The following is a 48,977-nucleotide window of genomic DNA, read 5'->3' on the forward strand; positions in this document are numbered from 1 at the left end:
TTGTTGCCACGCACGGCGTACCAGGCGCCTGCCCCCGCCAAGGCAACCACCAGGACGGCGAGGCCGATGCTGCGATGGAGTGTCGGATTCCCGGGAGGCTGTGGTGCGGGTGTGGATGCCCGTCTTGCAGGAGATGGCGGGCTCGACACAGGCGCGCTCGCCTCGGGCGCGGCGGTCCGTCTGGCCGGCGCAGCCGGCGTCAGGCCGACCCCGCCGCGCTTGAACTCCGCAGTGCCTTCCCGCTCTCGCTCCGATGCCGATGCCGATGCCGATGCCGATGCCGATGCCGATGCCGATGCCGATGCCGATGCCGATGCCGGACGGGGCGGCGGCGCAGGCGCAGGAACGCTGGGATCGAACACGCCCACCGCCAATTCCGGCGCGCGGGCCAATGGCGCGGGCGCAGTCGCCGGCCAAGCGGCATCGTCCGCGGCCTCGGGGGCGACCGAAACCGCGCGCGCCGGCGCGGCCGCCGACGACAGCTTGGTCCCGCAGTTCTTGCAGAACCTGGCGGCATCGCGGTTTGTTGCGGCGCATGCCGCGCATACCACAGACATGACAGCGCCTTTCATTCAGCTTGTAACCGTGACCAGCGACTGGCGAGGTCGCGCCAGCATCAGGTAACCGCCACGCGCTTGGGCTTGTTGACCATGCGCCGGGCAATCACGGAACCGAGCGCCAGTGTCAGTTCGAGGGCCACGACAGGCTGGCGATTGGCCAGTTCGGCAAAGCGAATCGGGCTCAGGCGCCAGACGCGCGCGGAGCCCGTGGCGACCACATTGGCCGAGCGCGGCAGCCGCGAGAAGAATGCCCCTTCGCCGACGACCGAGCCCGGATTGAGGATCGCGAGCTGCATTTGCCCCTCTTCGCCCACCACATGCACGCTCAGCGCGCCGCTTTCAATGAAAAACAGCGTGCGGTCCTGCGTGCCCTGGTTGATGAGCGCTTGCCCGGCGGGCATGTCGATCTGTTGCAGGTAGGCGCCCAGGATGTCCCACTGCGCCTGCGTGAAGGCGGGAGCGAAGGCGTCATAGCTCGTGTTCTGCGCAATGGCGCGGCAAAGTTCCTGGATGGCGGAAGACATGGATTCAACCCTCGGTGGCCGGATGGAGTATGCGGGAATCGACATACTCGCGGGAACAATTGTCACAAATTTAAACCGTTCGTGTTACTTGCCGATGCAAAAACGAGAAAATATCACGCCCAATAGCTCATCGGCACCGAAGGCGCCAGTGATCTCGTTGAGCGCGTTCTGTGCCAGGCGGAGCTCTTCGGCGAGCAAGTCCAATGCCGGTTGGCGTGCGGCCAGCCGGTCCGCAGCCAGGGACAGATGCTCCGAGACCCGCGCCAGCGCATGCACATGGCGGGCCCGGGCCAGATACACGCCGTCGGGGACGGCCTGCCAACCCGCGATCTCGAGCAAGCGCGTGCGAAGGGCCTCGATGCCGAAGCCGGTCTTTGCCGACAGGCTCAATCCCTCATGCTGCGGCGACAAGTTGGTGACCGCGTCATGCTTGTTCCAGACGTCCAGCACCGGCACGCCGGCCGGCAGCTTTTGCCGGAGTGAATCCAGGATGTCGGCATCGCCCGCGGCATAGTCCGGCCGGTCCGCACGCGTGAGGTCGTGCAGGAACAGCACCGCGTCGGCCGATTCGATCTGGCTCCACGCGCGCGCGATGCCGATCTGCTCGACCTCGTCGCTGCTTTGCCGCAGGCCGGCTGTGTCCGCCACATGCACCGGCACGCCATGGATCTGGATGGTCTTGGCCACCACGTCGCGCGTGGTGCCTGGAATGGCGCTGACGATCGCCAGCTCAGCGCCGGCCAGCGCGTTCAGCAACGAACTCTTGCCCGCGTTCGGCTGGCCCGCGATGACCACCTTGATGCCTTCGCGCAACAGGGCGCCCTGGCGCGCGCGCAGTTGAACCGTGGCCAGCTGCGCCTGGAGCGCGGCGAGCTGGCCGGTTGCATCGGCTTTCTGGAGGAAATCGATGTCTTCTTCCGGAAAGTCGAGCGTCGCTTCGACCAGCATGCGCAGGTGGATCAGCGCATCGCGCAGCACATGGATCTCGCGCGAGAAAGCGCCAGACAAGGAGCGGCCGGCGCTGCGCGCGGCGGCTTCGGTGCTGGCGTCGATCAGGTCGGCGATTGCCTCGGCCTGCGCCAGGTCGACCTTGCCATTCAGGAACGCGCGCTGGCTGAACTCACCCGGTTGCGCCACGCGCAGGCCAGGCAGCCGTGCGCGACCGCTGGCGGCATCGACTTCACTCGCCGCCTCCAGGCAACGGGCCAGCAGCAACTGCAGCACCACCATGCCGCCGTGCGCCTGCAACTCCAGCACGTCCTCGCCGGTGAAGGAGTGCGGCGCCGGAAAGTGGATGGCCAGCCCATGGTCGACCGGCTCGCCGGCGGCATCGCGAAAGGGCAGGTAGGTCGCTTCACGTGGCTTCAGCGGCTTGGCACAAAGCGCTTCGATCAAGGGCGCGAGGCGCGCGCCCGAGACGCGCACGATGCCGACAGCACCGCGTCCGGGTGCGGTGGCAATGGCAACGATCGGGTCCGCGGCGTGGGCAAGCATGGGGGACATTCTTCCAGACACAAAACTAAAGGGCCGCATGGAGCGGCCCTTCGGGGATTGGCGGTCATCCGGCTTTGCCGGATCAGGCATCACTTCTTGCCGAGCACGCCCAGTCGCTTGTTGATGAACCACTGCTGCAGGATCGACAGCGAGTTGTTGGTGATCCAGTACAGCACCAGGCCGGCCGGGAAGAAGATGAACATCACGCTGAACGCGAGCGGCATGATCCACATCAGCTTGGCCTGCATCGGGTCCGGCGGGGTCGGGTTGAGCCAGGTCTGGAACAGCGAGGTCGCCGTCATGACGACCGGCAGGATGAACCATGGATCGGGTGCCGAGAGGTCATGGATCCACAGGACCCATGGGGCATGCCGCATTTCCACCGACGACAGCAGCACCCAGTACAACGCAATGAACACCGGGATCTGGATCACGATGGGGAAGCAGCCGCCCATCGGGTTGACCTTTTCCTCGCGGTAGATCCGCATCATCTCGGCCTGCATTTCCTGCGGCTTGTCCTTCATGCGCTCGCGCATCTCGGTGATCTTCGGGTTGATGGCCTTCATCTTGGCCATGCTCGCGTAGGCCTTGGCGTTCAGCCAGTAGAAGGCCGCCTTCAGCAGCACCACCAGCGCGACGATCGACCAGCCCCAGTTGCCCAGCAGGCTGTGCAACTGGTTCAGCAGCCAGTAGAGCGGCTTGGAGATGATCGCGAAGATGCCGTAGTCCTTGACCAGTTCAAGGCCGGGGGCGAGCGCCTCGAGCTTCTTTTCTTCTTCAGGCCCGGCGAACAGGTCGGTGTCGATGGTCTGGCTGGCGCCCGGAGCCAGCTTGTTGAGCGGCAGCACCATGGCCACCGAGAACTGGTTGTTGCCGAGGTCGGCCACGCGGAACTCGCGCTTCAGTTCCTTGCTGTCCGGCGCATTCAGCAGCCAGGCCGAGACAAAGTAATGCTGCACCATCGCGATCCAGCCGTTGTTGGCGGCCGGAGGGACTTCGACCTTCTTCTTCTCGATGTCCTTGAAGTCGACCTTGTGGAATTTCTTCTCGTCGGTGTAGATCGCCGGGCCGGTGAAGGTGTTGGTGCCGAACATCGTGCTGGAGGCCACGGTGCCATGGCGCACGAACTGCAGGTAGAGCTGCGCGTCACGCGGCTGGTCGGTGGTGTTCACGACCTGGTGCTTCACGCGGATGGAGTAGTCGCCGCGCGTGAACAGGTAGGTCTTGACATACTTGAGGCCGCCCACGGGTTGCGACTCGAACACCACTTCCAGCGTGTTCTGGCCGTCGGCCATTTCGCGCGGGCCGGGCTTGGCGGTCATCTGGCCCAGGTGGTTGGGAAAGCGTTCTCCCGTGTCGACCGGGTTCAGCAGGCCGGTCTGCGCGACGTAGCGCGTGGCCGGCGAGCCGTCTTCCATCAAGGTCACGTCCTTGATCTCGTTCGGCGCCACCGGCTGGCCGATCATCTTCTTGAAGGTCTCGATCAGGCCGCCGTTGTTGGTCTGGTCGACGTACTTGCGCAGTTCGAGTTGCGACAGCGTGCCGCCCTGGGCATCGATCGTTGCCTTGAACACGTCCGTCGACACGGTCAGCTTTTCACCCACCGGCGCAGTCGCTTGTGCCGGCACGGCGGTTGCGTTGCCAGGGGCGCCAGCAGCGGCCGGCACGGCGCCTTGCGTGGCTGCGCCGGGAGCGGCCGGCTGGGTGGCCGCAGGATGGGGCGCACTGAGGAAAGTCGGCTTGTTGCCGTTGTAGACCTGCCACTGGTCCCACAGGAGCACCAGTGAGAAACCAAAGATCACCCACAGGATGGTTCGGCGGATATCGTTCATGAAGAAGACTTCTTGTCGGAGATGAGAGATGTGAACAGCGCGCCTGAATCAGTCTTCGCAGACCCCCCTGCAGGCGGCACTGGATCATGCCCGCCTTTGCACCAGGGCTGGCAGCGGGTCAATCGTTTGAGCGTGAGATAGCTGCCGCGCGCGGCGCCATGCGCCTGCAGCGCCTCGATGGCGTAGACCGAGCAGGTCGGCTCGAAGCGGCAGGATGCGCCGAGCCATGGGCTCAGCAATAGCCGGTAGGCCTTGACCAAGCCGACCAGCAGCCGCTGCATCACGGCCTCGCCTTCCTGCTGGCGGTTGCGGCGCCCGCGGACGTGGCAGTGGCGCGCGCCAGCAGTTGCTGAAGCTCGGCGCGTACGGCCGCCTTCAGCTTCTCGGAGCTGGCGCTGATGAATTCCTTGCGATCGAAGGCGGCGCGCAGGCGCACCACATGCGCCGCGCGCGGCAAGGCGGCGCCCGACTGGGCGCTCACGTTGTAGACCTGACGCTTGATCGCATTGCGCGTCACCGCCCGCTTGGCCCAGCGCTTGGGCACCATGGCGCCGATCCACACGTCGTCGACGGTGAACAGCGGCGCAGCGGCAGTGGGGGGTTCAGCGGAAAGCGATGGGCCATCGAGCGCACAACGGTGCAGGGCGAAGTGAGCAGTGCGCGCCACGGTGGAACCCGCGAGGACGGCCTGGAATTGCGCGCGGGTCTTGAGCCGTTGCATGGAAGCCGATGCGCCTGCAGAAGTTGCGGGCGATGGCTCCGATGGACTGGTTGCCGGCAACGGCGCCCGCGAGGCTGCCGTCAGACGGCCAGGCGCTTGCGGCCCTTGGCGCGACGTGCGTTGATGACAGCGCGGCCGCCGCGGGTCTTCATGCGGACAAGGAAACCGTGGGTACGGGCGCGGCGGACTTTGGAGGCTTGGTAGGTGCGTTTCATGATGGTTCTTCCTGATTAGTCTGGCTCATCGATCGATGTCGGATGACTGTCGACGCGCCGGACGCCCCCGAAACACACACACTAAGAGGCATTCAGGGAAACCCGCGATTATCGCAGACATTTTGTGTGGCAACAATGTCGGCAGGTTTACTCGGGCTTTCCCGGCACGTCGCGGACGTGTGGATAAGTTTTTGACAAGTTAGAATGCCCGGCGCTTCGCACAGCAAATATCCACAACACAAACAAGAGATGACAGAGGGTTTCACCATTCGTCCGCAGCCCCATGTCGACTGACAGCATCGGCGACAGCCTGTGGCAGGCTTGCGTCGACCAGCTCGCGCAGGAGCTGTCCGAACAGCAGTTCAACACCTGGATCAAACCGCTCACCGCGCAGGTCGCCGACGACCTGTCGCGCATGACCGTGTTCGTGGCCAACCGCTTCAAGCTGGACTGGATCCGCGCCCAGTACGCTGGCCGCATCGCCGCCATGGCAGAGAAGCTTTATGGCCAGCCAGTGGCAGTTGAGTTAGCGCTTGCTCCGCGCGAAATGCCCGTGCGGTCTTCACCCATGGTGGCGCTTGCGGAGACGGACGTGCCCCGCGACGTGGCCGGACCCGGCGAGGACCCGGTCGCCACGGGTTTCAAGAACCGCCTCAATTCCGGTCTCACTTTCGAGACCCTGGTGGAGGGCACGGCCAACCGCATGGCGCGCGCCGCGGCCATGCACGTGGCCGGCATGCCGGGGCACCTCTACAACCCGCTTTTTATCTACGGTGGCGTTGGTTTGGGCAAGACCCACTTGATGCACGCTGTGGGTAACCGCTTGCTCCAGGACCGGCCCGAATCGAAAGTTCTCTACATCCATGCCGAGCAGTTCGTGTCGGATGTGGTCAAGGCCTATCAGCGCAAGACTTTCGATGAATTCAAGGAGCGCTACCACTCGCTCGATCTGCTGCTGATCGACGACGTCCAGTTCTTCGCCAACAAGGACCGCACGCAGGAAGAGTTCTTCAACGCCTTCGAAGCCTTGCTCGCCAAGAAGTCGCACATCGTGATGACCAGCGACACCTATCCCAAGGGTCTGGCCGACATCCACGAGCGGCTGGTGTCGCGCTTCGATTCGGGGCTCACGGTGGCCATCGAGCCACCTGAGCTCGAGATGCGCGTGGCCATCCTGATCAACAAGGCGCGCGCCGAGTCGGCGGAGATGCCGGAGGAAGTCGCCTTCTTCGTGGCGAAGAACGTGCGCTCCAACGTGCGCGAACTCGAGGGCGCGCTGCGCAAGATCCTCGCGTACTCGCGCTTCAACCAGAAAGAGATCTCGATCGCGCTCGCGCGCGAGGCGCTGCGCGACCTGCTGTCGATCCAGAACCGCCAGATCTCGGTGGAGAACATCCAGAAGACGGTGGCCGACTACTACAAGATCAAGGTCGCCGACATGTACAGCAAGAAGCGCCCGGCCAGCATCGCGCGGCCGCGCCAGATCGCGATGTACCTGGCCAAGGAACTCACGCAGAAGAGCCTGCCGGAGATCGGCGAACTGTTCGGCGGACGCGACCACACGACCGTGCTGCACGCGGTGCGCAAGATCTCCGGCGAGCGGCAGCAACTCACCGAACTGAATCAGCAACTGCACGTCCTCGAGCAAACGCTCAAGGGCTGATGATCCTCAAAGTGTTGGAACGCAATTCAAAGAAAGACTGGAAGAGCCAAGCATGATCGTCCTGAAGGCCACACAAGACAAAGTCCTCGCCGCACTGCAATCGGTGTCCGGCATCGTGGAGCGCCGCCACACATTGCCCATCCTGGCCAACGTATTGATCCGCAAGACTGGCGGGCAACTGCAACTGACGACAAGCGATCTCGAAATCCAGATCCGCACCACCGCCGAACTCGGCGGCGACGAGGGCAACTTCACGACGACCGTCGGAGCGCGCAAGCTCATCGACATCCTGCGCACCATGCCGGCCGACCAGACGGTGAGCCTGGAATCGAGCGCCAGCAAGCTGGTGTTGAAGGGCGGCAAGAGCCGCTTCACCTTGCAATCGCTTCCGGCCGAGGACTTTCCGCTGGTCCAGGAAGCCGCGAGCTTCGGCCCGGTGTTCAGCGTGCCGCAGAAGACGCTCAAGGACTTGCTGAGCCAGGTCTCCTTCTCGATGGCGGTGCATGACATCCGCTACTACCTGAACGGCATCCTGTTCGTCGCCGAAGGCAAGCAGCTGAGCCTGGTCGCGACCGACGGCCACCGGCTGGCCTTTGCGTCGGCCACGCTCGACGTCGAGGTGCCGCGCCAGGAAGTGATCCTGCCGCGCAAGACGGTGCTGGAAATGCAGCGCCTGCTCAGCGATGCCGGTGGCGAAGACCAGCCCGTCATCGAGATGCAGTTCGCGAGCAACCAGGCGAAGTTCAGCTTCGGCGGCATGGAGTTCGTCACCAAGCTGGTCGAGGGCAAGTTCCCCGACTACAACCGCGTGATTCCCAAGAATCACAAGAACACCGTGACGCTGGGCCGCGCGCCGCTGCTGGCCAGCCTGCAGCGCACCGCCATCCTGACGAGCGAGAAATTCAAGGGCGTGCGCCTCAACATCGAGCCCGGCACGCTGCGCATCGCGTCGAACAACGCCGAGCAGGAGGAAGCGCAGGACGAGCTCGACATCGACTATGGCGGCGACGCGATCGAGATCGGCTTCAACGTCACGTACCTGATCGAGGCGCTGGCCAACATGAGCCAGGACATGGTCAAGCTGGAGTTGGCCGATTCGAACAGCTCCGCGCTGCTGACCATTCCGGAAAACGCTTCGTTCAAATACGTCGTGATGCCGATGCGGATATAGCAATACGGTCGTTTGGCCTCACTTGATGTGAGCAGCCTGCCCCCTTGCAGGGGGCGATGCCGCAGCCTTGGCAACGCCAGTTCCGCGGTATCCCTGGAACAGAGAGAACGGTGACTCGCACCGAGTCGCCCGAGGAAGGAAAGTGATGAGCGAAGAGAACAAGCCCGAAGTACCGCACACCGAACCGGTCTACACCCCGGAAATCGACAGTGCGATTCCGATTGAAATCACCCCGCCCGACACCTCGTACGGCGAAGGCTCCATCACGATCCTCGAAGGCCTGGAAGCGGTGCGCAAGCGCCCCGGCATGTACATCGGCGATACGTCCGACGGCACCGGTTTGCATCACCTCGTGTTCGAAGTGGTGGACAACTCCATCGACGAGGCGTTGGCCGGCCACTGCGACGACATCGTCGTCACCATCCACACCGACAACTCCATCTCCGTCACCGACAACGGCCGCGGCATCCCGACCGGCGTGAAGATGGACGACAAGCACGAGCCCAGGCGCTCGGCAGCGGAGATCGCGCTGACCGAACTGCATGCCGGTGGCAAGTTCAACCAGAACAGCTACAAGGTCTCCGGCGGCCTCCACGGCGTGGGCGTGAGTTGCGTGAACGCACTCAGCGTCATGCTGCGCCTGGTGGTGCGCCGTGAAGGCAAGATCCATGAGCTCGAATTCAGCCGTGGGTTCGTGCAGAACCGGCTGATCGACACGGTGGACGGTGTCGAAGTCTCGCCCATGAAGGTCATCGGCGACACCGACAAGCGCGGCACCGAGGTGCACTTCCTGCCCGACGTCCAGATCTTCAAGGAGAACTCGGACTTCCACTACGAGATCCTCAGCAAGCGCCTGCGCGAACTGAGCTTCCTGAACAACGGCGTTCGCATTCGCCTGAAGGACGAGCGCACCGGCAAGGAAGACGACTTCTCGGGCGCCGGCGGCGTGCGCGGCTTCGTGGAGTTCATCAACAAGGGCAAGACTGTCCTGCACCCGAACTCGTTCTATGCGGAGGGCGAGCGCCCGGCCGACACCTACGGCGGCATCCCCGGCACGCACATCGGCGTCGAGGTCGCGATGCAGTGGAACAGCGGCTACAACGAGCAGGTCCTCTGCTTCACCAACAACATCCCGCAGCGTGATGGCGGCACCCACCTCACCGGCCTTCGCGCCGCGATGACCCGCGTCATCAACAAGTACATCGAAGAAAACGAGTTCGCCAAGAAGGCGAAGGTCGAGGTCACCGGCGACGACATGCGCGAAGGCCTGTGCTGCGTGCTGAGCGTGAAAGTGCCCGAGCCCAAGTTCTCCAGCCAGACCAAGGACAAGCTGGTGTCCAGCGAAGTGCGCGCGCCGGTGGAAGACATCGTCGGCAAGCTGCTGAACGACTACCTGCAGGAACGCCCGAACGACGCCAAGATCATCTGCGGCAAGATCGTCGAGGCGGCCCGCGCGCGCGAAGCCGCCCGCAAGGCACGCGAGATGACGCGCCGCAAGGGCGTGCTCGACGGCATGGGCCTGCCCGGCAAGCTGGCCGATTGCCAGGAAAAGGACCCGGCGCTGTGCGAGGTCTACCTGGTGGAGGGCGACTCCGCCGGCGGTTCCGCCAAGCAGGGCCGCGACCGGAAGTTCCAGGCCATCCTGCCGCTGCGCGGCAAGATCCTGAACGTCGAGAAGGCGCGCTACGAGAAGCTGCTGACCAGCAACGAAATCCTGACCATGATCACCGCGCTCGGCACCGGCATCGGCCGCGCCGGGGCGACCACGGCGGGCGGCGGCGCGGACGACTTCAACGTCGCCAAGCTGCGCTACCACCGCATCATCATCATGACCGACGCCGACGTGGACGGCGCGCACATCCGCACGCTGCTGCTAACCTTTTTCTACCGGCAGATGCCGGAGTTGGTGGAGCGCGGCCACATCTACATCGCGCAGCCTCCGCTCTACAAGGTGAAGGTCGGCAAGGAAGAGCAGTACCTGAAGGACGGGCCTGCGCTGGATGCCTTCCTGCTGAAGGTGGCGTTGAAGGACGCGAGCATCGAGACGGGCGGCGAGAAGTCAGCCACCCTCAGCGGCGACACGCTGGCCGAACTGGCGCGCAAGCACCAGTTGGCCGAGGCTGTGATCGCGCGGTTGCGCAACTTCATGGACGCCGAAGCGTTGCGCGCGATCGCCGACGGCGTGCGGCTGGACCTCGACACGACCGCCAGCGCCGAAGCGTCGGCCGTGGCCCTGCAAACGAAGCTGCGCGAACTCAACACCACCGGCGTGCCGGCCGAAGTGGCCAGCGAGTTCGACGTGCGCACCGACAAGCCGCTGCTGCGCATCAGTCGGCGCCATCACGGCAACATCAAGAGCAGCGTCATCACGCAGGACTTCGTCCACGGCGCTGATTACGCCGCGCTGGCCGAGGCAGCCAACACCTTTCGCGGCCTGCTGTCGGACCAGGCCGTGGTGAAGCGCGGCGAAGGCGAGCGTGCCAAGGAAGAACGCGTGGGCGACTTCCGCATCGCGATGAAATGGCTGATCAGCGAAGCCGAGCGCACCACCTCGCGCCAGCGCTACAAGGGGCTGGGCGAGATGAACCCCGAGCAGTTGTGGGAAACGACGATGGACCCGAACGTGCGACGCCTGCTGCGCGTGCAGATCGACGATGCGATCGAAGCGGACCGCGTGTTCACGATGCTGATGGGGGATGAGGTGGAGCCGCGGCGGGAGTTCATTGAGCAGAATGCGCTGCGGGCGGCGAATATCGACGTGTAGGCTGCTGTGGACGCGCGCAAAGTTTTGCCGAACTCGCGGCAAAGTTCTGCCTCTCCGCCGTGCATCGACGACCTTTTTGCTTTGATAGTGTTGGGCTCCCCTTGTGTAAGGCGATCGATTACTTGAAGTAGAGCCCAAGAAGCCAGGAGCTATGGGGCTCGCGCTCTTGATTGGATTAAGCGACAGTCACGGCAGCTGTTGAAAAATAATTTGAAATAAATTTCTGTAGCGTGCTACAATTCATTCCATCGACATGGAGGTGAACACCGTGGGCTACAGCAACCAAGACTATCAAGCAAACAGCCGCCGTCCGGCGCGACTGTCACGCCACGCTGACAAGCGCGCACAGCAGCGCTGCATCAACCGGGTATCTCTGCCACTGGTGTTGGCGTATGGCCAGCGCGAGTTCGATGGCAAGGGCGGCATTCGTTATCTGATGACGTCCGAGTCTGTCGCGTCACTGCAGCGCGCTTTGGGGCGCACCCAGCAAGTCGAAGCGCTCGCCGGCGTTTACGCGGTAGTGAGCACTGAGGACAACACGGTCATCACTGTTGGCCATCGCTTCGACTGAGGGACGCTGAACATGATGCGATTCGAATCCCCAGCCGCCCGCGCCTTCTCCCAACTGGTTGAGCTTGCCCGCAAGGACGGTTACGGCGAAGCCTGGCTCTTTGCGTTGGCCTGGCTGGCCGCCGGCCGCATGGTCACAGTCGGCAACTCCAATGTCGCTGCAACCATTCACCAGCTGGCTGAACTAGATGCATGGAAGGCGCTGGTCGAAGCGGGCTATCCAGCGGAAGGCATGGACCATGCTGTTGCTCAGCGCACGTCCAAGTCAATTCAAGACCTGGGGCGTCGTGCGGCAGCGACCAGCATCCTGGTCGAACTCCATCGCGAGCTTGGCGATTTACCTTGGGATGTTCTCCCCTGCTTCATTGATGGCGGAGCTCGGCGAGGCGAGGCCGAAGGCACCGTTGTCCCCGAGTTGGCTGCGCTGCTGTTCGACTTGCTTGGCGCGCCGGATGCCTGTGAACTCTGGATTCCCTTTGACCTTCGGGGACAGCTGACGATTGAAGCATTGCGACGTGGGTGGCGCGTGCTGGCTGCTTCCCCGCTTCTGGCTTGGACGCTTCCCGCACAACTGCTTCTGACCATCGAAGCCGGCCAGCCGGACCATCCAAATGTTCGCCGCGAAGTCGACCGAGACAGCGCAGGCCGCCCAATCAGCCGCGCCGACTACTCACTGGTCATGCCGCCGTTCGGCTTGCAGGTGAAAGACAGTCGCTTGGCCATGTGGGACGCAAGCGGCGGCAAGGGCCTCGAGCATTTCGCCCGCAGTGAGTCCTGGGCGATCCACGAGTTTGTGAATCGCGCCAACAAGCGAGCAGTCTTCGTCGCAACTCAGGGTGTGCTGTTTGCTAAGGGCCAGGAGCAGCGTCTCCGCGAATACCTACTGCAGCGCGGTGGTGAGTGCAACGAGGTCGAGGCCGTCATCTCATTGCCTCCGGGCGTGTTTGGTGCAACAGGCATCGCAGGCGCACTGCTGGTCATTAACCCGGGTGGTGGCACCGACGACGTATACATGGCCGACCTCGGCAGCGGCCGGAGGTCGCTGCAAGAAGCGGGCGCCATCGTCGCGGCCGGGCGCGACATCGCGCTGGGTAAGGCGACGACTCAAAAGGCTCGATACGTCAGCCGCGACGAAATCGCAGCGAACGAGCACAGCCTGGCACCCTCGCGCTACCTTCGCCGCGTCGCCGACCTCGGTGCGAGCGCCGTTCCCCTGGGCGACATCTGCATGGCGTTGCGCCCTCCGACAACGTCCAAGGACCCAAGCCCATTCGAAGTGGCGGAAGTCGGTCAGCAGGACCTGAACCACTGGAAGAGCATTAGCCATGAACTCGAGAAAACGACCTACCTAAAAACCTCCCCAAAGACCGCCGCGCTAGTACAGCCCGGCGACATCGTGTTCTCCATCAAAGGGACAGTAGGCAAAGCGGCCTTGATGGGCGACGCTGTGCAAGATCGACCGACTGTGGTCTCGCAGAGCTGCCTGGCACTGCGGCCATCAAGCGACCGCGTCCTTCCGCAATACCTGCTCATGTACTTGAGGTCACCTCACGGACAAGCCCAACTCGAAGGGCTTCAAGTGGGCGCTGGTGTGCAGCACATCAGCCCAAGCACCTTGCTCAACATGCAGGTACCAGTGCCTCCGTTGGAGGTCCAAAGGGAGGCCTGCGCGGACTACGACCGGCTGTGTGAACTCGAAGCACAGGTGGTGGAGCTGCAGGACGAAATTGGCGACTTGACCAAGCAGCGTTGGCCTGCTGAGGTGCAGTAAGCCACGCGCACCTATCTACAAACAACGACAGACAGCAAGACAGACATGGCCCAACAACTCAATCTCGAAACCCTCGAATCCTGGCTCTGGGAATCCGCCAACATCCTGCGCGGCTCCATTGACTCGTCCGACTTCAAGAACTACATCTTCGGTCTGCTGTTCCTAAAACGCTTCAATGACGTGTTCGAGGATCGCGTCCAGCAACTGCAGGACGTAGACGGCCTCAGCAAGCGAGATGCCCTGGCTGAGGTCCAAGACAAGTGGGGTGTCTTCCCGCTCGACGCCCGCTGGCCCAGCCTGATTGCCCGCACCGAGAACATCGGCGAGGCGTTGGACAAGGCCTTCGCTGACATCGAGGCCAACAACACCGAGCTGCAGCATGTGCTGACCGCCACGCAGTACGGCGACAAGCGCGTGCTCTCGGACGCGACGCTGCAGCGTCTGCTGCGCCACTTCAACCAATACCGCCTAGGCAATGCTGACCTCTACAAGGCCGACATGCTGGGCGACGCCTACGAGTACCTCATCAAGCAGTTCGCCGACGATGCCGGCAAGAAGGGCGGTGAGTTCTACACGCCGAAGGCCGTGGTGCAACTGGTGGTGGAGTTGATCGACCCGCGGCCTGGCCACAGCGTGTACGACCCCACCTGCGGCAGCGGTGGCATGCTGGTGGAGAGCGCGCACCACGTCGCCAAGCTGCCAGGCGGCACGCTGATCGGCGACCGGCCCAACGCCCTGCTTTACGGTCAGGAGAAGAACTTGGGCACTTGGGCTATTGCCAAGCTCAACCTTTACCTGCACAACATGCGAGCCGCGATTGAGCGCGGTGATACCTTGGCGGAGCCTAAGCACTTGGACGGCGGCTATCTCAAGACCTTTGACCGCGTCATCGCCAACCCACCCTTCTCTGCTAACGCCTGGTGGATGCCACTGGAACTGGAAAGCGAGGCCGCCAAGGACAGTGAAGCGAGCAACGGCAAAAAGCCCAAGACCCCCAGCTACAAAGAGGTGAGCGATCCATTTGGCCGCTTCGCTTATGGCGTGCCGCCGCGTAGCTACGCTGACCTCGCATTTGCGCAGCACATGCTTGCCAGCCTGAAGGCCGACGGGCGCATGGGCGTCATCCTGCCGCACGGCGTGCTGTTCCGCGGGGGCGAAGAAGGCAAGATTCGCAATGGGCTTCTTTTCGGCACCGCCGCCGCCAGCGGTGGGCAGTCGGGAGACCTTATCGAGGCCATCGTCGGTCTACCTTCAGCGCTGTTCTACAACACCGCTATTCCAGCCTGCGTGCTGGTACTGAACAAGCGCAAGCCAAGCGGCCTCCAGGGCAAGGTCATCATCATCGACGCAAGCCGGGATTACGAAGAGGGCAAAGCACAAAGCAGTCTGCGACCGGTAGACATCACGCGAATTGCTAGCGCCCACAAGGCGGCCTTCGAACGCCAAACTGAAGTGGAGAACTACTGCCGAGTGGTGACGCTTGACGAGATTCGGGGGAACGACGGCAACCTGAATATTGCGCGCTACATCGACAACGGCCTGACCGAAGAGACGGTAGATGTGGTGGAAACGTTGGCGCGGTTGGCATCATTGGAGAAAGAAGAAGCGCAGATTGACGCTAAGCTAAACGGTTATCTGAAGATGCTAGGCCTCCTTGGAGTGGAGGCGTGAGTAAGTCCGCTCACCTCCTGCCCGCTGGATGGACGTCGTCAACACTTGGGTCCGTCGCAGCGGTGAATCCCAGCAGGAAAACTCCCGAGTCCGAGAGTGAAATGGTTTCGTTTCTTGCCATGGGGGACATTTCAGAGGACGGCCATGTTCAGACAAAACAAGTGCGGACCTACGAAGAGGTAGCGACCGGCTTTACGTCCTTCACTGACGGAGACGTTTTGGTGGCCAAGATCACGCCATGCTTCGAGAATGGTAAGGGAGCACTGGTCGCAGGGCTCCTCGGAGGACTCGGCTACGGAAGCACTGAGTTCCATGTGCTCAGGGCGAACTCTGCCGTTGTAACTCCAGCGTTTATTTATTGGGTCACGCGGACAGACGCCTTCAGGCTAGAAGGTGAGCGGAACATGCTCGGCTCTGCGGGGCAGAAGCGCGTGCCGACGGACTTTCTCCGCAGGTATCCAATTAAGGTACCGACCATTCGCGAACAGCATGAGATAGCGGCCCTCCTCAAGGCCGTGGATAACAAGCTGGTCCTGATTGCTCGACAGATTGAAGCCACCCAAACACTCAGGCAGGGCCTGACACAGAGCCTATTCGAACGGGGCGTTGGCACCCAAGATGCCGCGGGCGGCTGGACGCCGCACGCGCAGTTCTCGAAGCGCGGTTCCGGCGCACGCCCGAGCACATGGCAGTTCCTCCGAATGGGCGACATCGCGCCAGTAATTCGGCGAGAGGTCGATGTTCAAACCAGTGAAAGCTACCCTGAGCTGGGTCTCCGCTCGTTTGGCAAAGGTACGTTTCACAAGCCTGCGCTGAATGGAAAGGAGGTCGGTAGCAAGCGGCTCTTCGTCATCAAGGCCGGCGACTTGTTGCTATCGAACGTTTTCGCATGGGAAGGTGCGATTGCTGTTGCAGGTCCTGTCGACCATGGTCGGTATGGTTCGCATAGGTACATCACCTGCAACGTCGACCCCGGAATGGCCAACGTTCACTTCATCGCCAGATACCTGGTCACACCGGCGGGTTTAACCTCGGTTGGCCTTGCGTCCCCTGGCGGTGCCGGCAGAAACAAGACCCTGGGACTCTCAGCACTTGCTGACATCCGGGTACCTGTTCCTCCGCTGGCCGAGCAAAACGCTATCAACGAGGTACTGACCTGTGTAGAAACCAAGATCGCGGCGCTACAGACGAAGCATCGGCATTACAAAGCCGTCAAGCGCGGATTGATGCAGAAACTGCTGACCGGCGAATGGCGCGTTATGTTCGACGCCGAGATTGCGGCCTGACCCGGCATGGACGCGGAAGCCACTTCTGACCCGGGCCGCACGCGCCTCCCACAGCTGCAGCGCGCAGTGCAGCACAAGCTGGGTGGCTGCCTGCTGCGCCTGCAGCAGTACGAACTGCTACTGAAGGCCATGGTCGCCAGCACGGAAATGGCCGGTGAGCCAGCGAAGTTGCAAGCCTTGCGAGACGAGCAAATTGCCGGAGTCCAAAAGGCGACCTTGGGAGGATTGGTGAGTCTGCTCACGGGCAACTACTTGAGCCCAGAGGACGGTTCGGCATCGGAAGAGCCCGATTCCGCCGAGCCCACCGACAACACCCTCTGGTTCAGTTTCCGGCAACGCATGGTGATGAGCGCCGATCACTATGAGGCGATCAAGGCCAAGCTGAAGGAGCTTGTGGACGTGCGCAACGACTTGGTGCACCACTTGCTTGAGCGCTTCGACCTCGGCTTGCTCGACCGCTGTGAGGCTGCTGTGGACTACCTCGACCAGAGACGCGTGACTATCGACACGCACTACCAGACCTTGCGAACCTGGGCCGAGCAGATGGACCAGGTCCGAGCGCTCGCTGCATCCTTCATGGACAGCCCAGCCTTCAAGGACTTTCTCATCGACGGTATCGCGCCGGACGGCCAGGTGCATTGGCCCATCAGCGGCATCGTGAGCAGCCTACGTGGGGCCGAGCAGGGGGTTGCCCCTTCCCGCGGTGCTGGGTCCTGGGTTGAGCTGAACGCCGCCATTGCTTGGATTGGCAAGCACCACCCGACACAGACGCCCAAGCGCTACGGCTGCAACAGTTGGCGTCAGGTGCTGCACGAGTGCCGGCTATTCGAGGTCAAGAAGCAGTCGCCCACGTCGGGTATCGATTTAACAAAAGGCATGGTGGTTTACTACCGTAGCCGCAGGGAAAAATGAGCAACATGCCAAGCGAGCAAGGAAAAAGGCCGTCATGAGCCGATCGCCAGAAAAAACCGGAGTGGAGATCCCTGCTTTGGATTGGCTCGTCAAGCTGGGCTACATCCACCTTCCGGGTAGCGCGGTGACAGTGGAGCACCGCCACCTTGCACCGGTGCTGGAGGACGTTCTTAGCCGACGCCTGCTGAAACTTAACGCTTGGCTGGCTGAGGCGCCTGGTGGGGTGGAGGCGGCGCTGATCGAGTTGCGCAAGCGTGCCAACGATGACCTGCTGCCGGCCAATCAGGCGCTCTGGGAACAGGTGCTACATCGCTCAGACATTCAGGTGAAGGACATTCAGGGCCAGCCGCGCAGCGTGCGCTTTCTGGACGCCACCGACGCCGGTCGCAACGACTTCCATGTAGTTGATCAGTACGTCGGCCGCAATGCCGACGGCGAGCAGTTCCGACCGGACCTTCTGCTCTTCGTCAACGGCCTTCCGCTTGCCATCATCGAGTGCAAGGCAAGCCACCACCGGCTGGACGAGGCGCTGGCGCAGTTGGATGGCTACCAGCGCAGTTTCAGCGCGCAGTTCGTGTTCAACCAGGTCTGCGTGGGCCTCAATCTTCGCCACGGCCTGTACGGGGCCATCCTTACCAAACCCGCCTTCTATGCGCGCTACCGCTTGGAGGCGAACGAGCTGGCAAGGGTGGCAGCCCAGTTGGGCAGCGAGCCAAGCGAGCAGGAACAACTGCTGTGGGCGCTGTTTGAGCCCGGGCGTTTTCTGGAACTCGTGGCGCATTTCGTGTTGTTCGAGACGCGCGACGGCAAGACGGTCAAGAAGCTGCCGCGCTACCAACAGTGGCGGGCGGTGCGCAAGACCGTGGCAAGGCTGACCGGTGCCACGCCTCTCGGTGGCGTCATCTGGCATACGCAGGGCAGCGGCAAGTCGCTAACGATGGCCCTACTGGCCCGCCTGCTGCGCGCCGACAGCACGGGCCTGGCCAACCCAACCGTGCTGGTACTGACCGATCGCCGCGACCTGGACAAGCAAATTTTCGACACCTTCCATGCGGTGGGCATCCGTGCCATCCAGGCGGTGTCGGTCGCCGGGCTGGTCAGGATGCTGGGCAACGACTACGGTAGCGTGTTCACCAGCACCGTGCAGAAGTTCCAAGAAGGGGACGAGCCTGGCGCGGCGGCGGACGACGTCGCGGACAGCGCTTCAGCTGAGTCGGACGAAGTCTTGCAAGCCACGCGGCACCGGCGCGTGCGTGAGGGCAAGGACTTCTTCATGGTGGAGGAGCGCAACGAGCACTTTGGTCAGCATGACGCCGACGGCGTGCTGCTCGACCCCAAGTGGCTGGAACTGAAACGCGAGAAGGTCAACTTCCGCGTGCTGAGCGCAAAGCCCAACTTCTACGTGCTGGTGGACGAGGCCCACCGCAGCCAGTACGATTTTCTGGCCGCCTTCATGCGCGCCAGCCTGCCCAACGCCAAGTTCATTGCCTTCACGGGCACGCCGCTGCTGAACGATGACAAGCACACGCTGGCCGAGTTTGGCGGGCAGACCTACATCGACGAGTACCGCCTGCACGAGGCGGTGGCTGACGGGGCGACGCTGCCGATCAAGTACCAGGATGCCTGGGTCAAGCTGGCGGCCGACGCAAGGCTTGACGCCGCCTTCGACGAGCAGTTCGCCAAGGCGTCCGAGGCCCACCAGCAGGCCCTGCGGGAAGAGCTCCTGGCGCGCTGGCGCAAGGCCGGCGACCGCATGGAGCAGGTGGCTACGCACTTGGTGGAGCAGTTCGTCAGCAACGTCCAGGCCAAGGGCCTGAAGGCCATGCTGGTCTGCAACGGCCGCGACATGGCCGTTCGCTACAAAGACCTGCTGGATGAGTTGATGAAGCAGCGCGCCGCGCAGGGTCTGGCCACCTTCCAGAGCAAGGTGGTCATCTCGCTGGCCGGCGTCACGAGCACGCGGACCGGTGCCACCGTGGAAGAGGAGGCGGCCGAGTACAAGCTGCCGGTCACCAAAGTTCAGAGCGTCGAAGAACGCGTGCGGGAAGAGCTGAAAGCCGGCAAGGAGCCTGTCGCGATGCCCGCCGAGCAGGTTGGCCACTTCGTGGGCAAGCTGTTTCCACTGCCTTATGGTGACGAGAGCAAGGGAAAGGACGGTCAGCCGCACGCAAACAACGTGGGGCTCATCATCGTGTCCGACATGCTGCTGACTGGCTGGGATGCGCCCATTGTCAGCACCATGTACCTGGACAAGCCGCTCAAGGAACACACGCTGCTGCAGGCGATTGCGCGCGTGAACCGAACGCTACCGGGCAAGAACGCCGGGTATATCGTGGACTACCACGGCGTGGTGGACCACCTGGACCAGGCGCTCAAGGTCTATGGCGGCGAGGTGCAGCCGGCTCAGGTGTGGCAAGGAGTGGAGACCGAGCTGCCCAAGCTGCAGAGCACGCTGGAGCGCATCCTCAAGCTGCTGCCCAAGAAGCATGACCCGGTGAGCGAGCGCGACGCCTACAAGGATGACGCGGAGCGCTTCCTGGACCCAGCGAGCCGGCTGGACGCGGTGGAGGACTTCCTGGAGCTGGCCAAGCATTTCAACCGCAGCATCGACATCATCCTGCCCGATGTGCGGGGCGTACCGTTCAAGCCCTACTTCACCTTGTTCGCCGAAATCCGGCTGATGCTGCGCGACAAGCTGCCGGATGCGAACTACCGCGAGCGCATCACCAAGCTCGAATCCGCGCTGCTACAGCGCTTGCTGGACGAGTACATCGCAGCCAGCCCGGCCAAGAGCCTGCTGGGGCGCGAGGTGTCCATCCTAGACGCCAGCGACATGGCGCGGCTGAAGCAGCTGGCCAGCCCGGGTAGCCAGGCACTGGTGATGAAAAACCAGCTCAAGCACACTATCGTCACGGGCCGCGACAAAGACCCAGCCTTCTTCGACAAGTTGGCCAAGGAGCTGGAAAAGCTGCTCGCAGAGGAGAAGGCCGGCCGCATTAGCCAGGCGCAGTTCCTGGAACAGCTGGAACTGTTCGGCCAACGGGTGGCGGACAAGGACAAGACCGGCTTCCAGAAGCCCGCGCACTCGGCGGTGTTCCGCTACCTGGCGGCGCTCCTTGGTGAGGACACGGCTCGCGCGGCGACCTCCAAGCTCTTTGAGGATGAAGCGCTTAGCCATACGCTCGCGGCGGGCAACTGGAAGCAGATGCCCGATCTGCACCCCGAGATTCGGGACCTCCTGCGCAAACTGCTCGTGCCGCTTGCTGGCTGGGAGCGTTCGGTGGCTCGAGAGCATGCCGGCCGCATCCTGGACATCCTGCTGAAGAACTGATCCCATGCCCCGATTGCAGTACGGTCAGACGGCTATCGACTGGCGCTTCAAAGTGGACGCCACGCTCAAGCGTCACTACGTGACCGTGGAGCGAGGCCGCCCCGTGCTATTGCGCGGCCCAGCAGTCGACTTGGTGGAGCAAGAGGCCCTGGTGAGGCAACGCGCGCGCTGGATTCGCGAGAAGCAGGCCTTAATCGAGCTACCAGCGGCGGAGGAGCAAATTGTCACGGGCAGCCGACTGCGCTACTGCGGGCGGACCTACTTCACTGAGGTAAAGCATGCGCCGAAGCTGACGTATCCAACATTGCGCTTCACGGCTTCGCGCTTCGTGATCGAGAGCCCGGCAGGGCGCAGCATCGGTCCCGAAGCTCTGGCGCCACTGCTGACCGCCTTCTACCGCGAGCGTGCGCACGAGAAGCTGCTGGCGCGCGTTCGACACTGGGAGCGCCAGTCAGGTCTCCAGGCTCAGGGTGCCCGTATCAGGCATTTCCAAAGCCGCTGGGCCAGCTGCAATGCGCAGGACGTGCTGGAGTTCAATCCCCGGGTGATGGAGCTGCCGGCCAGCGTCCAGGATTACGTCGTAGTGCACGAGCTTTGCCACACGGTGGAGAAGAGCCACACAAGGGCTTTCTGGGCGCTGGTGGCCAGGCAGATACCAGACTGGCGCCGGCAGCATGACGTGTTGGAGCAGGCTGCCTTCGGGGAGATGATCTGATCTGCCACGTAGGGTTGAAATCTGCCTTTGCGCCATGGCGGTCCTCCTTCAAGGCCTGACATTCAACCTAGATACTGACGTTTTCTCTGTGTTCGTCCACGCTTGAGAATTTTGTAAACCGTTGAGAGCCCAACTCCCAGTTCACTGGCAACGGCGTGTTTGCTGCCCCCTCGTTGCAGAATTCGGTTGACATCGCGCACAGTGGGAAGATTTGCGGCTTTGAATTCGGTCGCAGCTTCTGACCAAGCGCGCTGTTTGATAAGCGTCCTTGGAATCACCGTCCCGGCCAATGCGCCCCCCTTGGCCACCGGGTGATCTCTGTCAAAACCCAGCATGCAAAGGTTGACCTCGGGGGAGTACCGCCCCTGCCCGCACCAGGCTTTGAAAAAGCCTTTGATGGACAATAGTTCCTTCAATGCCAGGCGTTCACGTTCACGAATCCGCGTTTCCCAGTCGCCCACCGGGGCGGGTTGCTCTTCAATCGAAACAGCCACCGCCAAGATCGATCCGAAAAGCTGCGCTGCTGCGATCTGGATGTCCTTGTTCATGACAACCCGCAATTCCCGAAGTTGCCCGGCTAGAACCAAGGCCCTTCGTCGCGCCAAGAAACTCAATCCGGTCAGGCTGGCCGCGACCTCCATGTCGTCTGTCACCTCACCCGTCCAAGAAAGACCTGTACGGAACAGTTTTTTGATCGGGGCAGCACGAGAGTACGCAAGCAATTTTTGTTGGTAGCTCGGCCTGACTTTTTTTCCAAGTCGCGCCACCTTCGTCTCTTGGGTTTTGGTGGCATGAACACTGCAACGTGAAATCGCGCTGGCATGCCGGTAGCAGATCGAACAATGGCGCACCTCGTCGATCACGTCCAATGCAGTCATCCATGCCGAGAGAATTTGGAACCCCACGCCGGCACTTTCATACCGCAGCCGTGCGGCACGAGCGTTCTTTAGATCGCGGCCCGAACCCGCAAAGCGAAGTTCGAATGGAACATTGAGCGTGCGACCAAGCCCGCCAAACGCACCCGCGACGAAGCGAAGGTCATCCTGGGATAACGTCGCCGGTATGGCGATCGGCACAGCATAGGCATGCACGCTGCCGAGTTCGATGCAGCTGTAAAAAACATCCAGGTCTTCTTGGACCGTCAGTGATAGGCGTTGCTTGCCCAAATCGTGAAGCGCCTTAACTGCCTTCTGCTTTCGAAGTGCATCCGTCTCCGCCTCGGGTAATGGCGGACTCGGAAGGCCATCCGTCATTTCAACACCCTCAAGTTCCCATCGGTGGTATGCAAATCGAAGCGCTTCGAACTGCACTCGATCAGGTTGCGCCCGTAGCCTCAACGCTGCGTGCAGCGCCTCTCCATGAAAACGGATGAACGGGAACTGCTCGAAAGCAAAGGCCTCGATGTCAGGTACCTCACCGGTATTGGCGGTGTTGATCAAGAACTGGAGTGGGGATGATGCCAACGCTTCGAATCCATCCTTGGCCTGGTCTATCAACTTGAGGGAGATTGCATTCATCTCAGCCACCAGGGCTTTGCGAATTTCCGCCTTGGCGGCGGCGATTCCTGACTTCTGTTTCTTTTGCGCAGTCTCGACTGCGCTCGTCAAGCATCCGTGCAATCTTTCGCTGACGAAGCGTGCAGCCAGCGCTCGCTCGTCTGTCGGCAGCACATCAATCGCCAGATGAGTTTCCAGCTCTACCGCTGACAGCAATTGGCTTGCTGCTTCAGTCACGGTCTTCTTGGACATAGTCAAAATTTTCTACGTTGCGCAAAAGTATGCGGATACAAATTTTGCCACTTCACCATACTTCGCGACCGGCGCCCAGTGCTTGGTGGAAACGTCCAGCGCGGGCAAATGGCAAGGACCCAACGCAGTAGGAAAGAGTTGCAGGATGCATGGAGATGATGACGACCATCCGAAGCAAGTTTGGAATTCGCAAGACTTCCGAAAAGCCGATCGATCGCACCCCCTCACAGAGTCACAGGGGCAGGGTAGGCCAACTCTGATCATGGTGGACAACGGATCTCCGTTTCACTCCACTGAGCTTCATCAGGGGCTCGCTGATCTGTTTGCTGCAATGCGCATTGACCGGAGCGGTTCCAGCAAATGAGCTCCCGCGCATCGAAGAAGACGGCTCGCCCACTCGGTGTCCGTGGTCACCAAAAGCGAAGCCATCTGGTCGCCAGTTACAAAGCCGGCGGCGAGATGTTCGTCGAGAGCGTTGACGAAAGCACCACCATGCTTGCCATCGACGTCGACCCGCGAGCGGTGAGCATCGTCCCGCAAGCCTTCACCGTGCGGCTGGATCTTGAAAAGATCTTCGCGACAAAAGCCGAAGCTCTGAGGGCGGAACCCCGAGCCCGCCCTGAGCGACTTAATGGCGAGCCACCACTGGAGCGTGTCTATACGCCGGACTTCCTCGTCGAGCGCACTCATCCGGTTCCTTTGGTGGTCGAGGCGAAGTCGGCCATTGAAGTGAAAAGGATCGGAGAAGCACTGGCCCGGCGAGGTCGGGTCCTAAACAACCTCGGCTTTCACTATCTGGTGGTGCCCAGTACCGAGATCGAACATCGCGGCCTGCATGCCAATCTGGTCCACATGCGCGACGCCATGAAGTACCGGCGGGACAACGACATCCAACCGGTTCTGGATGGCCTGATCAAGCAGGTCGCCAACCGGCAAGGTCAATTCTTGCTGGGCGAACTCACAGGTGTTGTCTCCGACACGGCCATCTACCTCGGACTCATCTCAGGGGTCATTGCGTGCGATCTGCGCAGTGGCAACCTTGGTGTGAACACGCTGCTCTGGCCGGCGCACGGCGACCTCAACCACCTTCAACTGCTTCAGTTGGAGGCGTAAATGGCACAAAGGGTTCAGGCCGGACTGCAGATTTGCCGGCATGGGAAGAACGCATACGTCGGCAACATTCGGCAGTTGCACCAGAAACTGGAGATTCACTCTGACGACGGCGACATGGTCGTCCTCACCCCGGACGAATTCCGAAGGGAAGTCGTGGACGGCGACATCCGCCTGTTGGTTCCAGATGGGAAAGGAAAGCTTCGCCCGGTGTCGACCAACTGGCGCGAGAACGAGAGCGGCAGTGCGGCACGCGAACGCAAGAAACGAACGAAGATTTTGAACCATGTCGATCGCGAGCTTGAGCAAGGGTTGAAGATCAAAGACATCGTTCTGAAGCTGCCTGACTTTTGCAGGGAGAACGAATTGGGCATTGCCCCCTGCGAGCGTTCGCTGCGAGACTGGCGAAGGTTAGCGAAAGGACATGAGTCGATGCTATCGCCCGCATGGAATCGGTGTGGTAATCGGTATCAAGGTCCGGATGAAATCCTTCTTGAAGTCATCCAGGAGGTCGTCAATGTCGCCGTGATGGGCAACGACCTTTTCACCATGACTGCGACCTGGGGAATGATCGAAGCCCGATTCGATGAAGAATGGAAGAAGCGCAAGGGAGACGTCGCCCCACCGCGACACGCCATTAAGAAGCTGAAGAACTTCTTGCGAGCCATGCCGTGGGCTGATCTGATGAAGCTTCGCATGGACGGCCGCACGGCCCGCGCAATCACCCGAAGGGCGGTTCGAGCTCACGATACCGGGATTTTCTGGGAATGCGTTGAGATGGACGCCACAGTCCTGGACATCCTGGTCCGGTCCGAAGACGGCAAGGAAATCGGCCGCCCCGTGCTCTACGTGGCCATCGACGTAGCCACGGGCTACATCGTCGGGCTGCATCTCACGATCCAAAAGGCATCCACACTGCCCTTTGTGGAGTGCCTGCGGTTCATGTACTTCCCAAAGCCTGCCGACTTTGATGAAAAGTATGGCATCAAGAACCGCATCGAGGTGTTCGGAAAGCCTGTCACGCTGAGGGTTGACAACGGTTCCGAGTTCATCGGCAAGGCCGCCACGGAGCTGGTTCGGCAGCTCTTTGGGGACAGCGCACGCTGCCGGCCCTATACGCCGCAAGAGAAACCGTTCGTGGAACGGTTCAATGGGATCTTAAAGCTCTACATCTTGACGCTGTCGGGTGCCACCACCTCATCCGTGAACGGCGAGCAACGCGCTCCGAGGCCGGGCGAAACGCTGTTCACCGTGGAGGAACTCCGCGGAAAGATTTATCGATTCGTTTACGACCGCTACTCGTTGCGCGTCAACGAACTTCGGTCCATCAGGGCCCGCAAGGCGGTCGCCGCGTTCGACATCTGGAAAGAGATGGCGGCAACCTTTACCCAACCCGTGCCTGTCAGCCGCGAGGAATTTGAAAAGTCGTTGTGTTTCAAGCGTGAGACCCGCGCCTTGGGTCACGATGGCATCGACTATGACGGCTGGAACTACCACTCTGACGAACTCGCTGCCCTGTATTCGGTGCATGGACCAGGCAAGTATGAGTTCTTGCACACCGATCTGGACGCATTGACCATTTACGTCGTACCGCCAGGTGGCGGGGAACTCGTCGCCGCCCATGAAAAACTTCTCGAGGGCAGCAGTGTTGACCGCGCCTCCGCGAAGGCCGTCAAGAAGCAGATTCTGGACGGAAAGAAGCCCCTGGATCGCAGGACATTTGCCCAAACCCTCGTCGAGTACAGGGAACTCCAAGAAAAGGTGAAGTCAAGCCGCAGTCGCTCAAAGCAGGCTCGCATTGACGACATGCTGATGAAGGCTGCTGAGCACACCAAACTGACCATGCCACGGCCGAAATCTACTGACCAGCCCACGTCCGAAACGCAACTCCCCAAGACTGACGCTGCGAGCAGCGCGCCGCGGGGACGAAAAATGGGAGCCACACGTTGAGCAAGACAATTTTCGAGGGCTGGATCTTCGACCACATCCAGTACCAAAACGCATTCGACACCATGGTCGAGGAAATCGAGCGGGTACTGGATGGTGGCTCACCCATCTTCTTCCCTCTGTTGGGGGATTCGCGCGCGGGCAAGACCGCAATGCTCAAGGATCTCGAGGCGCACTTTGCCGATCGTGTCAGCCCGTCGGGACTTCGGCAAGTCATGCTCGTTTCCATGCCATCCACGGCCTCGAATGAAGCGTTGGCCATTCGGATCATCACCGCGGTTTTTGGGAACATCCCCGTCAAGGGAAAGTCGCATCAAATCATCGATCAGGCCCGACGCACGATGGAGGCTGCTGGCGTGCTGGTTTTGCTGATCGACGAAACCAACCACCTCGTCGAGAAGCGATCCACGGAGCGTGCACAAACCAAGGAAAACCGCCACGCGGCCGACTGGTTCAAAGAGCTGGGTGATCTGGCGGGAATTTCCGTGGTGATGGCCGGACTGTCTCATGTGATCCGCATGTACACCGACAACGATCAGTTGGAGAACCGGGGTCTGGTCGGTGCCCGTATCGAGCCGTACGCATGGAGTGTTGGGAAGGATCGACAGCAGTTCCAGAACATGATGAGCGCCGGCATCACGCATATGAAGGAACATGGCTGGCAAATCGAAGTCGACAACGACTGGCTGACACGCCTTGCCTACTTGGGTGGCGGTGGTTACATCGGCAAAGCGAGGGACTTTCTTGTGCGCATCGAGGAAGTCGGGAACAAGCGCAAGTGCTTGGACCGTGAACTGCTTTCTCGGGCATACAAGGGGAAGTACCGCCTCGATTCCAAGGGCGACCCGCTCGACCAAAAGACGATTGATGATGTGCAGCTCAATGGCGCACATCGTGAAGCATTGGCGCGTGCCCTGCGCAGTGGCCGAGGCCCGCAGAAATGACTAGGCGCAACGCTCTCAAGGCAATCCGGTGGCTTCGACCCCTGACGCCGCACCCCGATGAGTCCCTGGCCGGATTTCTCGGTCGATGGGCGCGGGAAAACGAGTTCGGGTCTCGAACCAACCTTCTCAACACCCTCGGCATTTCTCGCGCCATCCGCTTGCCTGCCGTCGAGTTGCCGAAGCTGGCGTCGTTGCTGGGATTGGACGTAACAGCATTGGAGTCCATGGCTCCGACAACTGACCCGACGCGCACCGTTCTGCGCAAAAGCCACACCCGGCCAGATACGGAAGCGGTCTGCCCTCAATGCCTGTCAGAAGCGTCGTACTCCCGGCAACTCTGGTCCCATTGCCATTCCACGGCCTGCCCCGAGCATGCGACACGCCTGCGGGACCATTGCCAGCAGTGCGGCGACGGCATCCGCCACACCAGGCCATTGCCGCACCTCTGTAACTGCGGTGCGGATTTGCGCGCGCAAACCTCAGAGCCGGCTTCCCAGGCTGAGGTTGATTTTTCGGCGCTCCTCATGGGTGAGCAGCCCAAAGGCACCAGCATTCCGCTGTTTCTGGATGCCGGTGTCCCCGCAGAGATCGACTTGTACATTTGGGGACTTGCGAATCACTTCGCTTGTGCATCCGACGGGAAGCCATTCGCCAAAGCCGGCAAGTTGCCCCTGCCGAAGTCTGTCGCGCAAGCGGTGGATCGGCTCGGCCCGCTGTTCGAGTTGCTTGAGGACTGGCCACATCGCTTTGACGCCCGGCTGAAGCAGATCATGGAGGCAGCGCCGACGGCCGCCGCCACGGGTGTGGCGGCGAAGCATGGACGTTGGTACTTCTTTTTGTTCCGGACGTACCCACAGGATGCGTTTCACCCGGTGCGCGTGGCGGCGGCGAATCGCATCACCGCATCGCACGATGGGCTGCTCAATGCGAGAACCCACAGCATTCAAAACATCGCCACCGTTCAAAAGCGATGGTTCTCCGTGAAGGAGGCATCGGTTGAGTTGCGGGTGAGCACCGAGCGCATCAATGAGGGCATCGACAGGTATGTGATTTCGGCAAGCGTTCACGACGAGGCGATGAGCTACCGCCAGCGATTTCTTTCGCGTGAGGAGATTCAGCGTCTGAAGCAACTCCAGTTTGAGCACGTCAACGACACCGATGCGCGGGCCATCCTCAACGTTCCCAAGTCCGTTTACAACTTGATGTGTGAAGCCGGATGGATCACGCGCTCCGATCCGAACGACACCGCCCCCGTTGTGTCAGGCTACGTCCAGCACGTCCCGCTGCTTCGCTTGATTGAACGGCTGCGCAAGCTCGCGCAGGAAAACAAGGACCGCAAGATCGTCGCATCCATCCCGTTGCGGGAACTGAGCTTTCGACGCACGACGAACATGCCGCGCCTAATTGGACTGTTTCGGGCCATCGCCGCAGGCGAACTCACCCCAGTGGATCACGACGAGCATCTGAGCATCGGTGGACTGATGTTCGCGCAAGACGAAGTGGACCAACGCATCGCCTCATGGTTTGTCGAGCGAGGGCTGACCTTGCAACAGGTCAGTGCCATGATGGGTGCTCACTATGACGCGGTTAAGAGCTGGGTTGACATGGGCTTTCTCCCCGCGAGTCGAGAACCGATGGAGCAAGGCGCACCCTGGGTGGTCGACGTGCGCGACATGGTGACGTTCTTGCAAACTTACTCGCCCTTGGCATGGCAAGCAAAATCCTGTAGTTCATCCACGCGCGGTTTGACGTCGCGGTTAGAAAGCCTGGGCGTCACGCCGATCGCGTCCGAAGACGTCGGTCGGGGACAACTGGTCAAGCTGAGCGATGTGTTCACCGCGCTGAAGGCCGTTCATCAAAGTCGTGGCTCATATTCCGGGCAAGGCGTGACCAACACCCCATAGTTTTGGCATGTGCCCACCGAAGATTTTCCTAAAGTAACCCGATGTCTTCGAGCACAGTGGCCGCGACGTGGAGCGTCGCTTATCTGGCGGAGGAGCTTTCCTTTGCTCGGTAGACGGCGTCGCAGAGACGCCACGCGGCCACTTGATTAAACTTGATTCTTGGCAGATAATCTATTGCCTATGCAAAAAGTTATCCACAGCGACAACCTCAAGCTGGCGTTGCAGGCTCGCGGGTGGACTCAGAAAGATCTCGCTCGCGAGATAGAGGTGACGGCGCAAGCCGTTACCAATTGGATGCAGGGGGCAGACTTCCCGCGTCCCGACAAACTTCTGAAGCTTGCGACGACCCTGAAGTTGAACTTCGCGGACCTCGTTGCCAGCTCAACCAAGGATCAGCCGGTCATCGCCTTTCGCAAGAAGGGCGGCGCCAAGACCACCGACGCTCACATCCTCAAGGCGATTGCCATGGGCTCTTTGCTGAAGCCCTTGGTACCCTATCTCCCTGAGCTGCGTTCGCTGCGCGTGCAAATTCCTTCGCCGACCACGCAATACGACGCGCTGCAAGCCACGGCTGCAGAGGTGAGGGCACGCATTGGGCTGGGCGGCCAAGCCGTCTTGTCGTATGCACACCTGATTGACCAGTTCGGAACCAATGGAGCAGTCGTCGTTCCGGTCTTGTGGGGTGAGAAGCAAAACCACAAGAACGCGCTACACATCCTGCTCCCGCAGGAACAGGTGACGTTCATCTTCTTGAATTTGGATACTCGGCTTGAGGACTTCAAGTTCTGGATGGCCCACGAGTTGGCCCACGTCTACACACCCGGCCTCGCTGGCACAGAAGAGGGAGAAGACTTCGCCGACGCGCTGGCCGGCGCGCTGCTTTTTCCAAAGTCGTTAGCCGAGGTTGCATACCCCCAGGCAGTGAGACACAGCTCCGTCACGGGAGAGATTAGAGAGCTGCAACGCTACGCCGATGAGCACAGCATTTCATTGTTCACCGTGTTCAGCGAGATCAACCGCTATGCCAAGGCGCATGGCCTGCCTGACTTGCGTTGCAAGGACACTGACGTCCATGCTATTCGCAATGTCTCTCGTGGCAAGCTGATCAGCGAGACGTTGTTTGAGCCAACTCCACCCGAGCCGACAGCCTATATCGCAGCTGCGGAAAACGTGTTCCGAAGCACGTTCTTCATCGCACTGAAGAGGATGATCAAGGAGCAGGGAACCGGTGCGGGCTACCTGCAGCAGATCATGGACATTGCCATGCAAGACGCGGTGACCCTGCATGGAGAGCTCAGTCGTTGACGCTGGTTCTGCTGGATACCAATGCCTATCTACGACTGGCAAAGCGCGTCAGACCAGCAGTGGGGGTCGTGTTCGGCCAGAAGGGCTATGTACTCACGATCCACAAGTCCATCGAGGATGAGGTCCATCGCAGTGCACGGCTGAAGTCGCTCTATCCGTGGTTCGACGGACAGGAGTTCGCAAAGGAGCGCATCGCCAAGCAGATCCGCCTATCTGCGGATGAGAAGGCGAGCGTTCAAGCTGCTCAGAGCGTTTTGTATGGGTGGGTTTTGTCTGATCCCAGCAGGTATACCTCCGGTGGTCGCTCTCCGCCCGGCCCCACAGACTGCTGGCTGCTCGCACTGGTCCAAGTGAAGTCGGCCATCGTGGTCACAGACGATCTTGGTATGCACGCGCTAGCCGGCGACTTCAACATTGCCATCTGGCACGGCTATGAACTGCTGGACAAGCTTCGATCGGCCAAGGTTGTTGACGGGCCCCTGATCCGAGAAATCTTCGAAGCTCTAGAAACGAACGGAGATCTGCCCAGGTCTTGGCTTGAGGCGAAGCACTCTATCTTCCTCAAGATCTTCGGCCCCCGGCCGAAGTGAGCACCTCAGCCAAGGCCGACAGGATCCACACGGGCGAAGCACTTGCGATCCCGGGAAGTCGAGTTCATCGAAATCCCCTGGCCACGCGGCAGTAATTGGGACTTCTGCGCGGTGCCTCATTCGCTGCGGCCCGCGACACAGCACGCGCATCAAGGCAGCGAACGAAATCACACTTGCCGACGTGCGTCCACGCCACAGGCGTCCGCAATCAAAGCGACGTAGCATTCTCATGGCACATGGCTGAAGATCTCTCGCGCCAACGCCCTCGCTTCCTGGTGCTCGGCTCGACTGATCTCCGGCAGTTCGAGCCCATCGTCGCCATCAACGTACATCGCACCACCGAAGTCGCTGTCGTAGAACTGTTCGTCTGCGGACCGCCGTCCTTGTACGCCGCCATCGTGGACTTGGTGCAGTCCCCAGATGATTGCGCCCATTTGGCGATCAACTCTCCTGACAAGCATGGACTTGAGGGTTCGGTATGTCGAGGAAGGTCTCACATGACATCGGTCCGCCAAACGCTGAGTGTGGGACGCCGTGGCCGACTTTTCGATGGCGAACCGCGCATCAAATACACGATCCGAAGACTGGAACCAAGGCGAAAGCGCAGCAAGATTTTTTGAAAATCTAACCTTTGTATTTTTACACCCAAACGACCATTGCTGTCATCTCTCTAACACCAGAAGGTTACCGTGTTCGATGCTCGCCTCATGAGCGAACATGCCTGCCAAAAGGACGATGAATGCACTCCAGCGCTGCAAAGAGCGCTGCGGATTGTTGTCAAGGACCGAACGCTGACTCGCGATGCCCGTGCATTCGCACGGGAGCTCTTGTATGCCTTTGCAGCGTGTGGGCCGTCAAGCAAACACGATGCGCCAGCAGGTTCGTCGGGAAGGTTGTTCGCTTGCCAATTCTTACTGCGGACCCTTGTTGCTTGGGGTCAGGGTTCCGAACTTACCCGGCATTCCATAGAGAAGGCCTTGCTTGAACTGAATGATTCGGAGAGCCCCGCCCCATGCGACGGGCTGGAGCTGGAAGACACCGACCTTCATGTCGGTGCGCTACGCGCCGCCCCGTCAGTAGAGGAGCAGCCGATCGTGGAACTTTGTCAGTGGCGCGCGTATGCGCTTGAGGGCAATGTGATTCTCAACGGGTTCTTCCCCGACAGCCCCACCATTCGCACGACCACCGCTGTTGCGACTGTTGTCGACGGATATGTGGTGACGTCGTCGGGACGGCGCTATTTACTCATTGGAGAGCCGTCCCAGGATTTGCTGGTGTTGGCTCTTTTGGAAGAAAAAATGCGGTTGGCAGGACACGCCAACTTTGTCGACGTGTCGGCGGCCTTTCAGATGGCTCGCGTGCTGGGTGGCCTGACGTGGAAGCAGCAGTAGCTATGTTGGGATGGCACGTGTTCGTTCACAGACTAGAGCAGGTGCACCCGGCCAATTGCTCAAGTGTTTTGGCCAGTTGGAAAGCCAGTGTGGGAGGGCTCGATTGGCTCGAGGAACTGGCGAAATCCGGCATTGCACGGCGATTGACACGTGGCGGCTACCCAACCACTTATACGGTCGCGGCAAGGGACCTATTGCCGCTATTGGGAGGTGGCATGCCACCAAAGCACTCCGATTTCCCCGTCATCGGCGACGACTATGTCATGCCCAGCGGTTGGGTCGGCAATATCAAGATGTACTCGACGAGGATGGCTGCGTGCCAACCAGACGAGCTTCTCTCAGTGGCGGCTTGGGATCAGTCATAGCGAAACCACGATCGAATTTCTGACGACACCAATGAGGAGACGATGCCTTTACCGTAGCTGAACTTGCGCTTCCGGCTGGACCCTATGCAGCACTAGATCGACAACTGGGGGCGGCGGCGGAGGACAACAGCCCTGGACCAATCGTTCGAAGCCGAGCGACTCCTGAGGGATCCATTGACCGGCTTGCCACAGCGCCGCCACCTGCGCACCCATTTCCGGGCCCAGCCACTCGGTCGACGCAGCACCATTCCCAAGAGCGCACTCAGGCTTTGATCGTGTCCGCCCGTGCGTCATGAGCCACCGATAGCCCCAAATGCAGGGCTCCAGCTTTGGGCTCGCCGGTAATTTGCTGCGATTGAACTCGATAGGGATCGACACCCCTTTGGGGTCTAGATCACCAAGGTACTCGGCTCCGATACCGCCCACTTCCAGCAGCACCTGCTCCAATGCAGTGCCTGTCCTGCGGAACGCTTCGCCGGACCCGTAAACGACCGCCGCGTACTGGCGCACTGCATGGTTCCACTCGCCGAAACTCCAGTAGCTGTTGTGATTTTCGACCACCAGAACTGGACGACCTGGCGCCTGTGCCTGTCGGTACGGAAGCGGTTGCGCCACCTTGAAGCAGCCGAGTGTGGACAGCGACAAGCGCCCCAAAAACAGAGTATCTGTGCCCGGCGTACACAGCGCATCGAGCCGCTTTTCATCGCCGAAGATCTCCAGCGAGCGCTCCTTGATAGGCACAAGCAGCCGGGCGCCACGCCGGGCTAGCAGGAACGCATTGATTGGCTGCAATGCCTCGAGTTGCAGCGCACTGAGCTCAGTCCAGAACCCAAGCTCCGGCGCCCAAGCCACGTCCGCGAAGTCTTTGCGGGGCACGGGCGGCTGCCCGTCCCTGACCAAGATCCATTTGGGAAGTGGGGGAGACCCCACCGCTTCCCAGCTCTGTCTCCCCGAAGGAAGTGAAATGTGCCCCGCCGCTGCCAATTCGGTCAATTCGGCTAGGAGCCGCTCGCCTCTGGCGGAGCTCCCTTGCAATTCCGGGTATGCCTGATAGAGGTGGGCGCGCAAGGCATCCAACGGTATGCGTTTGCGTGACCTTGCGCGAAGCATTTCCAGGAATGTATTCACTCCACGACATCCTCTTCAGCCGGGGCGTGGTAGTTCGCCGCTTCCATGTGCCAGCGTCCGCTCTTAGCGTTCCTGCCCGGCTTGCGCAACCGCACAAAGCGCTCGAACTCGCCGAGAGCGTTGTAGTCCTCCACGGCCGTGAGGAAGACGAGTTGCACACCCACTGAGCGCGCAACGGCACGCTGCGCCTGCCACATGGCAGCAGACGTCACTTTTGCGAACGGGTTGTCCAGTAGGAGCGGGCCGCCTGCGGACTTCTGAATTCGCGCGTAGTTGTCGGCTCGCAGTTGCGAGACGAGCACATAGAGGAACATGGCCATGACGACACCTTCCCCTCCCGAGTTCGAGATCTTGTCGACAAGGACGTACTGCTCCGATTCATCCCGGGCCATCTTGAGCACCTGCAGCCGAAGGCGTCCACCGCAGATCCGCATCACGGCTTCCGCCACGAGGTCTGTACCGCGCGCTGGGAAGCTCTTGCTGCTGATGAGGCTTTCCAGATACATACGCATGGTCGTGCGCTGCGCCTCGACCGTGACCTTGGAGATCTGCGAGCCAAGTTTCAAGATCTGCCGTCCGCCGACATAAGGCACCCCGAGCGGGACGCAGTTCTCCTCGCTGCTTGCCTTGGCGAGCGTGCGCACCGCGCGCCGCACGACCTCGGTCACCTCCTCCAGAGCGGCGTTGAAGTCCTTCTCCATGCCTTCGAGTGTCGACTGTGTCGTGGCGATGCGATCGTCCAGGTGCTCTAATAGCCGCGTTGCGTCCCGGCAAGTGTCCTCGAACCGGTTTTGCTGCATCTGATCGGACACCGCAGCATCGGCGCGCACGAAGTCCTCTGCGCTGGCGGCGCGCTTTAAGCCGTCGAACTTGTCCCTTGCCATTTCGCGCAGAGTGCCGACTTCCCTGGCCTTACGCGCATGCTCCCTTACCAGCCGCGCAACTTGGGCCGAGGCGTCATATTCGACGACCACCTTGCCCGTCGGGATCTCGAGCGCAATGCCGATTTCCGCGAGCGCCTTGGTGGCGATCAATTCGAGGTCCGGGCGCTCAGGCAAATTCAGCGGCGTCTTGAGTGCGGTCTCTGCCAAACGAATCTTTTCAGCCTTCTCTTTCTTTTCGTCCGCCTGGCACTGCGCTGTGTCGGCTTCTTTTTTGGCCTTGACCTGTTTGTCCGTTTCGTCCGCCAGCAGCGTGTCGAGTGCGCTGCGCGTGGCCTGGAGCTCCTCGATCGAAAGCTTTTTCAGGGCTTCTGACGCGGTGTCCAGGAGCTCGCGTTTGAACTGTAGGAATTTGCGCAACTCGCCTTGTTCCACCTTGAGATCGGCTTCCGCAGAGGTCAGCGCGGTGCGAGCAAGCGTCAACTTGCTCTCCGTTTGGCGGATGGCGGTCTCGTGCTCGATGTTCACGAAAGGCTGCATGTCAGACAGTTTCACTCCGAGGAAGTCGCGCTGAAACTCGTTCTTCTTGTTGGCCTCGGTATCGCGCGCAGCACGGATCGTTTCGCGCAAGGTCCCCAGTCGCTGCTTTTCGTCGGTCTCAAACGTGTCGAGCGCATCCTTGTAGGTCAGGCGCAGCACGTCCAGCGGCCGAGGACTTTCCTGCAGCTGCTTCCGGGCAGGCCACTCCTTGTTGCAGAAGCCGATGGAGCCGCGCTCCTTCGCCAACGCCTTCAGCCGCTCTGTTTCCGCGGCCTTGGTGTGCACGTCCGCCTCATGCTCTTGCTGGATGACCGCAAGCCCCTCGTCCGCGATCGCCTCGGCCTCAATCTGCTCTTCGATGTCGGCCGGCAGTTGCGACAGGCGCTCGAGCCGCATGTCGCGCTCCGCCTCATGTTCTTGGACGAACTCCGCCAGACGCTTTGCTGCTTGCACAAGATCGTTGTAGCGACTCGCCGCTTCGTGTTGCTGCTGCTCCAAGTCCGCGGACTTGAGGTCAAGATCATCGGCTTCCTGATCGAGCGATTCGGCCTGAGTCTTGGCCGCCTCGGTGTTCTGCCGCAAGAGGGCCTCTTCGGACTGAGATTGCGCAAGCTTGCCGTCGCCGAAGGTCTGGAGGAACTGCTTGAGGTCCTGGTCGACACGCAATGTGTCCTGCAGGCGCAAATCGAGTTCGGCACGCCGGCGCTGTTCGGCCTCCAAGCGCACGTCGAGGTCGGCGGCCAGTAACTGCGCCGCCGGAACGTTGAAGGCTGCGTCGTTTTCAGCGGGAACCACCGTGGATTGAGAGGCCTCCGCCGCCGCATCAAGGCTTTGAACCGACACCACGATCGGTCGTTGAGGGCAACGGCCAGTCCAGTCCAAATCGCGCACCTTATGGAATTCACCGCTTGCCACGCTGACGCCCAGAAACCGAGCGGGGTCGCTGTTGACAAGGACCCTGGCTGCGAATGCATCGGGTACGGTCTTGGCGATGTACTCATTGAATGCTGTGGCGGACTTGATGCCCTGCTGCCGCAGGATCTTCACCACATGGGCGACATCCGGGCTGTATCCGGCCACCTGGGTGGATTCGATCGCCTCCCGCGTAAGCTTCAAGTCCGCGACGCGCACGTCCACCTCGGCGATCTGGCGCGAAAGGTCGGCAGCGGCCTCTGTCAGCAGCTGCGCGAGGACGGGCGCGAATGGATCGACCCGCTCTGTCTGAGCGGCGTTGAGCAACTGCGGATGCTGCGACAGTCGCTCCCGCTCTGCCTCGCCCCTCGCGACGATGTTCGCGGTTGCGTCAGCACGGGCCAGAAGCGTGGCGGCCTCGTTTCGCTTTGCAGCGGCCCCTTCACGTTTGCTCCGGGCGTCGGCCAACACTTTCGTCCGATTCGAACGGCTGGTGTCACGCTCCGTCGCAGCTCGCAACATTTCAGAGCTGGTCCGATGGTAGGCCTGCTCGGCAGGTTCATCCTCGCGCGCCAGCACGCCTTCTCGGGTGAGCACGCCGAGGCGCCGCGCGCGCCGGGCCTCGGCGTCCTCCAGTCGGGTTTTCTCCTGCTGCAACTCGCCAGCGCGCTTGCTGGCCGCCTCTGCGGTTGCGCGTTTCTCCTTCTTCTGGCTTTCGCGTTCCTTGTCGCGTTCTTCGATACCGGTCAGAACGTCTTGCGCCTTCTTTTCCTCATCGAGCAACGCTGCACGAAGGAGCGCCCCCTGGATCTCGAGATGATCTCGCACCGGCTGCAACTGCTCCTGCTGCGCTTCCGCCATCCCCTCGAGTTCCTTGAGCCGCACCTGCGCCGCAATGATGTCCTTATGCAGGCGCGCTGCACGTACGAAGAGAACCTTGTTCTCCAGCCCGCTCACCTGCCCGGCTGTCTCGTCGCGGCTGGCGGTGGTTGCGGCCACCTTCGCCTCATGCCAAGCGCGTGTTGTGGTCGCGTGCTCTCGTGCGATCTTGCTGGCCGTCTCCAAGGACAGGGTCAGGATCGCCCGTTGCGTCCCTTCATATTCCCGGTCCTTGCCTTGTTCAACATCGAGCAGGGCTGCATCCTCTGCGAGTTGGACGCTCAATCGCGCCGCTTCGATGACGAGGGACGCCTGGGTAGCACAAGCATCGAGGTACGAGCGCGAAGCCAGCGCGAACACGTTGAGGCTGTCGCGAAACGCTACCAGTTGGTCCTTGCGAGCTTGGTACTCCGGCCGGCGGTGGTGCTTCTCGCAAACCTCTACCACCAGCCGGCGTGCCTCCTCGGCCTTTTCGGTATCGAGGGTCATGGCGAAGAACTTGCGCAGGAAGTCGTTCTCGTCCTTGAAGTTGACGAAAGTGTCGAAACCGCCTTCCTGTGTGCTGAAGTTCACCTGCATCTGCAGCATCTCGAGGTCGATCAGCCGCTCATTGCGCAGGTGCTTTTTCCATTCCTCCTGGTTGCGCGTCGAGAAGAAGTCGTGGGACCTTCCCTGCGCCTCGTGCATCCAACGAGAGAACTCCGCCATCGACAACGCTGGCGTCGCGCCAAGGCTTGGGGCAGGAATGTCTTCAAGCGCGAGCACTCCGGGCTGCTCCCGAAATGCGAAGAACTGGCGCTCCACGTCCACGCTGTCGTTGGACCCGCGCACAGTGATCACTTGACCCGTGATGAGGTGATATGGTCCTTCGGCCAGGTCACGGGACGGCATGAGCCATTCGACCGCGATCACGCCTGGCAGGCCCTGCTGGTCGAAATACTGAGAAAAGCGAGTGGTGTTCTTCTGCAGGTGCTTCAAGAACCGGCTCTGCTCCGTCTCGAAGCAAGACATGATCAGTCCGAGCAGCGTTGTCTTGCCGCCGCCGTTTTCGAGGTGAAGGATGGTGTCGGCGGGCTCGCCGGTGACCGGGTCCGTCATCGGCAGCACCAGACCGTCGAACCAAGCCGTCCGGAAACCGCAGTTCCCGAGGTAAACGCGTCGAAGCTTCTGCATGTAATCCGTTCCTCAGGCTTCCGCTACGGTGCGCTGGGCCATCTCGTACAGGCGCCGAAGCGCGAGCTCGCGCAGCTGCACCCTCAGCCTGTGGGTGGCCGTGTACGCCGTGCTTGTGTCGTCGTCGCCGCTGCGATCGAGGCGGACGAGCCCACTGTCGGCCATTTGGTTCAATGCAATCCTGATCGCGCCGTCGACCGAGGAGGCCGAAGCTCGCTTTGCATCCCGCATCGCCTGCGGCATGGCACAGATCGCCTCCCAGCCTGGCGCCAGCTCCAAAGGGACGTCCGGGGGCAAGTCACTGGCCTCCTTCAAGCGCTTGGCTAGCGAATACAGGGTCTCACGGCACGCCGCGATGCTCGCGGGCGGCGGCGTGTAGCTGTCGTCGTCCAGCACGTCAGTCGTGGGGAAGAACACCGCTGCAATAGCTATGTGTGCCAGGACGAGAGCGCACTTCTGCTTCACGTCCATGCCGCCGCGGATGTCCGACAGCCGCACGGCAAACCGACTCTCCGGTGAGGCGGCGACCGCCACGACTCCGCGCAGCTCGCTAATGTCCAGGATACGCAGCTCCATACCGGTAGCCACCTCCGACACCTGCTGCCGGAACTCAGGAAGGGCGCGCGCCAGCGCAATCAGCTCTCGATAGACGGTGTCGTTGGCCGGGGACGCAGAGGTGTGCAAGGCCTTGTAGACCAGCCGCGCTGCGTTCTGAATGCTCGGTTCGGGTGTGCTCATTGCGATTCCTTCTTGCGTTCAAAAGCCACGTCCTGTCCGCAGGCGACTCCGACGTCGAAATAGTTGCCGGACACGCGCGCCGCGAGACCTGGAAACACCGACTCGCTCTCGGCAAAGGACCGATATAGAACAAAAACCAAGCAGCGGCGCTCACGAAGTGAGAGGCCGTCTTGGCGCGCCGCAATAAGCAGCTCGGAGATGTGCCAGGTGCGGTCCCCATCGCACCGCTCCCGCGCCCAGTTGCTCACGCGGTTCACGAGATCCTTGGTGAACTTATCGGGCACCTCCTCGAAGAAGACTGTTTCGCCGTCCTCGAGCTCGCCTGTTTCGTCTTCCGGCCGCCGCTCCATCAGCACTGAAAAAGCAGTGTTCAGGTCGTACAGCTTGGGCCATGCTGGCGGGTACAACGCGCTGATGTATTGGTCCGCTTCAGCGGCGAGTTCTTGCGCGGGGCGGCTCAGGATCTTGGGGAATACGCTCAATTCGAGATCCGGCAGCCCCGTCGGCCTCCGGGCTCGAAAGACTGCCTTCTGCGCCGCGATGTACTGCTCAGGGGATGCGCTGATGTCCTGAACCAGCTTCAGGCGAATCAGGCTTGCCCCCTTCAAGGTGTCCAGCAGTTGCTTGATGCGCTGCCGGTTCTCCTCCCCGTCGGCTTCCACCATAGCGTCGCCAACGGCCTGCTCCATGCGGAAGTCCTCCGCCTGGCGCTTCGAGACGTGCTCGCGCGCGGCTTCGAGCTTGCTATGCATGTCGCGGCTCCAGTTCACCGAACCGGGCGCGCGATAGGCCTGGAACAGCTTGTCGCGAATCAGCTGCCGGAATTCGAGGGAAAGCTTGCGCGCGCGCTGCGCGATGTCCAGAGCTTGCTCGAAGCGGCCTCGCTTGACGAGCATATCGAGCATCTTCTCCATCAGCTCCTGGGTGTCTTCCGGCTCCATGTCCAACATACCCAGGTAGACCAGATAGCCTTCAGGAGTGGGGCTATAGCGATAGACGTCAGTCGGGTCGGCCAGGAACTGCACGAGCCGAAACCGAAAGGCCTTCATGCTTTGAGACTTGGCATCGAAGTAGTCCGCCGAGAACTCCTTGTGTTTGTTGGCTTTGTTGTCCAAGCCGTCCAGAACCACAGAGGCAATCCGGTGACACTGGACTGCTGTGAGCGAAGGCTTCATCCGAGCCGCAATGTTGGCCAGCTGATCGAGCACCTCCGGAGCGGTGGCGCCCATGGAAATTGTGGTGGCCTCCATCATTTGGTCGAGCGCGCTCAGGACCAGATAGTGCGTGTCGACACCGTCGAATAGCGCACTGTCCGTAGCATCTGAATCGCTCAGCATGGACTTCGATCGCTCCAGCTGAAACACGGGTCGAAACAGAAGAATGTTTCGCTGCTGGCGAGAGAGATCCAGCAAGCCCACGCTGGGAAGCGCGTCAACTGCGCCAGCCGGAAGGTCAACGCGAGAGTTCATTCGACCGGCTGTTGTGACATAGGATCAGAAAGTATAACGATTAGAAACTATACGCGTCTAGTTTTTAGATGCGGCACAATGACGTCACCATGCCAACCGCATCCGCAGTTCCCAAGCCGACTCGCGCCGCAAAAAGATGGGGTCCAGAGCGCCGGCTCGAGTTCATTGACTTTCGCCTTCGTTGGGACGGGAGACTCAATCGCGCCGATCTCGTCGCGTTCTTCGGCGTTTCGATCCCTCAAGCCTCGCTGGACATCGCGAGCTACATGGAAGTCGCGCCGCAGAACCTGCTCTACGACCGCACCGAGCGCGTCTACCTTGCGACATCAAAGTTCCGACCCGTTTATTCCAACACAACGCCGGCGCGATACCTCAGCGAGGTCCTTGCCATCGAAACCGGAGTGATTCAGCCCGAAGCAAGCTTTCTTGGATGGCGGCCGCCGAGTGCCATCGTTCCAGTTCCTGGTCGGCAAATGGACTCGAAGCGGCTACTGATGCTGCTGCGCGCCGTGCACGAGAAGACCGGATTGCGCGTGTTGTACCAATCGTTGTCTCAGCCCGAGCCCAGTTGGCGTGAAATCTCACCACATGCTTTTGCGCACGATGGTTTCCGCTGGCATGTCCGAGCGTTTTGTCACTCGCGACTTGAGTTTCGTGACTTCCTGGTGCCACGCATGCTGAAAGTCGAAGCATTCCATCAGGCAGGCCCTCCCTCAAAAGAGGACTTGGCCTGGGGCCGATATGTCGACATTGTCCTAACCCCCAATGACGACTTGCCTCTCGCCCATCAGCAAGTCATCGCTCTTGACTACGGCATGGTGGACGGAACTACCAAGCTGCGATGCAGGCAAGCGCTGGTCTTTTACGCACTCAAGCATTTGGGCCTTCTTCAGGACTCCAGCCTTGAATCCAGTCAGGTTCGCGTGCAGAACATGCCGGATTTGGAAGAGTTCACGCGGCCTCGGCAATCTTGATTGTCGGAGTGTCGATCCTTCCTCGCGCAACATCCGTCCGCGCCTCGAAGAGACTCACGCGCCCATCAAGAAGCAGAGTCTCGACTCATCATCAATATGTGTTTGCCTTTCTTCTCCGAGGCGGCGAGAGAACATATTTGGTTGCACTGCCGAGCGCGAACATAGATCTGTCAAAAGCGTGAAGACGATCTGACAAACCATCGCCCCTGGCCATTCTCTGTACCCAGGCCACGTACCGCGCGATCTCGTCCCCGGTGGACGTGTCCTTGAGGTGGACTTTGTCGCCTGCGTGGTCGTCGCGGAGCATCCTGTACGCCCGAAGTGTGTGCTGGTCCGCAATAGGTTGTTCGGAAGGCGCGGCGAGGTGCCTACCAAATTGCTTGAACACGGGGCCAGACGATTTTTTGTCCAACGAGGTTGCTCGGCCTAGACCGTATCCAAGCCCCTCGGCGATATGGCGGACTTTTTGGAGGTCTCCGTTCTTCCAGATTGTGGCAATCATGAGGCGCTCGAGCGGCGTCGAAGCTTGAGCAAGCAGTTCGGATGAATTCAGCGATGCATAGGCGGTCAATAATTCCAAGTCAGCTTGGGTGAAGTTCATATAGAGCCGCGGATAGACGTCCGGAGACATTTGGAATTTCACCGGCAACTCACATGTCTCGACGAAGCCGTCAAACTTTCGCTTTCCGTCGACGATGTCGGCTAAGCGCGCGTACAGCGGCAAAAGAGAATCGCGCAGAGTTGCAATGTTTTCGTCGGGACAGGGGTAGGAAGCAAGGGATGCGGGCATGATGTTGAAGGGTCCGGGACACAGCGATTAAAGATGGGTCGAACTTTAAGCAACTCCACCACATCTACGCGCTCTTTTGCACGACCTCTACGTCGATGCACGGCGGGTCGAGGCCTTGGTCGACGCGCGGGCGATCAACCTTGTGCCGCTGCCGGGCGGCCTTGTTCAGCCCATCGAAAGCTGCCGAGCCGGCGATTATTCAGTAGTCGAAAGGCAGCGATTGAGGTCTCTCCAATCGCCAAACTCGTCGTTCGCTAGCGGCTGCTCCCCATGCGCCTCTTGAAATAAGCGCTGACGCCATTCGCAATTGAAGCTTGCAAGTCTTCACGAGGATGTATATGCCTGTATGGTCAAGCCGCGCGGCGCCAAGGCGACCGTCGTCGACAACGTGGGGGGACACTTTGCAGCGCACCAGCGCCGCTGAGCTCACGCCGCCGCGACGGCTTCTGGACCTTCAATCAAGGCTTGGTCTCCGCTGAGCTCCAGTGCGGGCGTCGGCTGCGACACGGCGTTGGGGAGTTCGTGGACATCGCTTAAATTGCGTTCGATAGCTCGCGTTCGGCGCCCCAGTTCGTCGAACTTGTTCGCAGCCTGGTCGATGGACTTCTTGGTCGCGTCCACGATGTCTCCGAATTTCTTGAACTCAGCCTTGGCGGCACCCAACACCCTCCACACCTCCGAGGATCTCTTCTCAATGGCCAGTGTCCGAAATCCCAGGCGAACGCTGTTCAGCAGCGCTGAAAGTGTGGTCGGCCCCGCGATGATGACGCGCAAGTCGGTCTGCAGTTGCTCATGCAGTCCTGGGAACCGCATCGCTTCAGCGAAGAGACCTTCAGTCGGCAGGAACATGATGGCGAAGTCCGTGGTTAGCGGTGGCCGGATGTACTTGTTGGAGATCTTCTTCGCCTCGGCCTTCAGCGATGATTCGAAGGCCGCCGATGCAGCCTGGATGGCGAGGCGATCACCGTCTTCGTGGGCGGTGAGCAGCTTTTGATAATGCTCGACGGGGTACTTCGAGTCGATCGGGAGCCAAACAGGCGCCTCGTCGGCCGGGGCGGGAATGCGGACTGCGAACTCGACCATCTCGTTGCTGTTGCCGGCTCCGGTCTTCAAGTTTCTCTGGAATTGATCCGCGGTGAAGAGGCCTTCGATGATGGCGCCGAGTTGAACTTCGCCCCAGGTGCCACGGGTGCGTACGTTGGTCATGACCTTCTTGAGGTCGCCCACGCTGCCGGCGAGCATCTTCATCTCGCCGAGGCCTGCGTGGACCTGCTCCAGCCGCTCGCTCACCAGTTTGAAGGAATCGCCAAGCCTTTGTTCCAGCGTGGCATGCAGCTTCTCGTCGACCGTGCGACGCATCTCCTCCAGTTTTTTGCCGTTGTCCTCCTGGATGGCCGTCAGCCGCTCATTGAGGGTGACGCGCATCTGGTCTGAGCTTTGCTGGTTGGCTGTCGAAACGGCGAGGAGCTTCTGGCTCACCGACTCCTGCAAGGTCGAGAACTGATTGCGAATCTGCGTGCCGTTGACCTCGAGTTGGTCCTTCATAGCCGACGACATCGCCTTGAGCTGCTCGACCACGTCAGCCTTCAGCGACTCCAGCGTTTGGCGAGCCACCGCGCTGAGCGCGTCGAAGCGCTCCTGCATGCGTGTTTCGTAGGCGGCCGCGTTCTCCGCGGCCGCCTGTCGGGACTTGGCTGTCTCGTCGGCCAGCGTGCGCAGCACGGCCGCAAGCTCTTCGCGGAAGGCTGTGAGCGTCTGTGTAGCTTCGGCGCGGCCCGCCGCGGCATCGGTGTTGGCTTGGCCAAGGTGGGCCAGCAACGCCTGGGCCGACTCTTGCAGCCGCGCCGACAACGCCCCTTGCAAGGCCTCGAACCGTGCCGTCATAGATCCGTCCAGGCTGGTCAGACGCTGTTCCACCTTGGTCTCGAACTGGCCGAAGGCTTCCTTCAGCTCGGCACGGGAGCTGCGCGACTCTTCAAGCGCGTTGTTGAGCTGCTCGTTGACCGCAGTGCGGTTGGCGGCCAAGCCCTGGGCAATAGTTTCCTGGAATTCGGTGAAGCGGCTACCCAGCTTCTGGTCCAGGGCGGAAATCCGTCCGTCCAAGCGTTCCTCAAACTTTTGGAACGCGGTCTGGAGATCCACGCGCCCATTCCGCGACTCTTCCAAAGTGCGCCCGAGCTGCTCGTCGAGCGCTTGGCGTGACGACGCGAAGGCGCTAGCCATTTCCTCAGTGAAGGCCTGCAGTCTGCGCTCGACGCTCTGAGACCCGCCTTCGAGACGGCCCTGCCCTTCTACCAGGCGAACGACGCTCTGTTCCAACAGCGTCATCCGGGCGATAAGTTCGGGCGGCATTTCTATTTTTGGCTTGCGCAGCAGCAATACGACGCAAGCGAAAAGCGCCAGCCCGGTCAGGGCGGCGAGGATGTACAGGATCACTTGAGAATCAGTCATGGGTTCGCCCGAGGCGGGCCATCAGGGTCAAGAAGGGGTGCCTCGGTCGGTGCCCACCGACGCGATCCAGCACAAGGTATTCACGAGGCCCATCTGCTCCGGCGTGGAGCACTTGATGGTCATAAGCGCGGGGTTGGCGACGAGCACGGCCAAGGACTTGGCGCGCGAAACGGCTACGTTCAGGCGATTTTTGCTGAACAGGAACTCCATGAAGCGGGGCAGTTCGGCCTCGCTGGAGGTCGTCATCGAGATAAGCACTACCTCGGCTTCCTGCCCCTGGAATTTGTCGACCGTTCCAACCCGCGCTTCCTCAGGCAGCGTATCGCGCAGCAGGTTGACCTGCATGTTGTACGGTGCCACGACGAGGATGTTCTCGGATGTGATCGGGTGCACGCTTCCATCCTCGGCGGTGTAGCGCTGAGACACCAGGTCCTCGTACAGTCGTTTGATGAGATCGGCCTCCGCGGCGCTCTGCTGAGAACAGCCTTCATGGTCCACGGGGGCGAACACGATTCCGGCGGGCTTGAGCAGCGGCTGGGCGTCATCACGGAGCACCAGCACCCGTTTTTCGTTCTTGCCCTCGGGTTCGAGGCGCGAGTCGTAGACCGCGTCCGAAATGAAGCTGCAGACGGCCGGGTGCATGCGCCAGGTCGTCTCCAGGAAGATGCCGCGGTTGGGCGCGATCGTGGCCACGCCGTCCAACAGGTAGTCCAGGGACGAGTCGCCTGATTGGCCCGGATGGACGCCCTTGGTCGGCTGCGAGAGCTGCATTTGGTCGCCCAGCAGCACGAGGTTACGAGCGCTGGTGCCCACGGCGATCAGATTGGCCAGGGACACTTGGCCGGCCTCATCGACGAAGAGATAGTCGAGATATTGATCAGCATCCGGCCGTGAGAAAAGCCAGGCCGTACCCGCCACTAGACGGGCGCCGCAGGAGAACACCTCGTCGTTGTCGTAGATGTTCTCGATGCCATCGCCAAGGTAGGCCGAGTCGTCGTCTTTCGACGACTTCTTAATTCCTTTGAAAGACACGCCCTGCTTCTTGGCCACTTCCACGACCTTTTCCAGCAGGTGGTTGATGGGCCTGTGGGAATTGGACGTGATGCCGACCTTCTTGCCGGCCGCGAGCAGCGCCACGATCACGTGAGAACCGGTGTAGGTCTTGCCGGCGCCTGGCGGCCCCTGGATGAACAGGTAGCTGCTCTGCATGCCCATCACGACGGCCGTGCAGGCCTCGACTGTTGCCTTGCCGGCGATCATGGGCGCATCGGGCTCTTTGCCGGCAATCGACGGCACGTCGCGGCGCAGGACGCTTTCGAGCGCCGGGTACTTGTGGCTGCCGCCGATTACCGTGTCAGCAAAGCGAAAGAGCGCGTCCTGGATCGACTTTGTCTGGATGGGGCTGCCAGGGCCCAAGCTCAGGCGCGTGGGCGGTCGCTCTTTGGACGGGCCGAACTTGATGCGCACGCGCTGCGCTTCGCTGTCCATCTCCAGCTTGTCGAGACCCTCTCGGGTATCGGCCCGCGTGATGCTGCTGCCATGGCGCAACTTCGTCTCTTGGACGGGGTAGAGAAAGGTGTAGACGGTGGACTTTTTCACCGCCTCCGGCGGAAAATCGGGATCTGCCACCAAGCCGGCCAGGCACTCGGGGTCCTCCAGCAACTCGTTCTCGGATAGTTCCATGCGCTGGAACATCGCCCAGTAGTCGGGCTTGTCGGCCCGGCGATGAAAATCAAGAAGCTGGTAGGTGAGTTCACGTGCCGTCTCTTCTGCGGTCCAAGTCAGCCGGTCCTCGGGAAGCGCCCCAACCAAGGCCTGCCGATAAGGCACAAGGCGGGCTTCGGCCTCCGTCAGGGACTCTGACGATGTGGTGGCGCTGTTCGCACCGCCGGCAGGGATTCGAGGCGCGGCCCACGGCACGTCAGCTGGCCGCAGTTTCAGCAGCCAGTCGCGCAACTCCTGCGTAGAACGGACGTCGTCCTCGTTGTACTTCTCGATGGATTGCAGTAGCGCGGGCTCACCGGTTTCCTTCCATCGCTCGTACCAGACAATGCTGGCGCCGGCGTTGGTGACGTCACCCTCGCGTGCCTCCAAATAGAAGTGCTCGATGTTCTTGATGGAGTAGCGCGGCTCCGAGACCATGATGCCTTCGCGCACCACTTGATAGAGGTCAACGAGCACGCCGCGGCGCAGCCAGTTGTCCACCTCTGCCTCGCGCGTTGCATGCAGAGTCATCAGCTTCTTGAGGGCGGTTTCCTCGTACTTGGCATAGTGGTAGACGTGGGCGCCCGGGTAGACTTTCAGGCGGGCCACGACGAAGTCGATGAAGGCCTCAAAGGCGGCGCATTCCTCTTGGCGACTGTGGGCCCAGAAACCCTTGAACTCCCACTTGCCGCCCTCAGAGAAGTACAGGCCGAACAGGTATTCCAGGCCGCCCTCTTCAAGAGGGTCGCCTTCCATATCGAAGAACATGTCCCCGGCGTTCGGCTCAGGCATGCGCAGCAAGCCGCGGTTTGCCTCAACGGGGAGCAGTTCCACGATGGGCTCGCCGGTCCGTCGGGCTTTGTCCTGCAGGAAGGCTTGGTGCCGCAGTTTCTCGAGCGTGCCGGCTTGGATCTTGGGTATCAGCGTGCCTTTGGCCAACTCCCCAAGCTTGGCCATGGTGTCCACGCCCGCGGCCCGGAGCTTGATGATCTGGCCGCGCGCAATGTTGGCGACCTGGTTGAGGTGGTCGTCGGCAAGCCAGCGCTGCTTGCAGATGTCGATCCAGCCGCACAGGTCACAGTGGTTGCATGGCTCCGGATAGGTCGTCTTTCCTTGAGCGTCCATGCGATCAAAGAAGCGCTGCAGCAGCGCCTCGAAGTAGTGGGCGTAGTCCGCGCAGCGATACGTCTTCTGGGAGCGGTCTCCCAGGATGACATGCATGTACAAGGGCGCGGCACCCTGCGCCACGGTCAGCAGCTTCGAATAGAACGACAGCTGCACCAGGAACTTGGCCTTGGCTTTGCTCGCGAGCTTGGTATCCGACACCTCGTAGCTGTAGTCGCCCAAGGCCGACGGCCGGGAGACCTTGATGAGGAAGTCTGCGTAGCCAGCCAGCTCGCCTTGCAGCAGCGTGGCCTGAAATATGACGTCGACGCCGGCGCGCATCGCGTCCAGCGTAGCGGCCACCTTGGCCTCCATACTGTCGTTGCCTTCGGCGATGTCGACGACGTTCAGCCCTTGGTCACGCAAGTGCTGGACGTACGCGCCCTCATGCTCATAGCCCTTCTGCTGGATGAGCTGGGTGGATTCGTCAACTTCAGCTCTCGGCAGTGGCGTCTGAAGATTCTGCAAGTCGAGCGATGTGAGGTGCTCGCACTCGAGGAAATTGACAAGATCAGTTGCGGCGTACAAGCGCCCCGAGCCTCGGTTCTGCATACCCCTCCAATTTTGTAACTATTTTGTTACATAAACTCCGTGCAGTCCAGGGGGAAACGAACACTTCTGGACCGGGAAAACACCGGACAAACATGAATAAGTCGCTGCTAAGCCGGATCGCATCCAGCCGCCGGACAAGCCGGCAAGGTCAGGCTGGGGGAATCGCGTCCGGCCGAGCGTCAGCAGGCTGCCCCACTTTGCAGAAGGTCTACTTGCCGCGCTCCTTGCGCACACCCCTGAAGGGCGTGCCGTCCTGCTTCTGTTCCATGAAGCGGCCATTGCCGGTATCGCGCTTCGTCCAAGTTTCGGTGACCGGGTGTACGTTTGTGAGCGGTCGCGGACGGCGCCGCGTCGGGCGTTGTCGCCGACAGGTGCATTCTTGGCCATGATGGGATCCTTAAACGTTGAGCGTGTGGGTCCAGCCGGGCAAACCGCTGCGGGAGAGGAACTCCACCAAATGCTTGCTGCCGAAGAACTGAATTCGGCCGTTGGCGCTGAATGCCAAAGCGGACTGGTCGATCCGCAACTGGTTCGACCGGGCGCGGGCCGTCAGCTGCTCCAGGAGCTCTAGGTTGGCGCTTGTGGTGCCGCTGCTCGACCGGGCGTCGAAGACCGCGAAATTGATCGAGCCGCCACTAACGGCTGGCTGCCGAAGATGCGCAAAATTGATCTGCATTCCCAACTCCATGCCCACATTACGCAGCAGGCGCGAGGGGAATTTTGAAAGGCCGGTAGTTCACCGAATGAGCTACCAAAAGGCTGACTGATACCCGTAGATTTTTGCTGCGACGCGCAACTGTTCGGCCACCCGCTTCCGAAGATCAGATGGGGCCAGAACCTCGACATCGGCACCGTAGCGAAGCACGTCCATGACGAGCTCCTGGTCCTTCGAGTAGGGCACTTCCAGAACGTAGCTGCCGTCGTCCAGCCACTTAAAGGTCTGCTTCGTGTGCCAGCGTTCCAACGACACGTACTGAGCCCGGGCAGGGTTGAACTTCAACACCGCGCGTTTGTCGGCCATGCCCGCGTAGATGCCATACCCGCCTTGAAAATGTTCGGCCAAAGCCTCCTTATCCACCTCGATAGCCATCTTGTCTGTGACGGTGACATCTTTGATC

Annotated in this window: 35 protein-coding genes and 1 pseudogene; 19 read left to right on the forward strand and 17 right to left on the reverse strand. The window is 61.1% G+C overall.

From position 1 onward, the window contains the following. Positions 1-624: pseudogene (locus tag HB681_RS35355) on the forward strand (hypothetical protein); the annotation flags it as partial. Here the strand turns inward: HB681_RS35355 and HB681_RS35360 are convergent. The 6 genes from HB681_RS35360 to rpmH form a co-directional block, all read right to left on the reverse strand. Next, positions 617-1,084, reverse strand: a complete 468-nt coding sequence (locus HB681_RS35360) for a cyclic nucleotide-binding domain-containing protein (RefSeq protein WP_213959563.1) — start codon at positions 1,082-1,084, stop codon at positions 617-619. The pseudogene HB681_RS35355 and the gene HB681_RS35360 overlap by 8 nt on opposite strands. Before the next feature lie 84 nt (positions 1,085-1,168). Next, positions 1,169-2,578, reverse strand: coding sequence for a tRNA uridine-5-carboxymethylaminomethyl(34) synthesis GTPase MnmE (gene mnmE, locus HB681_RS35365; RefSeq protein WP_213959564.1), 1,410 nt, complete (start codon positions 2,576-2,578; stop codon positions 1,169-1,171). Positions 2,579-2,667: 89 nt separating this feature from the next. Next, positions 2,668-4,410 (reverse strand): membrane protein insertase YidC, encoded by a 1,743-nt coding sequence (gene yidC / locus HB681_RS35370; protein WP_213959565.1) that lies wholly within the window; start codon positions 4,408-4,410, stop codon positions 2,668-2,670. Next, the gene (gene yidD / locus HB681_RS35375) at positions 4,407-4,691 is read right to left on the reverse strand and encodes a membrane protein insertion efficiency factor YidD (protein ID WP_213959566.1); all 285 of its coding nucleotides are present in this window, start codon (positions 4,689-4,691) and stop codon (positions 4,407-4,409) included. The genes yidC and yidD overlap by 4 nt, the downstream gene beginning before the upstream one ends. Then, a complete protein-coding gene (locus HB681_RS35380; RefSeq protein WP_213959567.1) occupies positions 4,691-5,131 on the reverse strand; it encodes a ribonuclease P protein component in 441 nt (146 codons plus the stop codon). The genes yidD and HB681_RS35380 overlap by 1 nt, the downstream gene beginning before the upstream one ends. A gap of 80 nt (positions 5,132-5,211) precedes the next feature. Beyond that, the gene (rpmH, locus tag HB681_RS35385; RefSeq protein ID WP_007834827.1) at positions 5,212-5,346 is read right to left on the reverse strand and encodes a 50S ribosomal protein L34; all 135 of its coding nucleotides are present in this window, start codon (positions 5,344-5,346) and stop codon (positions 5,212-5,214) included. A 283-nt stretch (positions 5,347-5,629) separates the two neighbouring features. Here rpmH and dnaA point away from each other — a divergent pair, with 283 nt between their 5' ends. From dnaA to HB681_RS35435, 10 genes are all read left to right on the forward strand, one after another. Further along, positions 5,630-7,009: a chromosomal replication initiator protein DnaA gene (gene dnaA, locus HB681_RS35390; protein ID WP_213959568.1), complete on the forward strand. Its 1,380-nt coding sequence runs from the start codon at positions 5,630-5,632 to the stop codon at positions 7,007-7,009. Positions 7,010-7,061: 52 nt separating this feature from the next. Next, positions 7,062-8,180 carry a DNA polymerase III subunit beta gene (gene dnaN, locus HB681_RS35395; protein WP_213959569.1) on the forward strand — a complete coding sequence of 373 codons (1,119 nt, stop codon included), beginning with the start codon at positions 7,062-7,064 and terminating at the stop codon, positions 8,178-8,180. Positions 8,181-8,325: 145 nt separating this feature from the next. Continuing rightward, complete coding sequence (gene gyrB / locus HB681_RS35400) at positions 8,326-10,944, forward strand: DNA topoisomerase (ATP-hydrolyzing) subunit B (protein ID WP_213959570.1); 2,619 nt, start codon at positions 8,326-8,328, stop codon at positions 10,942-10,944. Between the two features lie 253 nt (positions 10,945-11,197). Then, entirely contained in the window at positions 11,198-11,515 is a 318-nt protein-coding gene (locus HB681_RS35405; protein WP_213959571.1) for a hypothetical protein, read from the forward strand. A 12-nt stretch (positions 11,516-11,527) separates the two neighbouring features. Continuing rightward, the gene (locus HB681_RS35410) at positions 11,528-13,285 is read left to right on the forward strand and encodes a type I restriction-modification system subunit M/S (RefSeq protein ID WP_213959572.1); all 1,758 of its coding nucleotides are present in this window, start codon (positions 11,528-11,530) and stop codon (positions 13,283-13,285) included. A gap of 45 nt (positions 13,286-13,330) precedes the next feature. Beyond that, the gene (locus HB681_RS35415; protein WP_213959573.1) at positions 13,331-14,956 is read left to right on the forward strand and encodes a class I SAM-dependent DNA methyltransferase; all 1,626 of its coding nucleotides are present in this window, start codon (positions 13,331-13,333) and stop codon (positions 14,954-14,956) included. After that, a complete protein-coding gene (locus HB681_RS35420) occupies positions 14,953-16,242 on the forward strand; it encodes a restriction endonuclease subunit S (protein WP_213959574.1) in 1,290 nt (429 codons plus the stop codon). Before HB681_RS35415 ends, HB681_RS35420 begins: the two co-directional genes overlap by 4 nt. Positions 16,243-16,248: 6 nt before the next feature. After that, positions 16,249-17,154: an OST-HTH/LOTUS domain-containing protein gene (locus HB681_RS35425; RefSeq protein ID WP_213959575.1), complete on the forward strand. Its 906-nt coding sequence runs from the start codon at positions 16,249-16,251 to the stop codon at positions 17,152-17,154. Positions 17,155-17,188: 34 nt separating this feature from the next. After that, positions 17,189-20,485, forward strand: coding sequence for a type I restriction endonuclease (locus tag HB681_RS35430; protein WP_213959576.1), 3,297 nt, complete (start codon positions 17,189-17,191; stop codon positions 20,483-20,485). 4 nt (positions 20,486-20,489) lie between these two features. Continuing rightward, positions 20,490-21,200, forward strand: a complete 711-nt coding sequence (locus HB681_RS35435; RefSeq protein ID WP_213959577.1) for a SprT family zinc-dependent metalloprotease — start codon at positions 20,490-20,492, stop codon at positions 21,198-21,200. 62 nt (positions 21,201-21,262) lie between these two features. Here HB681_RS35435 and HB681_RS35440 read toward each other — a convergent pair whose 3' ends face one another. Further along, on the reverse strand, positions 21,263-22,948 hold the full coding sequence (locus tag HB681_RS35440) for a hypothetical protein (protein WP_213959578.1): 1,686 nt from the start codon (positions 22,946-22,948) through the stop codon (positions 21,263-21,265). A 360-nt stretch (positions 22,949-23,308) separates the two neighbouring features. Here HB681_RS35440 and HB681_RS35445 point away from each other — a divergent pair, with 360 nt between their 5' ends. The 6 genes from HB681_RS35445 (at position 23,309) to HB681_RS35470 (ending at position 30,748) form a co-directional block, all read left to right on the forward strand. Beyond that, positions 23,309-24,061 (forward strand): hypothetical protein, encoded by a 753-nt coding sequence (locus HB681_RS35445; RefSeq protein WP_213959579.1) that lies wholly within the window; start codon positions 23,309-23,311, stop codon positions 24,059-24,061. Continuing rightward, a complete protein-coding gene (locus HB681_RS35450; protein WP_213959580.1) occupies positions 24,062-26,008 on the forward strand; it encodes a DDE-type integrase/transposase/recombinase in 1,947 nt (648 codons plus the stop codon). Beyond that, positions 26,005-26,949: a TniB family NTP-binding protein gene (locus tag HB681_RS35455; protein WP_213959581.1), complete on the forward strand. Its 945-nt coding sequence runs from the start codon at positions 26,005-26,007 to the stop codon at positions 26,947-26,949. The genes HB681_RS35450 and HB681_RS35455 overlap by 4 nt, the downstream gene beginning before the upstream one ends. Further along, positions 26,946-28,853 carry a TniQ family protein gene (locus tag HB681_RS35460; RefSeq protein ID WP_213959582.1) on the forward strand — a complete coding sequence of 636 codons (1,908 nt, stop codon included), beginning with the start codon at positions 26,946-26,948 and terminating at the stop codon, positions 28,851-28,853. The genes HB681_RS35455 and HB681_RS35460 overlap by 4 nt, the downstream gene beginning before the upstream one ends. Before the next feature lie 180 nt (positions 28,854-29,033). Continuing rightward, positions 29,034-30,158, forward strand: coding sequence for an XRE family transcriptional regulator (locus tag HB681_RS35465; RefSeq protein ID WP_213959583.1), 1,125 nt, complete (start codon positions 29,034-29,036; stop codon positions 30,156-30,158). Further along, positions 30,155-30,748, forward strand: a complete 594-nt coding sequence (locus tag HB681_RS35470) for a hypothetical protein (protein WP_213959584.1) — start codon at positions 30,155-30,157, stop codon at positions 30,746-30,748. The genes HB681_RS35465 and HB681_RS35470 overlap by 4 nt, the downstream gene beginning before the upstream one ends. Before the next feature lie 227 nt (positions 30,749-30,975). Here the strand turns inward: HB681_RS35470 and HB681_RS35475 are convergent, their stop codons facing one another. Continuing rightward, positions 30,976-31,182, reverse strand: a complete 207-nt coding sequence (locus HB681_RS35475; protein WP_213959585.1) for a hypothetical protein — start codon at positions 31,180-31,182, stop codon at positions 30,976-30,978. Between the two features lie 543 nt (positions 31,183-31,725). Between HB681_RS35475 and HB681_RS35480 the strand changes: the two genes are divergently transcribed. Next, positions 31,726-32,139, forward strand: a complete 414-nt coding sequence (locus tag HB681_RS35480) for a hypothetical protein (protein WP_213959586.1) — start codon at positions 31,726-31,728, stop codon at positions 32,137-32,139. Positions 32,140-32,552: 413 nt separating this feature from the next. Here HB681_RS35480 and HB681_RS35485 read toward each other — a convergent pair whose 3' ends face one another. The 4 genes from HB681_RS35485 to HB681_RS35500 all read right to left on the reverse strand — a co-directional run bounded on the left by HB681_RS35485 (position 32,553) and on the right by HB681_RS35500 (position 40,092). Continuing rightward, positions 32,553-33,380, reverse strand: a complete 828-nt coding sequence (locus HB681_RS35485; RefSeq protein WP_345944809.1) for a Wadjet anti-phage system protein JetD domain-containing protein — start codon at positions 33,378-33,380, stop codon at positions 32,553-32,555. Positions 33,381-33,628: 248 nt separating this feature from the next. Further along, positions 33,629-38,017: a hypothetical protein gene (locus HB681_RS35490; protein ID WP_213959588.1), complete on the reverse strand. Its 4,389-nt coding sequence runs from the start codon at positions 38,015-38,017 to the stop codon at positions 33,629-33,631. Between the two features lie 12 nt (positions 38,018-38,029). Next, a complete protein-coding gene (locus HB681_RS35495; RefSeq protein WP_213959589.1) occupies positions 38,030-38,755 on the reverse strand; it encodes a hypothetical protein in 726 nt (241 codons plus the stop codon). Continuing rightward, a complete protein-coding gene (locus HB681_RS35500) occupies positions 38,752-40,092 on the reverse strand; it encodes a hypothetical protein (protein WP_256735229.1) in 1,341 nt (446 codons plus the stop codon). The genes HB681_RS35495 and HB681_RS35500 overlap by 4 nt, the downstream gene beginning before the upstream one ends. Before the next feature lie 221 nt (positions 40,093-40,313). Here HB681_RS35500 and HB681_RS35505 point away from each other — a divergent pair, with 221 nt between their 5' ends. After that, entirely contained in the window at positions 40,314-41,198 is an 885-nt protein-coding gene (locus HB681_RS35505; RefSeq protein WP_213959591.1) for a WYL domain-containing protein, read from the forward strand. A 91-nt stretch (positions 41,199-41,289) separates the two neighbouring features. On the opposite strand, the gene HB681_RS35510 is transcribed toward HB681_RS35505, so the two are convergent. The 5 genes from HB681_RS35510 to HB681_RS35530 all read right to left on the reverse strand — a co-directional run. Next, positions 41,290-41,988 carry a hypothetical protein gene (locus tag HB681_RS35510; RefSeq protein WP_213959592.1) on the reverse strand — a complete coding sequence of 233 codons (699 nt, stop codon included), beginning with the start codon at positions 41,986-41,988 and terminating at the stop codon, positions 41,290-41,292. A gap of 426 nt (positions 41,989-42,414) precedes the next feature. Further along, positions 42,415-44,439 carry a DNA recombination protein RmuC gene (gene rmuC / locus HB681_RS35515; RefSeq protein ID WP_213959593.1) on the reverse strand — a complete coding sequence of 675 codons (2,025 nt, stop codon included), beginning with the start codon at positions 44,437-44,439 and terminating at the stop codon, positions 42,415-42,417. Between the two features lie 27 nt (positions 44,440-44,466). Continuing rightward, positions 44,467-47,835, reverse strand: a complete 3,369-nt coding sequence (locus HB681_RS35520; protein ID WP_256735231.1) for a TM0106 family RecB-like putative nuclease — start codon at positions 47,833-47,835, stop codon at positions 44,467-44,469. Between the two features lie 421 nt (positions 47,836-48,256). After that, positions 48,257-48,535: a hypothetical protein gene (locus HB681_RS35525; protein WP_213959595.1), complete on the reverse strand. Its 279-nt coding sequence runs from the start codon at positions 48,533-48,535 to the stop codon at positions 48,257-48,259. Between the two features lie 72 nt (positions 48,536-48,607). After that, positions 48,608-48,977: WYL domain-containing protein (locus HB681_RS35530; protein WP_213959596.1), on the reverse strand; the 370-nt coding region annotated here is incomplete at its 5' end.

Source organism: Variovorax sp. dw_954 (assembly GCF_018449755.1).
Classification (GTDB): Bacteria; Pseudomonadota; Gammaproteobacteria; order Burkholderiales; family Burkholderiaceae_C; genus Variovorax.

What these genes read in the sequence shown, in the direction of transcription:
- HB681_RS35360 (WP_213959563.1), bottom strand. Translation starts at nt 1,084, where the DNA reads ATGTCTTCCGCCATCCAGGAACTTTGCCGCGCCATTGCGCAGAACACG.
- mnmE (WP_213959564.1), bottom strand. Translation starts at nt 2,578, where the DNA reads ATGCTTGCCCACGCCGCGGACCCGATCGTTGCCATTGCCACCGCACCC.
- yidC (WP_213959565.1), bottom strand. Translation starts at nt 4,410, where the DNA reads ATGAACGATATCCGCCGAACCATCCTGTGGGTGATCTTTGGTTTCTCA.
- yidD (WP_213959566.1), bottom strand. Translation starts at nt 4,691, where the DNA reads ATGCAGCGGCTGCTGGTCGGCTTGGTCAAGGCCTACCGGCTATTGCTG.
- HB681_RS35380 (WP_213959567.1), bottom strand. Translation starts at nt 5,131, where the DNA reads ATGCAACGGCTCAAGACCCGCGCGCAATTCCAGGCCGTCCTCGCGGGT.
- rpmH (WP_007834827.1), bottom strand. Translation starts at nt 5,346, where the DNA reads ATGAAACGCACCTACCAAGCCTCCAAAGTCCGCCGCGCCCGTACCCAC.
- dnaA (WP_213959568.1), top strand. Translation starts at nt 5,630, where the DNA reads ATGTCGACTGACAGCATCGGCGACAGCCTGTGGCAGGCTTGCGTCGAC.
- dnaN (WP_213959569.1), top strand. Translation starts at nt 7,062, where the DNA reads ATGATCGTCCTGAAGGCCACACAAGACAAAGTCCTCGCCGCACTGCAA.
- gyrB (WP_213959570.1), top strand. Translation starts at nt 8,326, where the DNA reads ATGAGCGAAGAGAACAAGCCCGAAGTACCGCACACCGAACCGGTCTAC.
- HB681_RS35405 (WP_213959571.1), top strand. Translation starts at nt 11,198, where the DNA reads ATGGAGGTGAACACCGTGGGCTACAGCAACCAAGACTATCAAGCAAAC.
- HB681_RS35410 (WP_213959572.1), top strand. Translation starts at nt 11,528, where the DNA reads ATGATGCGATTCGAATCCCCAGCCGCCCGCGCCTTCTCCCAACTGGTT.
- HB681_RS35415 (WP_213959573.1), top strand. Translation starts at nt 13,331, where the DNA reads ATGGCCCAACAACTCAATCTCGAAACCCTCGAATCCTGGCTCTGGGAA.
- HB681_RS35425 (WP_213959575.1), top strand. Translation starts at nt 16,249, where the DNA reads ATGGACGCGGAAGCCACTTCTGACCCGGGCCGCACGCGCCTCCCACAG.
- HB681_RS35430 (WP_213959576.1), top strand. Translation starts at nt 17,189, where the DNA reads ATGAGCCGATCGCCAGAAAAAACCGGAGTGGAGATCCCTGCTTTGGAT.
- HB681_RS35435 (WP_213959577.1), top strand. Translation starts at nt 20,490, where the DNA reads ATGCCCCGATTGCAGTACGGTCAGACGGCTATCGACTGGCGCTTCAAA.
- HB681_RS35440 (WP_213959578.1), bottom strand. Translation starts at nt 22,948, where the DNA reads ATGTCCAAGAAGACCGTGACTGAAGCAGCAAGCCAATTGCTGTCAGCG.
- HB681_RS35445 (WP_213959579.1), top strand. Translation starts at nt 23,309, where the DNA reads ATGAGCTCCCGCGCATCGAAGAAGACGGCTCGCCCACTCGGTGTCCGT.
- HB681_RS35450 (WP_213959580.1), top strand. Translation starts at nt 24,062, where the DNA reads ATGGCACAAAGGGTTCAGGCCGGACTGCAGATTTGCCGGCATGGGAAG.
- HB681_RS35460 (WP_213959582.1), top strand. Translation starts at nt 26,946, where the DNA reads ATGACTAGGCGCAACGCTCTCAAGGCAATCCGGTGGCTTCGACCCCTG.
- HB681_RS35465 (WP_213959583.1), top strand. Translation starts at nt 29,034, where the DNA reads ATGCAAAAAGTTATCCACAGCGACAACCTCAAGCTGGCGTTGCAGGCT.
- HB681_RS35475 (WP_213959585.1), bottom strand. Translation starts at nt 31,182, where the DNA reads ATGGGCGCAATCATCTGGGGACTGCACCAAGTCCACGATGGCGGCGTA.
- HB681_RS35490 (WP_213959588.1), bottom strand. Translation starts at nt 38,017, where the DNA reads ATGCAGAAGCTTCGACGCGTTTACCTCGGGAACTGCGGTTTCCGGACG.
- HB681_RS35495 (WP_213959589.1), bottom strand. Translation starts at nt 38,755, where the DNA reads ATGAGCACACCCGAACCGAGCATTCAGAACGCAGCGCGGCTGGTCTAC.
- HB681_RS35500 (WP_256735229.1), bottom strand. Translation starts at nt 40,092, where the DNA reads ATGCTGAGCGATTCAGATGCTACGGACAGTGCGCTATTCGACGGTGTC.
- HB681_RS35505 (WP_213959591.1), top strand. Translation starts at nt 40,314, where the DNA reads ATGCCAACCGCATCCGCAGTTCCCAAGCCGACTCGCGCCGCAAAAAGA.
- HB681_RS35510 (WP_213959592.1), bottom strand. Translation starts at nt 41,988, where the DNA reads ATGCCCGCATCCCTTGCTTCCTACCCCTGTCCCGACGAAAACATTGCA.
- rmuC (WP_213959593.1), bottom strand. Translation starts at nt 44,439, where the DNA reads ATGACTGATTCTCAAGTGATCCTGTACATCCTCGCCGCCCTGACCGGG.
- HB681_RS35525 (WP_213959595.1), bottom strand. Translation starts at nt 48,535, where the DNA reads ATGCAGATCAATTTTGCGCATCTTCGGCAGCCAGCCGTTAGTGGCGGC.